This window comes from Salmonella sp. SAL00672, from assembly GCF_046552175.1.
Lineage (GTDB): Bacteria > Pseudomonadota > Gammaproteobacteria > Enterobacterales > Enterobacteriaceae > Salmonella > Salmonella enterica.
Map to the genome: position 1 here is coordinate 60,666 of NZ_JBGDUQ010000008.1, position 57,047 is coordinate 117,712.

Below are 57,047 nucleotides of genomic sequence, written 5' to 3' on the forward strand. Positions count from 1 at the left end.
GCGAAGAGTTTTTACTGCCGAAGGAGACTCATGTTGGCGATATTGTCGCGTTTCTTGATGCCGGGGCATACACCATTGAAAGTCAAACCGTTTATAACAACCGTCCGCGCACGGGCGTGGTGATGATCGATAAAAATGGTGAGACGCGTCTGATTCGTCGGGAAGACAGTTACGAAGATATGGTCAAGTACGACATTTATTAATACTGTTTTGGGCTTCAGTTTCATGCTGAAGCCCGTCGTCAGATGATAAGAAGAGGGCAGTGATGCCTGAATGCATAACAGGAGATGGCCATGAGTAACACGAATTCTGGCTTACTTGGCATCAAAGACATTGTCTTTATGAATGTCATCGCTATTCTGAGTTTGCGGCAAATCCCTAACGTGGCGCCTTACGGGGCATCGGCCATGTTGTTATGGGTGATAGCCGCATTCTGCTTGTTTTTTCCTTTAGCGATGGTATGCGGCGAGCTGTCAACCGGCTGGCCGAAAGATGGCGGGATATTTGTCTGGATTAAAGAGGCATTTGGTAAACGTATTGCATGGATTGTCGTGGTTTGTTTTCTATTTTCCTGCGTACTGTTTTTCCCATTAATGCTGCAATTCGGCTTTACCGCGTTGGGCTATATGATCGGCGGCGGCCTGGCGGAAAATAAAGCGTTTATCGGTATTGGTTCCGCGGTAATTTTCTGGCTATTAACGCTGATGAATATCCGCGGGATGGAATGGACAAAAATTATTAATAGCATCAGCGCCTGGTGCGGCGTATTTATTCCCTCCGCCATCCTCATTTTACTGGCGGTGGTATGGCTATGTACCGGACACCAGATGCAGACGGACTACACTACAGCGAAAAACTGGATTCCGGATCTCGGGCACTGGGATACGATCGTTTTCTTATCCAGCATGATGTTTGCGTTTGCCGGACTGGAGGTCGCCCCGATGATTGCCGGGCGTACCCGTAATCCACAGCGTGATTTTCCGCGAGCGATGGCCGTCTCCGCCGCCGTTATCGTTGGGATCTATATGGTCGGCACCTGGGCGCTAAACACGCTTTTACCCGCAGGGAAAACCGACATCGTGGCAGGCGTCATGCAGGCTATGCATGCTGCTGCGGACACGCTGCATATGCCGTGGTTAATTCCTGTTATGGCCATCTGTATGTTTTTTGGCGCTCTCGGGCAGATTAACTCCTGGCTGGTGGGGCCGATTTATATGCTCCAGGAAGCCTCGCGTGAAGATAATCTGCTGGGGGACCGAATCGGCAAATTACATCCGGTGTGGAAAACGCCCGCCTTTGCCTTGACTGTACAGGCGATTATTGTCACGGTCCTGTGTTTTTCGACTTTTATTTCGCCAAGCGTTGCGGCGGCTTACTGGATGTTAACGGCGCTAACGACCATCACCTATTTTATTCCTTATCTGGTGATGTTCCCGGCGTTCTGGCGTTTACGTAAGACCCAGCCGGATACGCCAAGAAGTTTTAAAATTCCGGGCAAGGTTTTACCGGCTATTTTACCCGCGCTGGGCTTTCTTTCTATCGCCTTTGCCGTTGCGCTGTTATTTATTCCGCCTTCTCAAATTGATATGGGCGGATATTTCCAGTACGCCGGGAAAATTATTGGCGGAGCCGTGCTGGCGGTTGTCGTCGCGGAGTACATTTACCATCGGGCGCAGAAACGTAATGCCCGTTTAAGCATGGCGGGAGGAAAATAAAATGTATATGCCAGTTCTGGAAATAAATCTACGCAAGCTGGAAGAAAACGCCCGCACGGAAAAAGCTCTGCTGGCAAGCAGCGGTATTGACGTGATGGCTGTCAATAAAGTTTTTGACGGCTGCGTGGAAACCGCGCAGGCGGTGTTCAACGGCGGAATTACCGTTATCGCTGAATCACGAACCTATAATTTGAAAAAAATACGCGAGACAGGATGTACGACCTGCCTGTTACGCAGTCCGTGTCTGAGTGAAATCGAAGATGTGGTGCGCTACGCGGATATTAGTTTAAATAGCGAGCCGGTGGTATTACGGGCATTATCGCAAGAAGCCCAACGCCAGGGGAAAACGCATCAGGTATTACTGATGGTGGATATGGGCGATTTACGCGAGGGTATCTGGTTTGGTGAATATCAACGCATTCTTGAGACCGTGACTCTGATTACTGGTCTGCCCGGTCTGGAATTATATGGACTGGGCACCAACTTTAATTGTTACGGCACCGTGTTGCCAACGGTAAAAAATGGCGAGGATTTTCTGGCGCTGGCCGCCCGGCTGGAAGCTGACAGCGGTATTCCTGTCCGGCGGCTTTCTGCGGGAAACTGCACCAGCTATCACCTGCTGGATAAAGGTATCTGGCCGCAGGGACTGAATCATCTGCGCATCGGCGGACTGCATGAATTCGGCATTGAATATGTGGACATGAAATACCTGAATGAATTTCACCACTCCGCAAAACCGGTCGATAAAGCCTGTTCCGATATGTATATCCTGGAAGCGGAAATCATCGAACTGAACAGTAAACCTACCGTCCCGGTCGGGGAGCTGGGCGTCGATGCCTTTTTGCAAAGTAAAACCTTTGTCGATCGTGGCATACGCCGACGCGCATTGCTGGCGTTTGGTCGCCAGGATGTGCCGTCGGATAACTGTGTACCATGCGACGACGCTATCACTATCTTAGGACAAACCAGCGATCATACGCTGGTGGATATTGAAGATTGTCGTCAGTCGCTAAAAGTAGGCGATGTGGTTCGCTTTGAGCTGGATTATACGGGCCTGTTAATGGCCTGCCAGACCAAAGGCGTCGCCTGGAGGTTTACGCGTTAACGCATAACCGCCGCGGCTATGTCGCGGCGGCATCTTTGACCTCACGAAAGACAGGGAGTAACGATGGATACCCTGCAACAACCACCGCCAGCAGAGCCCGAAGGCGGTCTGCGGCGTAACCTGAAGAAGCGGCATCTGCTGATGATGTCGCTGGGCGGCACGATTGGCACCGGCTTATTTATCGGCATTGCCGAACCGTTAAGCAGCGTCGGGCCGGCGGGAACCTTACTGGCCTATCTGTTTGCCGGAAGCATTATGCTGGCGACGATGATGTGTCTTGGCGAATTATCATGCGCCTTTCCTCACTCCGGTTCATTTCAACATTACGCGCTGATGTTTATGCCGTCACCTTGCTGGAGCTATACCATTGGCTGGCTTTACTGGTTTAGCTGGGTCTTTTCCCTTGCGGCCGACCTCACTGCCGCAGGGTTTATTGCTCACCAGTTTTTCCCCGCGGTTCCGGTATATATGTTCTGCCTGGCGATTCTGCTCATCCTGACGGCCATCAATCTCACCTCCGCAAAAAGTTTTGGCGAATGCGAATACTGGCTTTCGGCCATTAAGGTTTTCGCGATCGTGCTGTTTATTTGCGCGGGCGGGGTTATGATCTACTCGCTAATGGGCCATAGTGACTGGCACCCGACGTTAAAAACAGACGGAATGTGGTTTCCCCACGGTTGGGAGCAAATTGTGGTCTGTATGACGATCGTGATTTACTCCTTCCAGGGGGTGGAACTGGTCGGAAATGCGGCAGGGGAGACCGAATCGCCGCACATTATTTTACCGAAGGTGATCCTGGGGATCGGTCTCAGAATCATTTTGTTTTACGGCGTGGCGATTGCGGTGCTGGCGCTGGTCTATCCGCATGAACTGACGCCAAATGGACAAAGTCCCTTTGTATGGGTATTCTCCCACGCGGGCATTCCTGGGGCGGATACGCTGATGACGCTGGTGATCTTTTCCGCCGCGGTTTCTGCCGCTAACTCGGCCATTTACGCCAGTTCGCGTATGCTGTGGTCTATGGCGGGCGATCGCTTTGCGCCAGCCTGCTTTGGTAAAACGAACGGCGGCGGCGTGCCGGTGTATGCTATTTTAATCACGGCCTTGCTGGCGTTGGTGTCGTTGCTGACCCGCTATATTCCCGCACAGCAATTTTATTTATATCTGATCGCCAGTACCGGGCAGGTGGGTTGCCTGGCATGGATAACCATCGGATGGTGCCAGTATCGCTTCCGACAATCGGTGCGTAATGGAACGTACGCCAGCGATTTGCTACGCTATCGATCGCCGCTTTTCCCCTGGACGGCCCGATTTGTCATTATCACCAATTTTGCCATTATGGTCGGCACCTGGTTTAGTGAGCAAGGGGTAGTGATAATGTTGGTTGAGCTGGCTTTTATGATAGGGATTCTTTTGTCATGGTATCTCTTCAGACCCACTTTGAGCCGATTACGTAACACAGTGGGATGAACGGCACTCGTAAACGGTAAGAGAACATGAAACGACTCATTGTAGGAATTAGCGGCGCCAGCGGAGCGATTTATGGCGTGCGCTTATTACAAATTTTGCGCGATGTCGATAGCGTGGAAACGCATCTGGTGATGAGCCAGGCGGCCCGGCAAACGCTGGCGCTGGAGACCCATTTTTCGCTGCGCGAGGTGCAGGCGCTGGCCGATGTGACGCACGATGCGCGCGACATTGCCGCCAGCATTTCCTCGGGCTCTTACCCGACGGCGGGAATGGTTATCCTGCCTTGTTCGATTAAAACGCTGTCGGGGATTGTCCACAGTTATACTGACGGACTGCTTACCCGCGCGGCGGATGTGATATTAAAAGAGCGGCGACCTCTGGTGCTGTGTGTGCGCGAAACGCCGCTGCATATCGGGCATTTGCGTTTAATGACCCAGGCCGCTGAGATAGGCGCGGTGATTATGCCGCCGGTTCCGGCTTTTTATCATCTTCCTCAGACGTTAGATGATATTATAAATCAAACGGTTAACCGAGTTTTGGATCAGTTTGATATCCCCCTTCCGCACGATCTTTTTGTTCGCTGGCAGGGCGCATAGCGTTGTCTGTTTAGCGTGCATTATTGTCCCTGTTGCCCTGTTTCAGGGCAATTTTGTAACCGCGATCATATCCTCAACATTTAATTCGTTAAAAGCCGCCGAAACGCTGCGGTTCAACCGTCATACCTGCTATCTTCAACATCAGGACAATATTGCAACGTTTTATTAACAAATTTAACGTCGAATCGTTTTGCTGACGTGAAAATGGCATAAGACCTGCATGAAAAAGTCTGCAAACACACAACACCACGTAAAACATAAGAAAATGACGCCACTTGAGGGGTATGTATGAAGAAGACCGTTCTCGCTTTGTCTTTGCTGATAGGTCTGGGCGCGACGGCGGCCAGTTACGCCGCGCTCCCGCAAACGGTTCGTATTGGAACAGATACCACCTACGCGCCTTTCTCATCGAAAGATGCCAAAGGCGACTTTATTGGCTTTGATATCGATCTCGGTAATGAAATGTGTAAGCGTATGCAGGTGAAATGTACCTGGGTCGCCAGCGACTTTGATGCGCTTATTCCCTCACTAAAAGCGAAAAAAATTGATGCCATTATTTCATCGCTCTCTATCACCGATAAACGCCAGCAAGAAATTGCGTTTTCCGACAAACTTTACGCGGCGGATTCACGTCTGATTGCGGCAAAAGGGTCTCCCATTCAGCCGACGCTGGAATCGCTGAAAGGCAAGCATGTCGGCGTGCTGCAAGGGTCCACGCAAGAGGCTTACGCCAATGATAACTGGCGCACTAAAGGTGTGGATGTGGTGGCTTATGCCAACCAGGATCTTATCTATTCCGATTTAACCGCCGGTCGCCTGGATGCTGCATTGCAGGATGAAGTCGCCGCCAGCGAAGGTTTCCTGAAGCAGCCAGCGGGCAAGGAGTATGCGTTTGCCGGTCCTTCCGTGAAGGATAAAAAATATTTTGGCGACGGGACGGGGGTTGGGCTGCGCAAAGACGATACCGAGCTAAAAGCCGCGTTTGATAAAGCGCTGATCGAACTGCGCCAGGACGGAACTTACGACAAAATGGCCAAAAAGTACTTCGATTTTAATGTCTACGGCGATTGAGGGAAGGGGATAACGCGCCGCGCTGGGGAACTATCACGGTGCAAAATAGATGTTTTGCACCTTTTTGGTGCATAAGCCGTTGCGGAACAGGCGCATAAATGCATACTTAATCGATTTTTATGCAAAATAAACCGGCTGACAAGGTAGAATGCTTTGCCTTGTCGGCCTGATTAATGGCACGATAGTCGCATCGGATCTGTAAAGATCTCCTGGAAAGACAGTCTGTTGAGGATAGTTATGAAAAAACTGGCGTTATCCCTTTCTCTGGTGCTGGCATTTTCCAGCGCTACCGCAGCATTTGCCGCTATTCCACAAAAGATTCGTATCGGTACCGATCCTACATACGCACCGTTTGAATCCAAAAATGCACAAGGTGAATTGGTCGGCTTTGATATCGATCTGGCCAAAGAGCTGTGCAAACGTATCAACACACAGTGTACGTTCGTGGAAAACCCGCTGGATGCGCTGATTCCGTCTTTAAAAGCGAAGAAAATTGATGCCATCATGTCCTCGCTGTCCATCACTGAAAAGCGCCAGCAGGAAATCGCGTTTACCGACAAGCTTTACGCCGCTGATTCCCGTCTGGTGGTGGCGAAGAACTCTGATATTCAGCCGACCATCGCGTCGCTGAAAGGCAAGCGCGTCGGCGTGCTACAGGGGACGACGCAGGAGACCTTCGGCAATGAGCACTGGGCGCCGAAAGGGATTGAGATCGTCTCTTACCAGGGGCAGGACAACATTTATTCCGATCTGACGGCTGGCCGTATTGATGCAGCGTTCCAGGACGAGGTCGCGGCCAGCGAAGGTTTCCTTAAACAGCCCGTCGGAAAAGACTATAAATTCGGCGGCCCGGCGGTGAAAGATGAGAAGTTATTCGGCGTAGGAACCGGTATGGGGCTGCGCAAAGAAGATAACGAGCTGCGCGAAGCGCTGAACAAAGCCTTTGCTGAAATGCGTGCTGACGGTACTTACGAAAAGCTGGCGAAAAAGTACTTTGATTTTGATGTTTATGGCGGTTAATCACCGTCGGTGCAGATAAAGCCCAAAGAATGTTGACTGTCTGCATTGCCTGATGGCGCTGTGCCTTGCCCGGCCTACGGAGCATCGTAGGCCGGGCAAGGCACAGCCGCCATCCGGCGTGATGTGAGGCAAAAATGCAAAAGAGGCTTCTTACTTCACCACACACAACAGGACAGGCTGCATGTTGTACGGGTTTTCAGGCGTAATTTTACAGGGCGCGATCGTCACGCTGGAACTGGCGCTCAGTTCCGTGGTGCTGGCCGTGCTTATCGGTCTCGTCGGCGCGGGGGCGAAGCTTTCGCAAAACCGGGTAACGGGGCTTATTTTTGAAGGATACACCACCCTGATTCGCGGGGTGCCGGATCTGGTCTTAATGCTGCTGATATTTTACGGATTGCAAATCGCGCTTAACGTGGTGACCGATTCGCTGGGTATCGACCAGATAGATATTGATCCGATGGTGGCCGGTATTATCACCCTTGGTTTCATCTACGGCGCCTATTTTACCGAAACCTTTCGCGGCGCGTTTATGGCGGTGCCGAAAGGCCATATCGAGGCGGCGACGGCCTTTGGTTTTACCCACGGGCAAACCTTCCGGCGGATTATGTTCCCGGCGATGATGCGTTACGCCCTGCCGGGGATCGGCAATAACTGGCAGGTGATACTCAAAGCGACGGCGCTGGTGTCGCTGCTGGGCCTGGAAGATGTCGTCAAAGCCACGCAGCTTGCCGGTAAAAGCACCTGGGAGCCTTTCTATTTTGCCGTGGTCTGTGGACTTATCTACCTGGTATTTACCACCGTTTCCAATGGTGTGCTGCTCTTACTTGAGCGTCGCTATTCCGTGGGCGTGAAGAGGGCCGATTTGTGATTGAGATCATTCAGGAGTACTGGAAATCCCTGCTGTGGACGGATGGCTATCGTTTTACCGGCGTGGCGATTACGCTGTGGTTGTTAATTTCATCGGTGGTGATGGGCGGTCTTCTGGCGGTGATTCTGGCGGTAGGTCGCGTTTCCAGTAATAAATTCATCCGTTTTCCCATCTGGCTGTTTACGTATATTTTTCGCGGCACGCCGCTGTACGTACAGCTACTGGTGTTCTATTCGGGGATGTATACGCTGGAGATAGTCAAAGGCACCGATCTTCTTAACGCGTTTTTCCGCAGCGGACTGAACTGTACCGTACTGGCGCTGACGCTGAATACCTGCGCGTACACCACGGAAATTTTCGCCGGGGCGATTCGTTCGGTACCGCACGGTGAAATTGAAGCGGCACGGGCCTATGGCTTCTCGTCATTTAAAATGTATCGCTGCATTATTTTGCCGTCGGCATTACGCATCGCCTTGCCTGCCTACAGCAACGAAGTGATTTTAATGCTGCACTCTACGGCGCTGGCGTTTACCGCGACGGTGCCGGATTTGTTGAAAATCGCCCGCGATATTAACTCAGCGACTTACCAGCCGTTTACCGCGTTTGGCATTGCCGCCGTGTTGTATTTACTCATTTCGTATGTCCTGATAAGCCTGTTCCGTCGGGCGGAAAGACGCTGGTTGCAGCACGTGTCCTCTAAATAATTCGAGTAACATGATGTCAGAAAATAAATTACACGTTATCGATTTGCACAAACGCTACGGCGGTCATGAAGTGCTGAAAGGGGTATCGCTGCAGGCCCGCGCCGGAGATGTGATTAGCATCATCGGCTCGTCCGGCTCCGGTAAAAGTACTTTTTTGCGCTGTATTAACTTCCTCGAAAAACCGAGCGAAGGCGCGATTATCGTGAACGGTCAGAACATTAATCTGGTGCGCGACAAAGACGGGCAGCTCAAAGTGGCGGATAAAAATCAGCTACGCTTGTTGCGTACCCGCCTGACGATGGTGTTTCAGCACTTTAACCTCTGGAGCCACATGACGGTGCTGGAAAATGTGATGGAAGCGCCGATTCAGGTACTGGGATTAAGCAAGCACGACGCGCGCGAGCGGGCGTTGAAATATCTGGCGAAGGTGGGGATTGATGAGCGCGCTCAGGGCAAATATCCCGTCCATCTCTCCGGTGGCCAACAGCAGCGCGTTTCTATTGCGCGCGCGCTGGCGATGGAACCTGACGTTTTACTGTTCGATGAACCCACATCGGCGCTCGATCCTGAACTGGTCGGCGAAGTGTTGCGCATCATGCAACAACTGGCGGAAGAAGGCAAAACGATGGTGGTGGTCACGCATGAAATGGGCTTCGCCCGCCATGTCTCTTCGCACGTTATTTTTCTGCATCAGGGGAAAATTGAAGAAGAGGGCGATCCGGAGCAGGTGTTCGGCAATCCGCAAAGCCCGCGTTTACAGCAATTCCTGAAAGGCTCGCTGAAATAAAAGAAGCCCGGCGGCGCATCGCTTACCGGGCAGGATACGGCGCTTTAGGAACTAGCGAATCACATCCGCCAGCGCCTCTTCTAAATCATACCAGCGAAATGCGAATCCGGCGGCTTCAAGCCGTTTTGGCAGCGCCCGCTGTCCGCCCAATACCAGCACTGACGACTCTCCCATCAATAAGCGAATTGCCGTCGCCGGAATGCGAATAATCGCCGGGCGGCGCAGCGCGCGACCCAGCGCATGAGCAAAATGCTCATTATGGACGGGATACGGCGAGACCATATTGAAGGGACCGCGAAGATCGTTATCCAGCAGCCACAGGATGCCGTTGACCATATCGTCGATGTGAATCCAGGCCAGATATTGCCGACCATTACCCACCGGACCGCCGAGCCCGAGGCGAAACGGCGGAACCATTTTCCCCAGAATCCCGCCTTGCGGCGCCAGGACAACGCCGGTACGCAGCAGGCAGACGCGGGTCTGGTCGCTCTGCGCACGACAGGCAATCTGTTCCCAGCGGGCGCAAAGTTTATGCGTAAATTCGTTGTGCGGCGGCTCATCTTCAGTGACGACAACGTCGCCCAGATCGCCGTAATAGCCCGTGGCGGAGCCGGATATCAACACCGAGGGCGGCGTTGCGCTGGCATGAATTAAATCCACCAACTTTTGCGTGATAGCCCAGCGGCTTTGGCACAACCGTTCTTTTTGTTGCGACGTCCAGCGCTTGTCGGCAATCGGTTCGCCCGCCAGATTGATGATGGCATCAATCTCATTGAGGTGCTCACGTTCCGCCAGCCCTTTCCATAATGTCACTCTGGAATCGAGAATCTGACGCGCGTTATCGGGATTGCGCGTAACGACCGTCACCTGATGCCCCAGTGTTAACAGCCGGGGAATGAGATGACGCCCTATCAGGCCCGTACCGCCGGTAATCAGAATCTGCATATGACCTCCAGAGTAGGGAGGATTTCCTCTTCCCTAATGTCAGGTTTTTAATACGAATAAGGGTGCCGGACGCAGGTTTTTTCCGTGTATACACCTCTACATCATACATGATGTATGCTACCGCGTTATGCTTTCGCACTGTTACAGTGCAGTTGCGCTTGTAACAGTGCGCGCGCTGTCGCAGGACGCGTGCGAATGCGTTCAAACCAGTTATACACCGCCGGGTAGCTATCAAGATCGATTCGCTGACGCTGATGTGCGTTAACCCACGGCCAACTGGCGATATCCGCAATACTGTAGTGGTCGCCGCCCAGCCACGGGGAGGTTTCCAGGCGTTTATTCAGGACGTTGTATAAGCGTTGCGTTTCAACCTGATAGCGTTCAATCGCATAGGGGATGGCCTGCGGCGCAAAATGGTTAAAGTGGTGATTCTGGCCCAGCATCGGCCCTAACCCGCCGACCTGCCAGAACAGCCATTGCAGCGTGGTATGGCGTTCACGCAGCTCCCCGCTAAGCAGTTTGCCGCTTTTTTCCGCCAGGTAGAGAAGAATTTCGCCGGATTCAAAAAGACTAAGCGGTTGACCGCCGTCTGCCGGGGCGTGATCGACGATGGCAGGAATTTTATTATTGGGAGAGATAGCCAAAAAATCAGGGCGAAACTGATTGCCCTTGCTGATATCTACTTTTAGCAAACGATACGCCAGCTCCGCCTCTTCCAGAAACAGCGTTATTTTATGCCCGTTGGGCGTGGGGGCGTAGTAAAGGTCAATCATTTTGGCTCCTGCATGTGCGTAAAGAGTCTGGGCTGAATTAAGTATAGAAAGCCTCCTGATGTGTGTGAGTTTTCATCAGGTGACAGCAGGCGAAAGACGCTATATTTTGGGAAGAAACTTAATACGCCCTCAAGAGGACATTATGAGTAAGCCTGTTATTGTGCTGTGGTCGGATGCGAACTTTTTCTCTCCCTACGTCTTGTCCGCCTGGGTGGCATTACAAGAAAAAGGGCTTTCCTTTACTCTGAAAACTCGCGATCTGGACCAGGGAGAACATCTGCAACCTGGCTGGCGAGGATATGCGCTGACGCAGCGCGTACCGGTGCTTGAGGCCGACAATTTTGAGCTGAGCGAGTCGTCCGCTATTGCGGAATACCTGGAGGAGCGTTTCGCGCCGCCGCAGTGGGAGCGTATCTACCCGCACGATTTACAAAAACGCGCCCGCGCGCGACAGATTCAGGCGTGGCTACGCAGCGATTTACTGCCGCTTCGCGAAGAACGGCCTACCGACGTGGTGTTTGCCGGGGCGAAAAAAGCGCCGTTAAGCGAGGCTGGAAAAGCCAGCGCGGCAAAACTGTTTGCGACGGCTGAAGCGCTATTGGGGCAGGGGACGCAAAATTTATTTGGTGAATGGTGCATTGCCGATACCGATCTGGCATTGATGATCAATCGTCTGGCGCTGCATGGCGATGACGTGCCGACATCGCTGGCGGCATATGCGACATTCCAGTGGCAGCGTGCTTCCGTACAGCGTTTTATTGCGCTTTCCTCGAAGCGTTCAGGCTGAAAATCTATTCATATTCCAGTATCATAACGCCGTTTTTCACAACGAGGAGTGAGCGATGAAACTGATGTTCGCATCGGACATTCATGGTTCTTTACCCGCCACGGAACGCGTGCTTGAGCGGTTCGCGCAAAGCGGCGCGCGTTGGCTGGTGATATTAGGCGATGTCCTTAACCACGGGCCGCGAAATGCGCTGCCTGAAGGCTATGCGCCCGCCCAGGTCGCCGAACGCCTGAACGCGGTGGCGACGCAAATCATTGCCGTGCGCGGCAACTGCGATAGCGAAGTGGATCAGATGCTGCTGCATTTCCCGATAACTGCGCCGTGGCAGCAAATATTGACGCAAGAGAGGCGGCTATTTTTAACGCATGGGCACCTCTTCGGGCCGACGAATCTGCCCGCTCTGCATACTGGCGATGTGTTGGTCTATGGTCATACGCATCTGCCGGTGGCGCAACAGCAGGAAGGACTGTATCACTTTAATCCTGGGTCAGTGAGCATCCCGAAAGGCGGGTATGCGGCAAGCTACGGTATTCTGGATGATAATGTGTTGAGCGTAATCGCACTCAATGATCAAAGTATCATTGCGCAGGTTGCAATTAACTCGTAATTTACCTCACAAACGTAAATGCGCCGTAAGAGCGCCAGAAATAAGAAGGTTTCCTGATGGTGGAACAGCGTCGTTTGGCAAGTACGGAATGGGTGGATATTGTGAATGAAGACAATGAAGTCATTGCACAGTCCAGCCGGGAACAGATGCGTGCGCAACGCTTACGGCATCGTGCGACGTATATCGTCGTTCATGATGGTATGGGTAAAATTCTGGTGCAGCGTCGTACCGAAACAAAAGATTTTTTGCCCGGTATGTTAGATGCTACCGCAGGCGGCGTGGTCCAGGCTGATGAGCAGCTACTGGAATCTGCCCGCCGCGAAGCGGAAGAAGAGTTGGGTATTGCAGGCGTGCCGTTTGCCGAACACGGTCTGTTTTACTTTGAAGACCAACATTGCCGGGTTTGGGGCGCGCTGTTTAGCTGCGTTTCCCACGGGCCTTTCGCGCTTCAGGAAGATGAAGTCAGCGAAGTGTGTTGGCTGACTCCGGAGGAGATCACCGCGCGCTGTGATGAGTTTACGCCAGATTCGCTCAAAGCGCTGGCGCTGTGGATGACCCGCAACGCCAAAAACGAAGCCGCGCTCCAGGAGAAACCGGAAGAGACGGAATAAGCGTTTTAGCAGCTTTCCCGCATACATAAACTGGAGGCGATGGATTTCCGATCGCTCCAGTTTCCCTGATTTAACCTTTCCAACAGCGCCCGTCCGGCTTCACTGCCAATCTTACGGTGCGGTACGGCCATGGTGGTTAACGGCGGCTGGCAGACCCGGCTGACATCGCTATCGCCAAACCCGACCACCGCTAAATCGTCCGGAACTTTGATCCGCCGTCGTTGGCACTCGTATAACGCGCCGCAGGCCAGCTCATCCGATACGCATACCAGCGCGTCCAGCTCCGGCCACGCCAGTAAAAACTCCGGCAGTTGCGACGCGCCGGTAGAAAAATTGGGCGGCAAGGCGGCATTAATCACCCGGTTTGGCGACATATGGTGGCGAAGCATCGCTTTGTACCAGCCGTGCAGATGTTGCTGAAAAATCCACTGCTCCTGATTGGCGCATAGCAGCCCGATATTCTGATAACCGCGCTGAATCAGCATTTCCGTCAGCTCATACATTGCCGCAACGTTATCAATACCGATATTCATATCAATAGGATCGCTGCGAATCGCGCCCATCTCCATCACCGGGATAGAGGCATTTTTCAGCCACTGGCGCACAGTAGTGCTATGTTCGACGCTAAGCAGAATCGCCGCGGCAATGTTGGAGGCCAGCAGCGTTTCGAGCAGCTTCTCCTCTTGTTCCACGCGATGCTGCGATTCCGCCAGCATTATCTGGTAGCCTGCGGGCTGTAAAATTTGTTGCAGCCCGGCGAACATTTCAGAACACCCCGCTTCCGCAAGGTTCGGTACGACCATCGCGATGGTGTGCGAGGAGGCAGACGCCAGCGCGCTGGCGGCGAGATTGGGCATATAGCCCAGCTCATGCACTGCCGCTTCGATTTTCTCCCGGAGTTTATCAGAGACCTGTTCCGGCGTGCGTAAGGCTCGTGATACGGTCATCGTGCCTACACCGGCAAGTTGGGCTACATCGGCGATAGTCACTTTACCGGTACTGCGCCGTTTACGGGGTATCGACATACAAATTCCTGCGTCATTACAACATGTTGAGATGCTTTTTTATTGTCGTTCTTTGCTTCGCATGACTGGCAGTATACGCCTTAAATCCGCTTTTTTGCTGTGATTTCACACCATGATTTTAATTTGATAGCGCTATCACAATTCTGAGTAATAGTCGCTGGTAGCGCTATCTTTGTGATAACGATCGCAGCTAATATCGAATGGCTTGAATAAAGTTTGTTCATAATTTCATACACCGTGGGGGCGAATAACATGCTGGGAACCTGGTTATCTGACGCAACCATCACGCTACAGGAGAGCGTGGAAACGTGGCCGCAGGCGCTGGAAATTTGCGGCAAACCCCTGCTGGACGCAGATGTTATCGCACCGGAATACCTTACGGCGATTGTTCAGCAGCACCAAAAGCTTGGACCGTATTATGTATTAGCGCCAGGGTTAGCGATGCCGCATGCGAGGCCGGAAGAGGGGGCGAAAGGGTTAGGTTTATCGTTACTGAAACTACAGCGCGGCGTTTCATTTGGCGCAGACGAATTTGATCCGGTTGACATCATTATTATGCTGGCGGCGCCTGATAAGCACAGTCATATCGAAATGATATCGGCGCTGGCGGAATTATTTTCCAGTGATGTAGATATGGAAAAATTACATCAGGCAAAAAACCTGGAGGACATTAAAACGATTATTGACCGTTTCTGATTTTATTCCATTTTCTTGCGGTAAATAACATTACGCCCGTGCGTGATGCAGACCAACTCTACTTTTAAAAGGTGACAATAATGAAAATCATGGCAATTTGCGGTTCCGGCCTGGGTAGTAGTTTTATGGTAGAAATGAACATTAAAAAAGTATTAAAGAAACTCAATATTGACGCCGAGGTGGAACACTCCGATCTCTCATCGGCCACACCCGGGGCCGCCGATCTTTTTGTAATGGCCAAAGATATCGCGGCCAGCGCCAGCGTACCGGAAAGCCAACTGGTGGTGATCAATAACATCATCGACATCAACGAACTGGAAACGCAGCTGCGCGCATGGTTCGCTAAACAATAATTATTGCTGGCGAGGTGGATATGTTTATCCTTGAAACGCTGAATTTTGTTGTTGATATTTTAAAAGTGCCCTCGGTGCTTGTAGGGTTAATTGCGCTGATTGGTCTGGTGGCGCAGAAAAAAGCGTTTTCCGATGTGGTAAAAGGCACGATTAAAACCATTTTAGGTTTTATTGTGCTTGGCGGCGGCGCAACCGTACTGGTGGGTTCATTAAATCCGCTAGGGGGTATGTTTGAACACGCTTTTAATATTCAGGGCATTATTCCTAATAATGAAGCGATAGTCTCAATCGCGCTGGAAAAATATGGCGCGTCCACGGCGTTAATTATGGCATTTGGTATGGTGGCCAATATTGTCGTGGCGCGCTTTACGCGTCTTAAATATATCTTTTTGACCGGGCATCACACCTTTTACATGGCCTATATGATTGGCGTAATCCTGACCGTGGCGGGGTTTGAGGGCGTAGGGCTGGTCTTCACCGGATCGCTAATCCTGGGGCTGGTGATGGCCTTCTTCCCGGCGTTGGCCCAACGTTATATGAGGCGGATTACCGGTACCGATGACATTGCGTTTGGTCACTTCGGTACCCTGGGATATGTGCTTTCCGGCTGGATTGGCAGCCTGTGTGGTAAAGGCTCCCGCTCCACGGAAGAGATGAACCTGCCGAAAAACCTCAGTTTTTTACGCGACAGTTCTATCTCGATTTCGCTGACCATGATGATTATCTATCTGATCATGGCAGTCAGCGCTGGGCGTGAGTATGTCGAAGCGACGTTTAGCGGCGGGCAAAACTATCTGGTGTACGCCATCATCATGGCAATCACCTTCGCCGCCGGCGTGTTCATCATTCTGCAAGGCGTCCGTCTGATTCTGGCTGAAATTGTTCCGGCCTTTACCGGCTTTTCAGAAAAACTGGTGCCAAACGCGCGTCCGGCGCTGGACTGCCCGGTGGTGTATCCCTATGCCCCTAACGCAGTACTGATTGGCTTCCTGTTCAGTTTTCTCGGCGGGCTGGTGGGGCTGTTCCTGCTTGGACAGATGAAGCTTGTGTTAATCCTGCCAGGCGTTGTGCCGCACTTCTTTACCGGCGCGACCGCAGGCGTCTTTGGCAATGCCACCGGCGGTCGCCGCGGGGCGATGATCGGCGCATTTGCTAATGGTCTATTAATCACTTTCCTGCCAGTGCTGTTACTGCCGGTTCTCGGCGCGATCGGCTTCGCCAATACCACGTTCTCGGATGCTGACTTTGGCGTAATCGGTATTTTGCTGGGTAACCTGGCGCGTTATCTGTCGCCGATGGCTATCACGGGGCTGGTGGTGGCGCTATTCGCGCTACTGGTGGCGTACAACGTGTTGGCCAAAAACAAAAAAGCGACTGCCGAAGTGCAGGAAAATAGCGGAGCGAAAGAATGAACGTAACCGAAATCACCCAACTGGCGCGCGACATTCGCGTCGCCACGCTCAAATCCTTAAACCATCTTGGCTTTGGTCACTATGGCGGCAGCATGTCGGTAGTGGAAACTCTGGCGGTTCTGTACGGCGTGGTGATGAAAATCGACCCTGCCGACCCGGACTGGCCGGAGCGCGATTACTTCGTGCTGTCGAAAGGCCATGCGGGCCCCGCGTTGTACAGTACCCTGGCGATTAAAGGCTATTTCCCGCGCGAAGAGCTGAATACGCTTAACCAGAACGGCACCCGTCTGCCCAGCCATCCGGATCGGCTAAAAACGCGTGGCGTGGACGCCACGACCGGCTCACTGGGACAGGGCATCTCTATTGCGGGCGGTATGGCGTTGTCGCATAAACTGGCGCGGCGACCCAACCGGGTATTTTGTATTGTCGGCGATGGCGAGCTCAATGAAGGGCAGTGCTGGGAGGCGTTTCAGTTTATTGCCCACCACCGCCTGAATAATCTGACCGTTTTCATTGACTGGAACAAACAGCAGCTTGACGGCGAGCTGGAGGAGATTATCAATCCGTTCGATCTGGAAGGGAAATTCCGCGCGTTTGGTTTCGATGTCGTCACCGTCAAAGGCGATGATATCTCCGGACTACTGGCGGTGGTTCAGCCTGTGCTGCCCGCCGATGCCCGGCCACGGGTAGTGATCCTTGACAGCATTAAAGGGCAGGGGGTGCCATGCCTGGAGCAGTTAACGAATTCTCACCACTTACGCCTGACGGATGGCATGAAGCAGACGCTCAATGAGGCCATTCATCAACTGGAGGTCATGCATGATTAAGCTTGCGCCCGCAGGGCTTAAAGACGATATCGAAATGCGCAAAGTTTACGCCGGTTTTGTCGCCGGGCAGATTGAGGCCGGAAGCCCAATTATTGCGCTTGAGGCTGATTTAATGAGCTCAATGGCGATGGACAGCGTGGCGCGTGACTACCCGCAGCATGTCATTAACTGCGGTATTATGGAGGCGAATGTGATTGGCACTGCGGCGGGGCTGGCGCTGACCGGTCGTAAACCGTTTGTGCATACTTTTACCGCTTTTGCCAGCCGTCGCTGTTTTGATCAGCTCTTCATGGCGCTGGATTATCAGCGTAACAACGTCAAAGTGATCGCCTCCGATGCCGGAGTGACGGCGTGCCATAACGGCGGCACCCATATGTCTTTTGAAGATATGGGGATTGTTCGCGGGCTGGCGCACTCCGTAGTACTGGAGGTGACGGATGCGGTGATGTTCGCGGATATTTTACGCCAGCTAATGGACCTGGACGGTTTTTACTGGCTGCGTACCATCCGTAAGCAGGCGACGAGTATCTATGCGCCAGGCTCTACCTTTACCATTGGCAAGGGCAACGTACTGCGCGAGGGCGATGATATTACGCTTATCGCCAACGGCATTATGGTGGCGGAGGCGCTGGAGGCGGCGCGCCAACTGGAGCAGGAAGGCGTGAGCGCCGCGGTCATTGATATGTTCACCTTAAAGCCTATCGATCGCATGTTGGTGAAAAACTACGCGGAAAAAACGCGGCGTATCGTCACGTGTGAAAACCACAGCATCCATAATGGACTGGGGTCAGCGGTGGCGGAAGTGCTGGTGGAAAACTGCCCGGTGCCGATGCGCCGTGTTGGCGTCAAAGAGCGTTATGGGCAGGTAGGAACGCAGGATTTCTTACAACAAGAGTACGGACTCACCGCCGCAGCGATTGTAGAAGCCGCGAAATCACTGCTTTAATCATGGAGATATTGCCGGATGGCGCTGATGCTCATCCGGCATTTTGGATCAATGATATCCCATCATCTGCGCGCCAATGACGACCACGCTGGACATAATAAACAGTAGTCCCAGCAGCGACGCCCCCACTTTCAGCCAGTTGCGAAAATCGACCCGGCACACGCCCAGCGTGGCCATCAGCGAGGCCGATGTCGGATAGATAATATGGCTGAAGCCATCGCCAAACTGGAAGGCCAGAACAGTCACCTGACGGTTAACGCCGACCAGATCGCCGAGCGGCGCCAGTAATGGCATGGTTAACGCCGCCTGGCCCGAACCGGACGTGACAAAGAAATTAAATACCGCCTGGAAGAGCAGCATAAACCAGGCGGCGATAGCATTATTAAGCCCGCTGATGCCATGCGCGATACTGTTAAGCAACGTATTGAGCACGCTGGGTTCCCCGGCTTCGCCGTTGCCGACCAGCAGCAGAATGCCTTTGGCAAAACCCACCAGCAAGGCGGGCGCGATCATCATCCTCGCCCCTTCGGTGAATGAGGACGCCATCACGTTGACCGTCATACCGTTGAGGCGGAAGATAACGCCGATGAGGCCGATCACCACGCCCATGGTGAAAAACTGGCTGGCGATCTCCGGAATAAACCAGGCGTGGACAATCACGCCCCAGACGACCCAAATCATTACGCCGGTCAGAACCAGCAGTACCAGCCAGTCGCCGAAGGTGAAAGGGCGCTGGACGACTTCATCCTGCTGTTCGCGGAAATAGCGATCGGATTCGTGGACGCGGGAAAGCAGCGGATTCTTTTTCACGCGTGAGGCGTAGACCAGCGTAAAAACCAGCCCAATCAGCGTGGCGACAATCCAGACCACAATACGCAGCCCGGAGCCGGAAAGTACCGGCACGCCGGCAATCCCCTGGGCGACGACTACGCAAAACGGGTTCATCCACGAACTGGCAAAGCCAATTTGGGTGGCGATATAGGTCACCAGGACGGTGGTAATGCTGTCATAGCCCAGCCTGACCATCAGCGGGGCTATGATAATTGCAAAGGCGACCGCCTCTTCGCCCATGCCAAATACGGCGCCCCCTAACGAAAAGAGGACAAATAGCACCGGAATAAACAGGACTTCGTTGCCCCGCGTGTGGCGAATAAGCGCCAGAATGCCGTTATCCACGGTGCCGGTACGCATCACGATGCCGAATGCGCCGCCAATCACCAACATAAACATAATGATGCCGACGGCAGTGCCGAATTTCGATCCGGATGTTAACCCTTCAAACGGAAAATTCATCAGCCCTGGTCTTTCATCGCCGGTAGTGAAAAATTGCACGCGATGATACTGCGCTTCCCCGGCCTCATTGGTCACAATGCGAAAAGAGTGCGGATCGACGACTTTGCGGGTTTTTGTCTGACCATCGACCTGATACTGCACTTCCTGGCTATCAAACATCCCAACGGGGACGACCCAGGTGGCGATACTGGTTAAAATGGCGACAAAAAAGATGATGACCAGCGTATCGGGCATTGCCCATTTTCTGGCTGTTTTTGATTCTGTAACGACAGACATGACAGACTATCCCTGTTGCAAAGCAAAGAGGCTAAGTATGAGAAGAAGGGAATAGTTATTCATTGATGCAGCGCAGTTAAGCAAAAAATTCCGCTTTGCAGGGTAAATAGCAGAATGCCGGATGGCGATGCTAACGCGTCTTATCCGGCCTACAACGGTATCTCACCTGTAGGCCGGACAAGGCGTTCACGCCGCCATCCGGCATTAGCTTTTACTGTTACTGCTGCTGTTGGGAAGCCTGGATCGCCGTCAGGGCGATGGTATAGACGATATCGTCAACCAGTGCGCCACGGGACAGGTCGTTCACCGGCTTGCGCATACCCTGCAGCATCGGCCCGATGGAGATCAGGTCGGCAGAACGCTGTACCGCTTTGTAGGTGGTGTTACCGGTGTTCAGATCCGGGAAAATGAACACGGTAGCGCGACCCGCAACCGGCGAGTTCGGCGCTTTGGATTTCGCTACGTCAGCCATGACCGCGGCGTCGTACTGCAACGGACCGTCGATCATCAGGTCAGGACGTTTTTCCTGCGCCAGACGCGTCGCTTCACGTACTTTCTCTACGTCGCTGCCCGCGCCAGAGGTGCCGGTGGAGTAGGAGAGCATTGCCACACGAGGTTCGATGCCGAAGGCAATGGCGGAATCCGCAGACTGAATCGCGATTTCTGCCAGCTGCTCTGCAGTCGGGTCTGGGTTGATTGCGCAGTCGCCGTAAACGTAAACCTGTTCCGGCAGTAGCATAAAGAACACAGAAGAGACCAGGGAGCTACCCGGCGCCGTTTTAATAAGCTGCAGCGGCGGACGGATGGTGTTGGCGGTGGTATGAACCGCGCCGGAAACCAGGCCGTCGACTTCGTCTTGCTCCAGCATCAGCGTGCCGAGCACCACGTTGTCTTCCAGCTGCTCGCGGGCAACCGGTTCGGTCATGCCTTTGCTCTTACGCAGCTCAACCAGGCGAGCGACATAGCTTTCACGCACCACTTCCGGATCGACGATTTCAATACCTGCGCCCAGCTCAACGCCCTGAGATGCCGCGACGCGGTTGATTTCATCCGGGTTGCCCAGCAGTACGCAAGTGGCGATGCCGCGTTCAGCGCAGATTGCCGCCGCTTTGACGGTACGCGGTTCGTCGCCTTCCGGCAGCACTACGCGTTTACCGGCTTTACGCGCCAGCTCGGTCAGTTGGTAGCGGAACGCCGGCGGAGAGAGACGACGGCTACGCTCGGAAGTGGCGGTCAGCGACTCGATCCACTCAGCGTTAACGTAGTTCGCGACGTATTCCTGAACTTTCTCGATGCGCTCATGGTCATCAACCGGGACTTCCAGATTGAAGCTTTGCAGGCTCAGCGAAGTCTGCCAGGTGTTGGTGTTCACCATAAAGACCGGCAGACCGGTGGCGAATGCGCGTTCGCACAGTTTAGAAATGCGCGCGTCCATTTCATAGCCGCCGGTCAGCAACAGGGCGCCGATTTCTACGCCGTTCATCGCGGCCAGGCAAGCTGCGACCAGTACGTCCGGACGGTCAGCGGAGGTCACTAACAACGAGCCTGCGCGGAAATGTTCCAGCATATGCGGAATACTACGCGCGCAGAACGTGACGGATTTAACGCGGCGGGTTTTGATATCGCCTTCGTTAATGATGGTGGCGTTCAGGTGACGCGCCATATCGATAGCGCGGGTCGCAATCAGGTCGAAGCTCCACGGCACCGCGCCCAGAACCGGCAGCGGGCTGGATTCCTGCAGTTTAGCAGGATCGATTTTGATCACCTGCGCTTTGGAAGAGTCGTCAAAGATCTCCGACAGATCCGGGCGAGTACGGCCTTGTTCATCAACCGGCGCATTCAGTTTGTTGATGATAACGCCGGTGATGTTGGTGTTTTTCGCGCCGCCGAAGCTGCTGCGCGTCAGTTCGATACGTTCGTTCAGCTGTTCTGGCGTGTCGGTACCCTGAGACATGACAAAAACGATTTCCGCATTCAGCGTTTTCGCGATTTCATAGTTCAGAGACTGAGCGAACTGATGTTTACGGGTCGGAACCAGACCTTCAACCAGCACCACTTCCGCGTCTTTGGTATTCGCATGGTAGTTCGCGATGATCTCTTCCATCAGCACGTCTTTCTGGTTGCTGGAGAGCAGAGATTCAACGTGGCTCATCTTCAGCGGTTCAGCCGCCGGCAGGGTAGAGTTCGCGCGAACGATAGTGGTGGTCTGGTCAGGCGCATCGCCGCCAGCGCGAGGCTGGGCGATAGGCTTAAAGACGCTCAGACGAACGCCTTTGCGTTCCATAGCACGGATGACGCCGAGGCTGACGCTGGTCAGACCGACGCTGGTTCCGGTAGGGATCAGCATAATAATACGGGACACGGTTTATCCTCTTTCGTTACCGTCTTTTGGGGACGGGTTACAAAACAGCACCGCCAGCGAGGCTGGCGGTGTGAAATCAGGCAGTCAGACGGCTCGCGTCCTGCGCGATAACCAGTTCTTCGTTGGTTGGGATCACCACCGCCGGACGGGTACCTTCTTTGTTGATGAAACCAGATTTGCCGAAGCGGGCCGCCAGGTTACGTTCGTGGTCGACTTCAAAGCCCAGTACGCCCAGTTTGCCCAGAGACAGTTCGCGAACCATCGCGGCGTTTTCACCGATACCGCCGGTGAACACGACTGCATCCAGACGACCGTCCATCAGAGCGGTGTAAGAACCGATGTATTTCGCCAGGCGGTGGCAGTAAACGTCCATCGCACGTTTTGCGTCTTCTTTGGTGGCGTAGTTGTCTTCAACATAACGGCAGTCGCTGGTCACTTCAGTCAGACCCAGCAGACCGGACTCTTTGGTCAGCATTTTGTTGATCTGATCCACGCTCATGCCCAGAGTGTCGTGCAGGTGGAAGATAATCGCAGGGTCGATATCGCCGGAACGGGTACCCATGACCAGGCCTTCCAGCGGGGTCAGACCCATAGAGGTATCCACGCATTTACCGTTACGGATAGCGGAAACAGAACCGCCGTTGCCCAGGTGGCAGGTGATAATGTTCAGTTCTTCTACCGGCTTGTTCAGCATTTTTGCCGCTTCCTGAGTTACATAGAAGTGGCTGGTGCCGTGTGCGCCATAGCGACGAACGCCGTGTTCTTTATACAGGCTGTACGGCAGGGCATACAGGTAAGATTCTTCCGGCATGGTCTGATGGAACGCGGTGTCGAACACGGCGACGTTTTTATCTTTCAGCTGCGGGAAAGATTTCAGCGCTTCGGCGATACCAATCAGGTGAGCCGGGTTATGCAGCGGTGCGAAAGAGGCGGAATCTTTGATGCCCTGAATGACGGACTCATCAATGACTACGGAGCTGGTATACTTCTCGCCGCCGTGTACGATACGGTGACCAATTGCAGTTAACTGCGCAGACAGTTCTGGTTTTTGTGCCAGAATAGTGTTAACGATAAAGTTCAGCGCTTCACTGTGAGCGGCGCCTGCACCTAAAGCCGCTTCTTGTTTACTGCCGTCCATTTTCCATTTGATGCGTGCTTCTGGCAGATGGAAACATTCGGCTAAACCAGAAAGGTATTCATCACCATTAACTGCATCAATAATTGCAAATTTCAGTGAAGAACTACCGCAGTTCAGAACCAGTACTAACTTACTCGACATGGAAGTACCTATTTATGATACGTGGCTAAAAAAACGTCAGTGAGCCATAGAGCGTAGCGCATGATAGCCCTGACATTTATGATTAACATCATGCGCAGGAGTTTTTTTGGGCATGATGGAAGAAATACCTTTGAGTCTATGCCATTTTGCGTATTTTTCAGCCAATGGCATACTATGTGTAATATTGACGACTCAATGATTTTAAACTACCGGCCTTTGACAGGCCGACACAGGATACCTGATAGTGGGTATCGAAGACAAAATGTTTTGAACGTTGTCCCTCGCAGTTGTTGTTTTGCACAAATTTTTTAAATTTTATATGTGAAGTTGAGGTAGGCCATGTCGACACCGGATAATCGCTCCGTAAATTTTTTTAGCTTATTTCGCCGGGGGCAGCACTACGCGAAGACGTGGCCGATGGAAAAACGGCTGGCGCCCGTTTTCGTCGAAAACCGCGTCATTCGTATGACGCGCTATGCCATACGATTTATGCCGCCTGTCGCCGTCTTTACATTATGCTGGCAGATAGCGCTGGGCGGTCAGTTAGGTCCGGCCGTGGCGACCGCCCTGTTCGCCCTGAGCTTGCCTATGCAGGGATTATGGTGGTTAGGGAAACGTTCCGTGACGCCGTTGCCGCCTTCAATCCTTAACTGGTTTTACGAAGTTCGCGGTAAATTGCAGGAGGCTGGACAAGCGCTGGCGCCGGTAGAAGGAAAGCCGGATTACCAGGCATTAGCTGACACGCTTAAGCGCGCCTTCAAACAACTGGATAAAACTTTCCTGGATGATTTGTAATTGACCCCGGATTACGCATATAAAAGAAGGCATACCAATGCCTTCTTTTTTTCATCGCCATAGCGTGATACAGGAGTTCAAAATGGAAATGACCAACGCGCAACGTCTGATTTTGTCTAACCAGTACAAAATGATGACGATGCTCGATCCCACCAACGCCGAGCGTTACCGTCGCTTACAAACAATTATTGAACGCGGCTACGGCCTGCAGATGCGCGAGCTGGATCGCGAGTTTGGCGAGCTGACGGAAGAGACCTGTCGTACCATCATCGATATTATGGAGATGTACCATGCGCTGCACGTCTCCTGGACCAACCTCAAAGATACGCAAGCCATCGACGAACGTCGCGTCACCTTCCTGGGGTTTGACGCCGCGACAGAAGCGCGTTACCTCGGCTATGTCCGTTTTATGGTGAATATAGAAGGACGCTACACTCACTTTGACGCCGGGACGCACGGCTTTAATGCCCAGACGCCGATGTGGGAAAAATACCAGCGGATGTTGAATGTCTGGCATGCCTGCCCGCGTCAGTACCACCTGAGCGCGAATGAAATCAATCAAATCATTAATGCCTGAGGAGGCTCGCGTGCAGTGTAAAGGTTTTCTGTTTGATCTGGATGGAACGTTGGTTGACTCATTACCTGCCGTCGAACGCGCGTGGTGTAGCTGGGCCGATCGTTTTAACCTTGCTCATGATGAGGTGCTGGGCTTTATTCATGGCAAACAGGCGATCACCTCGTTGCGGCATTTTATGGCGGGTAAATCGGAGGCGGAAATTGCCGCTGAGTTTACGCGCCTGGAGCAAATAGAAGCCACTGAAACCGCAGGGATCACCGCGTTGCCGGGGGCAGTCGATTTACTCAATCACCTGAATAAAGCGGGCATTCCGTGGGCTATCGTCACCTCCGGTTCAATGCCGGTCGCGCGTGCGCGCCATCAGGTCGCGGGCCTTCCAGCGCCAGAGGTGTTTGTCACCGCCGAACGAGTCAAACGCGGCAAACCGGAGCCGGATGCGTATTTGCTGGGCGCACAACTGCTTGGCCTGGCCCCTCAGGAGTGCGTCGTAGTAGAAGATGCCCCGGCTGGCGTGCTGTCCGGACTGGCTGCGGGCTGCCACGTCATTGCGGTCAATGCGCCGGCCGACACGCCGCGTCTGTCGGATGTTGATTTTGCGTTGGATAGCCTGACGCAATTATCGGTCGCTAAACAACCAAACGGCGATGTGGTGGTGTTAAGAAAGACCTGATCATGATATCGCCCCGCTTTGGCGGGGCATATTTATGGCAGAATCGCGTTATCTTCTCATCTGACAAGGATATGTTGTGAACGGTGAATTGATTTGGGTTCTCTCTTTACTGGCGATTGCCGTCGTGTTGTTTGCGACGGGCAAAGTACGTATGGATGCGGTGGCTTTATTCGTCATTGTTGCTTTTGTCCTTAGCGGTACCTTGACCCTTCCGGAAGCCTTCTCCGGCTTTAGCGATCCGAATGTCATTCTTATCGCCGCCTTATTTATTATTGGCGACGGCCTCGTGCGCACCGGCGTTGCGACGGTGGTCGGTACCTGGCTGGTTAAAATGGCGGGCAGCAGTGAAATCAAAATGCTGGTTTTACTGATGATCACCGTCGCCGGACTTGGCGCTTTCATGAGTTCAACCGGCGTGGTGGCGATCTTTATCCCCGTTGTTCTTAGCGTTTCTATGCATATGCAGACCTCGCCTTCGCGCCTGATGATGCCGCTGAGTTTTGCCGGGCTTATCAGCGGAATGATGACGCTGGTGGCGACGCCGCCGAACCTGGTGGTTAACAGTGAACTGCTGCGTGAAGGCCTGCACGGGTTCAACTTTTTTAGCGTGACGCCGCTGGGGATAGTGGTGTTGGCGCTCGGCATTGTTTATATGCTGGTGATGCGCTTCATGCTAAAAGGCGATGCGCCCGGACAACAGGCCGGTAAGCGTCGCACTTTCCGCGATCTTATCCGCGAGTACCGTCTGACGGGGCGCGCTCGGCGTCTGGCGATTCGCCCCGGTTCGCCGATGGTGGGACAGCGGCTGGACGACCTTAAACTGCGCGAACGTTACGGCGCCAATGTCATCGGCGTTGAACGCTGGCGGCGCTTTCGGCGGGTTATCGTCAATGTGAACGGCGTATCGGAGTTTCGCGCTCGCGACGTTCTGCTGATTGATATGTCGGCGGCGGAGGTTGACCTCAGAGAGTTCTGCGTCGAGCAACTGCTGGAACCGATGGTATTGCGTGGAGAATATTTTTCCGATCAGGCGTTGGATGTTGGCATGGCGGAAATTTCGCTTATTCCGGAGTCTGAACTGATAGGCAAGTCGGTGCGTGAAATCGCCTTCCGTACACGTTACGGGCTGAATGTGGTCGGCCTGAAACGCGACGGCGTCGCGCTGGAAGGGTCGCTGGCCGATGAACCGTTATTGATGGGCGATATCATTCTGGTCGTGGGGAACTGGAAGTTAATCAGCCTGCTGGGGCAAAAAGGCCGCGACTTTGTGGTACTGAATATGCCGGTCGAGGTCAGCGAAGCCTCGCCGGCGCACAGCCAGGCGCCGCACGCCATTTTCTGCCTGGTACTGATGGTGGCGCTGATGTTGACCGATGAAATTCCCAACCCGATCGCGGCGATTATCGCCTGCCTGCTGATGGGGAAATTTCGCTGTATTGATGCTGAAAGCGCGTATAAAGCGATCCACTGGCCGAGCATTATCTTGATTGTGGGTATGATGCCGTTTGCGCAGGCGTTGCAAAAAACCGGCGGCGTCTCTCTGGTCGTGCAAGGGTTAATGAATATCGGCGGCGGCTATGGGCCATATATGATGCTGGGATGCCTGTTCGTGCTGTGTGCCGTCATAGGACTGTTCATTTCTAACACGGCAACGGCGGTGCTGATGGCGCCGATTGCGCTGGCGGCGGCGAAATCGATGGGGGTGTCGCCCTATCCGTTTGCGATGGCGGTGGCGATGGCGGCATCCGCCGCCTTTATGACGCCGGTTTCATCGCCGGTGAATACTCTGGTTCTGGGGCCGGGAAACTATAGCTTTAGCGATTTTGTGAAGCTTGGCGTGCCGTTCACGCTTATTGTGATGGCGGTTTGTATTGTGATGATTCCGATGTTGTTTCCGTTTTAACCCCAGGCTGGAAAAGGCCTGATGGCGCTACGCTTATCAGGCCTACGGGTATCACGCTACGTCCAGGCCGGATAAGACGTTGACGTCGCCATCCGGCACAACCGTTTAAAGCGGTGAATCCTGGCTTATCTCGTCAAGAGAGAGATGGAAACTTGGTACGAACACCGCCATAAAATAGTCCATCTCCTGGCTGCGACGTAATTCCAGCGTTTTTTCCAGCCGCGTTTTTGCCAGTCCAAACTCATTGTTTCCCGCTGAGAGCTCCTCCAGGCATTTCAGGTAGGCGCAAAGCGCATCGGCCTGTTTTACGATTGCCTGTTCTTCTTCGCTCCAGGCATTCTCATCAATAAGCGGTGCGAAAATATCGCGTAATTCATCCGGCGCCATATCAACCAGCTTTTGCTGGGCGATTTTTTCGATCGCTTTATATTCCTGGGCTATCTGGGAATTAAAATATTTTACCGGCGTCGGCAGATCGCCGGTCAGTACTTCCGAGGCATCATGATACATCGCCAGAAGCGCGATGCGTTCAGCATTGAGCTGGCCGCCAAATTTACGGTTTTTTATCGCCGCCAACGCGTGGGCGACCATCGCCACCTGCAGACTATGTTCGGAGACGTTTTCCGTACGCACGTTACGCATCAGCGGCCAGCGGTTAATCAACTTCATGCGGGAGAGATGGGCGAAAAAATGGCTCTGCTTCATAGATTACCTTTTGTTTTCACTGCGGCAGACTTCATTGTGCGGGGAGGGTGATGAAGATGCAATTCAGGCTACCGAAGTAGCCTGAATTTAAGATTATTGATGGTAACCTGAGAGGAAACGCCCAAAACGGTTGATGGCCATCTCCAGGTCATCTTCACGCGGTAGCGTCACAATGCGGAAGTGATCCGGCCACGGCCAGTTAAAGGCGGTACCTTGCACCAGCAGCACCTTTTCCTGTAGCAGGAAGTCCAGCACCATCTTCTGGTCGTCGTGAATATTAAAACGTTTAGCGTCGATCCTGGGGAACATGTACAACGCGCCGCGCGGTTTTACGCAGGAAACGCCGGGGATATCGTTAATCAACTCCCAGGCGCGGTTACGCTGTTCATACAGTCGACCGCCCGGCAGAATAAATTCGCTAATGCTTTGATAGCCGCCGAGCGCGGTCTGAATAGCATGTTGCGCCGGGACGTTGGCGCACAGGCGCATTGAGGCTAACATCTCCAGCCCTTCAATATAGCCTTTCGCATGTTTTTTCGGCCCGTTCAGCACCATCCAGCCCTGGCGGAAGCCGGCGACGCGATAGGTTTTAGACAAACCATTAAAGGTGATGGTCAGCAGATCAGGCGCCAGTGCGGCGATAGAGTGATGCTCGGCATCGTCATAGAGAATCTTGTCATAAATTTCATCGGCGAAGATGATGAGATTATGCTCGCGCGCAATGTTGACAATTTCCATCAACAATTCTTTAGAATAGACGGCGCCAGTAGGGTTGTTTGGATTAATAATGACAATACCACGCGTACGTGGGGTGATTTTGGCGCGGATATCGTCAAGGTCCGGGAACCAGTCGGAAGATTCATCGCAAAGATAATGTACCGCCTTGCCGCTGGAGAGCGATACCGCCGCTGTCCATAACGGATAATCGGGCGCGGGAACCAGCATTTCATCGCCACTGTTAAGCAACGCCTGCATCGCCTGAACGATCAGCTCGGAAACGCCGTTACCGATATAGATATCTTCCACGGTTACATCGCGCATTCCACGGGCCTGATAATGCTGCATAATCGCTTTACGGGCGGAATAAAGCCCTTTCGAGTCGCAATATCCTTGCGCCGTCGGCAAATTACGAATGACATCGACCAGAATTTCGTCCGGCGCTTCGAATCCGAAGGGGGCGGGGTTGCCGATATTCAGTTTAAGAACTTTATTACCTTCTTCCTCAAGGCGTTTCGCTTCTTTCAGAACGGGGCCACGAATGTCATAACAGACATTTTCGAGTTTGCTGGATTTTTCAATGGGGGACATGAATCTTGACCTTTTAGCTGTTATTGCCACTCCCTGCCGTGGAAGTCAGCACGAAACAATGTACTCCCACGACGGTGAGTTTTGAAGAGTGAACAGAAGAAGATTTTGTTTATTTTTAACGCGCTTTCGTACTGTTTAAAACTTCATAAAATCATTTGGTTAGATGTATTTTCTATTTTTGTCTGTATGTATAGTGTTTTGTTCTATGTGATTGCGCGTAATGTGGTTTTTTATGTTGTCAGAAATTATCTGTTTTATGAGAGATAAGCATTCATCATTAGTGTCGCGTCGGCTATTTCGGAAATACTGAGTATTAAAGGTAAAATGAGAAGGTTAGACCTTTCCGGCGGCGGGGGGTGTGAAAGTATTGTTAAGTATAATTAATGAATGGTAGAAATCTTAATTAATTATTATTTAATATTTAAAAAGCATTTACTAAAGTCGTAATAATATCTTTCTGGTCCGATTAGTATAACATATCCCAGGTTAAGATTATTCGTAATAATACTTATAAATATAGCGGTTTTAGGTTAAGATAATGATCCGAAACGGGGGCGTAGTCTGCGTTGTCTGCTAATTATTATGACGCGATTTTATACATAACCTATTGTTCAATATATTGTTTTTGTATCTGTGCGTCTCGGTAAACTATTTGACGCTGTTACAAGATTTACACGTCCATCATTAGCAGAAATCTGTAGACGCCTAAAGGTATGACACATTCTCTTTGATATATCCCGATCAGTTGCATTTGGTATTATATCAGTAAGTAAGAGAAGTGTTTTGGTCGTATTTTCAATTACATTCTAACATTTACCTGGGTAACCAGGCGGTACTGCGAAGGATGCACATTACAAATGGAATTGCTTGTTTCTGAATGCACAGCATTAACCAGGTCAGCCCGATATGACCCGCCAGTAAGTGAAAAATTATGATAAATGCAAATCGTCCGATAATTAACCTCGATCTCGATCTGCTGAGAACGTTCGTGGCCGTTGCCGATCTGAACACCTTCGCCGCGGCGGCGGCGGCGGTATGTCGTACTCAGTCTGCGGTCAGTCAACAAATGCAGCGTCTTGAGCAACTCGTGGGAAAGGAATTGTTCGCCCGCCATGGTCGTAACAAGCTTTTGACCGAACACGGTATCCAGCTTCTGGGGTACGCCAGAAAAATCCTGCGTTTTAATGATGAGGCGTGTTCATCATTAATGTTCAGTAATCTTCAGGGAGTGTTAACAATCGGCGCTTCTGATGAATCAGCTGATACTATCCTGCCTTTTTTGCTTAGCCGAATCAGCTCGGTTTATCCGAAACTCGCGCTTGATGTACGGGTAAAACGCAACGCCTATATGGTGGACATGGTTAAATCGCAGGAAGTAGATTTGGTGGTGACGACTAACCAACCTCATTCGCTGGACTGTCTGAATTTGCGGACCTCGCCCACCCATTGGTATTGTGCGGCTGAGTATGTTTTGCAAAGGGGAGAGCCCGTACCATTGGTCCTGCTGGACGATCCCAGCCCATTCCGCGATATGGTGCTGGAGACGCTAAATGCAGCGGGTATTCCCTGGCGGCTGGCCTATGTGGCGTCTACTTTACCGGCGGTACGCGCGGCCGTTAAAGCCGGTCTTGGCGTAACGGCTCGACCTGTCGAAATGATGAGTCCCGACCTTCGCGTGCTGGGCGCCGCAGACGGATTACCGCCTTTGCCGGATACGGAATATCTGTTGTGCCGCGATCCCAATAGCCAGAACGAGCTGGCGATGGTGATTTTCCATGCGATGGAAAGCTATCAAAACCCATGGCATTACAACCAGTTTTCTGCAGAGGGCGGAGATGATCCGCTGATGGTGGAAGGGGGTTTTGAGTAGCTCGCAGGCAAAAGGCGCTAAGTCGTAAATGTAAAAAAGAGCCGCTGGCGATGGAAAAACGCTCAGTGGCTCTTTTTTTGTGCCCATCTGTACTCGCTTAACCGCACAAATTGTAAAAGTTGCGGTAAATCAGCCAGTAGCGATTCGCAGTTCAATGTGGGTAAAAAATAACCAGAACATCCATTTTATGAATTTGCATGTTAAAAAACTAGAGAAATTGTTGCTGTTTTAGGGGGTGAATTAACAAAAGCGTGTCACAGATCAAGAAAATACTCCCATTTAGGGGGAGGCATCTTCACAAATTCCTGTCAAAATAGGTGTGTGTTATTTCTTTTGCTTCACAACGGACACGATTCAACAACATAAAATCCCCCCTGGTCGAAGAGTCATTTTCTCCAGGATGGCACTTAATGTTAATGATGATGAATTGATGTAAATTAATGTGAAGGAACTTTTGTTAAAGTTGACAAAAGGTTATAGAAAGGAGTAAAAAACCACATCAATTAGCTGTTTTTATCATTTTCTACAGTAATTGTAGGGTTTTTTTTATTCCTCCCCATGAATCGATGTGGCGTCCATCTGCCGTAAAGAGCAGAGGAACTGGCGCTACTTTTGATGAGTAAGCAATGAGTATGTCAACATCCACTGAAGTCATCGCTCATCACTGGGCATTCGCTATCTTTCTTATCGTTGCCATTGGCCTGTGCTGCCTGATGCTGGTAGGCGGTTGGTTTTTAGGCGGTCGCGCACGCGCGAGGCACAAGAACGTTCCGTTTGAATCAGGTATCGACTCGGTCGGCACCGCCCGCTTACGCCTGTCTGCCAAGTTTTACCTGGTAGCCATGTTCTTCGTTATCTTCGACGTTGAAGCGCTGTATCTGTTCGCATGGTCAACTTCTATCCGCGAAAGCGGCTGGGTTGGCTTTGTGGAAGCTGCAATTTTTATTTTTGTGTTACTGGCTGGTCTGGTTTATCTGGCGCGTATTGGCGCGTTGGACTGGACGCCCGCGCGTTCACGCCGCGAGCGTATGAACCCGGAAACGAACAGTATCGCTAATCGTCAACGCTAACCGCGAGGCATTAAGATGGATTATACGCTCACCCGCATAGATCCTAACGGTGAGAATGACCGTTACCCCCTGCAAAAACAGGAGATCGTAACCGACCCCCTGGAGCAGGAAGTTAACAAAAACGTGTTCATGGGCAAACTGCATGACATGGTTAACTGGGGCCGTAAAAACTCAATTTGGCCCTACAACTTCGGCCTTTCTTGCTGCTATGTAGAGATGGTGACCTCTTTTACCGCAGTGCATGACGTTGCTCGTTTCGGCGCGGAAGTGCTGCGTGCGTCGCCACGTCAGGCTGACCTGATGGTGGTGGCCGGTACCTGCTTTACCAAAATGGCCCCGGTTATTCAGCGTCTGTATGACCAAATGCTGGAGCCAAAATGGGTCATTTCTATGGGCGCCTGCGCCAACTCCGGCGGCATGTACGATATTTATTCGGTAGTGCAGGGCGTTGATAAGTTCATCCCGGTGGATGTGTATATCCCTGGCTGTCCGCCGCGTCCGGAAGCGTATATGCAGGCGTTGATGCTGCTGCAAGAATCGATTGGCAAAGAGCGCCGTCCGCTATCATGGGTGGTGGGCGATCAGGGCGTGTATCGCGCCAATATGCAGCCAGAACGCGAACGTAAACGCGGCGAGCGTATTGCCGTCACGAACCTGCGTACCCCGGACGAGATTTAATTTGCGCCTGTCGGCAGCAGCACTTCACTTCGCTAACCACTATTTTAATAGCGCGAAGCACTGCCGACCACCACGGACCATTTGCAATGGTGAACAATATGACCGACTTAACCGCGCAAGACGCTGCATGGAGTACCCGCGATCATCTTGATGATCCGGTTATCGGCGAACTGCGCAACCGTTTTGGGCCGGATGCCTTTACCGTTCAGGCGACCCGCACCGGTATCCCCGTTGTTTGGGTCAAGCGTGAACAACTACTGGAGGTTGGCGATTTCTTAAAGAAACTGCCGAAACCTTATGTCATGCTGTTTGACTTACACGGCATGGATGAACGCCTGCGTACGCACCGTGACGGGTTACCCGCCGCGGATTTTTCCGTTTTCTACCACCTGATTTCCATTGAGCGTAATCGCGATATCATGCTCAAGGTGGCGTTGTCTGAAAACGACCTGCGCGTGCCGACCTTCACTAAACTTTTCCCTAACGCCAACTGGTACGAGCGTGAGACCTGGGAGATGTTTGGTATTGATATCGAAGGCCACCCGCACCTGACGCGCATCATGATGCCGCAAACCTGGGAAGGCCATCCGCTGCGTAAAGATTATCCGGCGCGCGCGACCGAATTCGACCCGTTTGAGCTGACCAAAGCCAAGCAGGATCTGGAAATGGAAGCGCTGACCTTTAAGCCGGAAGACTGGGGGATGAAGCGCGGGACTGACAACGAGGACTTCATGTTCCTCAACCTCGGCCCGAACCACCCGTCTGCGCACGGTGCGTTTCGTATTATCCTGCAACTTGACGGTGAAGAAATCGTCGACTGCGTGCCGGATATCGGCTATCACCACCGCGGCGCCGAAAAAATGGGCGAGCGACAGTCCTGGCATAGCTACATTCCCTATACCGACCGTATCGAATACCTCGGTGGTTGCGTCAATGAAATGCCGTACGTGCTGGCGGTAGAAAAGTTGGCAGGGATCACCGTCCCGGATCGTGTGAACGTCATCCGCGTGATGCTCTCCGAACTGTTCCGCATTAACAGTCATCTGCTGTACATCTCGACCTTTATTCAGGACGTCGGCGCGATGACGCCGGTCTTCTTTGCCTTTACCGACCGGCAGAAAATTTATGACCTGGTGGAAGCCATTACCGGTTTCCGTATGCACCCGGCCTGGTTCCGTATCGGCGGCGTCGCGCACGACTTGCCGCGCGGTTGGGATCGCCTGCTGCGAGAGTTCCTTGAGTGGATGCCGAAGCGTCTGGATTCTTACGAGAAAGCCGCGCTGCGTAACACCATTCTGAAAGGGCGTTCGCAGGGCGTTGCCGCTTACGGCGCGAAAGAGGCGCTGGAGTGGGGTACCACCGGCGCAGGGCTGCGCGCGACCGGGATCGACTTCGACGTACGTAAATGGCGTCCATACTCTGGCTACGAAAACTTTGACTTTGAAGTGCCGGTGGGCGGCGGCGTTTCCGACTGCTATACCCGCGTGATGCTGAAAGTGGAAGAGCTGCGCCAGAGTCTGCGCATTCTTCAGCAGTGCCTCGATAACATGCCGGAAGGGCCGTTCAAAGCGGATCACCCGCTGACCACGCCGCCGCCGAAAGAGCGCACGCTGCAACATATCGAAACCCTGATCACCCACTTCCTGCAGGTCTCCTGGGGCCCGGTGATGCCGGCGCAGGAGTCCTTCCAGATGGTGGAAGCGACGAAGGGGATTAACAGTTACTACCTGACCAGCGACGGCAGCACTATGAGCTACCGTACCCGCGTGCGCACGCCGAGCTTTGCGCACCTGCAGCAGATTCCCTCGGCGATCCGCGGTAGCCTGGTCTCCGACCTGATTGTCTATCTGGGTAGTATCGATTTTGTTATGTCAGATGTGGACCGCTAATTATGCACGAGAATCAACAACCACAAACCGAGGCTTTTGAGCTGAGTGCGGCAGAGCGTGAAGCGATAGAGCACGAGAAGCACCACTACGAAGACCCGCGTGCGGCGTCCATTGAAGCGCTGAAAATCGTTCAGAAGCAGCGTGGCTGGGTGCCGGACGGCGCGATCTACGCTATTGCCGATGTGCTGGGTATTCCGGCGAGCGACGTCGAAGGCGTCGCCACATTCTACAGCCAGATTTTCCGTCAGCCGGTCGGTCGCCACGTGATTCGCTACTGCGACAGCGTGGTGTGCCATATCACCGGCTATCAGGGGATTCAGGCCGCGCTGGAAAAAAATCTCAACATCAAACCGGGGCAGACGACCTTTGATGGTCGCTTTACGCTGCTGCCGACCTGTTGCCTGGGGAATTGCGATAAAGGGCCGAACATGATGATTGATGAGGATACTCACAGCCATCTGACCCCGGAAGCCATTCCTGAACTACTGGAGCGGTATAAATGAAAAACGTTATCCGTACTCCCGAAACCCATCCGCTGACCTGGCGTCTGCGCGATGACAAACAGCCGGTCTGGCTGGATGAATATCGTAGCAAAAACGGCTACGAAGGCGCGCGTAAGGCGCTGACCGGCCTGTCTCCGGATGAAATCGTCAGCCAGGTAAAAGACGCCGGTCTGAAAGGGCGCGGCGGCGCGGGCTTTTCCACCGGTCTGAAGTGGAGCCTGATGCCGAAAGATGAATCCATGAACATCCGTTACCTGCTGTGTAACGCCGATGAAATGGAACCGGGCACCTATAAAGACCGTCTGCTGATGGAACAGCTGCCGCACCTGCTGGTGGAAGGCATGCTGATCTCCGCGTTCGCGCTGAAAGCGTATCGTGGTTACATCTTCCTGCGCGGCGAATATATCGAAGCGGCTGTACATCTGCGCCGTGCGATTGCTGAAGCAACCGAGGCCGGGCTGCTTGGCAAAAATATCATGGGCACCGGGTTCGACTTTGAACTGTTTGTCCACACCGGGGCAGGGCGTTACATCTGTGGTGAAGAAACGGCGCTGATTAACTCCCTCGAAGGCCGCCGCGCGAACCCGCGCTCCAAGCCGCCCTTCCCGGCGACCTCCGGCGTATGGGGCAAGCCGACCTGTGTGAATAACGTCGAAACGTTGTGTAACGTCCCGGCAATCCTCGCCAACGGCGTGGAGTGGTACCAGAACATCTCGAAAAGCAAAGATGCGGGTACCAAGCTGATGGGCTTCTCGGGCCGCGTGAAGAATCCGGGCCTGTGGGAATTACCGTTCGGCACCACCGCGCGCGAGATCCTCGAAGATTACGCGGGCGGTATGCGCGATGGCCTGAAATTCAAAGCCTGGCAACCGGGCGGGGCGGGAACCGACTTCCTGACCGAGGCGCATCTTGACCTGCCGATGGAGTTCGAAAGCATCGGTAAAGCAGGCAGCCGTCTGGGCACCGCGCTGGCGATGGCGGTAGACCACGAAATCGGCATGGTATCGCTGGTGCGTAACCTGGAAGAGTTCTTTGCCCGCGAATCCTGCGGCTGGTGTACGCCATGCCGCGACGGGTTGCCGTGGAGCGTGAAAATTCTGCGCGCGCTGGAGCGTGGCGAAGGCCAGCCGGGGGATATCGAGACACTTGAGCAACTGTGTCGTTTCCTCGGACCGGGTAAAACCTTCTGCGCGCATGCGCCGGGCGCGGTTGAGCCACTGCAAAGCGCAATTAAGTATTTCCGCGAAGAATTCGAAGCTGGCATCAAGCAGCCGTTCAGCAATACCCATTTAATCAATGGTATTCAGCCGAACCTGCTCAAAGAGCGCTGGTGAGTTAACGATTTTTAATTTGGAAGCATGCTAATGGCTACGATTCATGTAGACGGCAAAGAATACGAGGTCAACGGCGCGGACAACCTGCTACAGGCATGTCTGTCCCTGGGCCTTGATATTCCGTATTTTTGCTGGCACCCGGCGCTGGGAAGCGTCGGTGCTTGCCGCCAGTGTGCGGTGAAGCAATACCAAAACGCGGAAGATACGCGTGGTCGCCTGGTGATGTCCTGTATGACGCCAGCCACCGACGGTACCTTTATCTCTATTGACGACGAAGAAGCGAAACAGTTCCGTGAAAGCGTGGTGGAGTGGCTGATGACTAACCACCCGCACGACTGTCCGGTCTGTGAAGAGGGCGGTAACTGCCATCTTCAGGATATGACCGTGATGACGGGCCACAGTTTCCGTCGCTACCGTTTCACCAAACGTACCCACCGCAACCAGGATCTGGGGCCGTTCATCTCTCACGAAATGAACCGCTGCATCGCCTGCTACCGTTGTGTACGTTACTACAAAGATTATGCCGACGGCACCGATCTGGGCGTCTATGGCGCGCATGACAACGTCTACTTCGGGCGTCCGGAAGACGGTACGCTGGAAAGCGAATTCTCCGGTAACCTGGTCGAGATTTGCCCGACCGGCGTCTTCACCGATAAAACGCACTCCGAGCGTTATAACCGTAAATGGGACATGCAGTTTGCGCCAAGCATCTGCCAGCAGTGTTCCATCGGCTGTAACATCAGCCCGGGCGAGCGCTATGGCGAATTGCGCCGTATCGAAAACCGTTACAACGGCACCGTTAACCACTACTTCCTCTGCGACCGCGGTCGTTTCGGCTATGGCTATGTGAACCTGAAAGACCGTCCGCGTCAGCCGGTTCAGCGTCGTGGCGACGACTTCATCACCCTCAACGCCGAGCAGGCGATGCAGGGCGCGGCGGATATTCTGCGCCAGTCGAAGAAAGTGATCGGTATCGGTTCGCCACGCGCCAGCATTGAGAGCAACTTTGCGCTGCGTGAGCTGGTTGGTGCGGAAAACTTCTACACCGGTATCGCGCGCGGCGAGCAGGAACGTCTGCAACTGGCGCTGAAAGTGCTGCGTGAAGGCGGAATTTACACCCCGGCGCTGCGGGAAATCGAATCTTATGACGCGGTACTGGTCTTGGGCGAAGACGTTACCCAGACCGGCGCGCGCGTTGCGCTGGCGGTACGTCAGGCGGTGAAAGGTAAAGCGCGTGAAATGGCGGCGGCGCAGAAAGTGGCCGACTGGCAGATTGCGGCCATCCTTAACATCGGCCAGCGTGCCAAACATCCGCTGTTCGTGACTAACGTGGACGACACCCGTCTGGATGATATCGCCGCCTGGACTTATCGCGCGCCGGTGGAAGATCAGGCGCGCCTGGGCTTTGCGATTGCCCATGCGCTGGACAATACAGCGCCTGCGGTTGACGGTATCGACAGCGACTTACAAAACAAAATTGATGTCATTGTGCAGGCGTTGGCCGGCGCGAAAAAACCGCTGATTATCTCCGGCACTAACGCCGGTAGCAGTGAGGTGATTCAGGCGGCCGCCAACGTGGCGAAAGCGCTGAAAGGCCGTGGCGCCGACGTCGGTATTACTATGATTGCCCGCTCCGTGAACAGCATGGGGCTGGGTATGATGGGCGGCGGTTCGCTTGACGATGCGTTGGGCGAGCTGGAAACCGGCAACGCGGACGCGGTGGTGGTGCTGGAAAACGATCTCCACCGTCATGCAAGCGCTACGCGCGTGAACGCCGCGCTCGCCAAAGCGCCGCTGGTGATGGTGGTTGACCATCAGCGCACGGCGATTATGGAAAACGCGCATCTGGTGCTTTCCGCGGCAAGCTTCGCCGAAAGCGATGGTACGGTCATCAACAACGAAGGCCGCGCGCAGCGCTTCTTCCAGGTTTATGATCCGGCCTACTACGATAACAAGACGATTATGCTGGAAAGCTGGCGCTGGCTGCATTCGCTGCACAGCACCGTCGAAAACCGCGAAGTGGACTGGACACAGCTTGACCATGTGATCGACGCGGTCATTGCCGCCATGCCGCAATTTGCCGGCATTAAAGACGCCGCGCCGGATGCGACCTTCCGCATTCGTGGGCAGAAGCTGGCGCGCGAACCGCATCGTTACAGCGGTCGTACGGCGATGCGCGCCAATATCAGCGTGCATGAACCACGTCAGCCGCAGGATAAAGACACCATGTTCGCCTTCTCGATGGAAGGGAATAACCAACCGACTGCCCCGCGATCTGAAATTCCGTTCGCCTGGGCGCCGGGCTGGAACTCCCCGCAGGCGTGGAACAAATTCCAGGATGAAGTGGGCGGCAAACTGCGTCACGGCGATCCGGGCGTGCGTTTGATTGAAGCGACTGAGGGCGGTCTGGATTATTTCACTACCGTGCCGGCAAGCTTCCAGGCGCAGGACGGTCAGTGGCGTATTGCGCCGTATTACCACCTGTTTGGCAGCGACGAATTGTCTCAGCGTTCTCCGGTCTTCCAGAGCCGTATGCCGCAGCCGTATATCAAACTTAACCCGGCGGATGCCGCGAAATTGGGCGTCAATGCCGGGACGCGCGTCTCCTTTAGCTACGATGGCAATACGGTGACGCTGCCGGTTGAAATCTCTGAAGGGTTAGCGGCAGGGCAGGTAGGGCTGCCGATGGGTATGCCTGGCATCGCGCCGGTTCTGGCTGGCGCGCGTCTTGAGGATCTGCGGGAGGCGCAACAATGAGTTGGATTACACCGGATCTGATTGAGATCCTGCTGAGCATTCTCAAAGCGGTGGTGATTCTGCTGGTGGTCGTCACCTGCGGGGCCTTCATGAGCTTTGGCGAACGTCGTCTGCTGGGTCTGTTCCAGAACCGTTATGGACCAAACCGCGTTGGCTGGGGCGGCTCGCTCCAGCTGGTCGCGGACATGATCAAGATGTTCTTTAAAGAAGACTGGATCCCGAAATTCTCGGATCGCGTCATCTTTACCCTGGCGCCGATGATCGCGTTTACTTCGCTGCTGCTCTCCTTCGCCATTGTGCCGGTTAGCCCTAATTGGGTGGTGGCCGATTTAAACATCGGGATTCTGTTCTTCCTGATGATGGCCGGTCTGGCGGTTTACGCGGTGCTGTTCGCCGGTTGGTCGAGCAACAACAAATACTCGCTGCTGGGCGCGATGCGCGCGTCTGCCCAGACGGTGAGCTACGAAGTGTTTCTTGGTCTTTCCCTGATGGGCGTGGTGGCGCAGGCCGGTTCATTTAATATGACCGATATCGTCAATAACCAGGCGCATCTGTGGAACGTGATTCCGCAATTCTTTGGGTTTGTTACTTTCGCCATCGCGGGCGTAGCGGTCTGTCACCGTCACCCGTTTGACCAGCCGGAAGCCGAGCAGGAACTGGCGGACGGTTACCACATCGAATATTCCGGTATGAAATTCGGTCTGTTCTTCGTGGGGGAGTACATCGGTATCGTCACCGTTTCCGCGCTGATGGTAACGTTGTTCTTCGGTGGCTGGCATGGCCCGTTCTTACCGCCATTCGTCTGGTTCGCGCTGAAAACCGCGTTCTTCATGATGATGTTCATTTTGATTCGTGCGTCGTTACCGCGTCCGCGTTATGACCAGGTAATGTCCTTCGGCTGGAAAGTTTGCCTGCCGCTGACGCTCATCAACTTGCTGGTAACGGCGGCTGTCATTCTGTGGCAGGCGCAATAAGGGACACAAAGACCATGACCTTAAAAGAATTATTAGTAGGTTTCGGCACTCAGGTACGCAGTATCTGGATGATCGGCCTGCATGCGTTCGCCAAACGCGAAACGCGGATGTATCCGGAAGAGCCGGTCTATTTACCGCCCCGTTACCGTGGCCGTATCGTGCTCACGCGCGACCCGGACGGTGAAGAGCGCTGCGTTGCCTGTAACCTGTGTGCGGTAGCCTGTCCGGTAGGCTGTATCTCTCTGCAAAAAGCGGAGACCAAAGATGGCCGCTGGTATCCGGAATTTTTCCGCATTAACTTCTCACGCTGCATCTTCTGCGGCCTGTGCGAAGAAGCGTGCCCGACCACGGCGATTCAGTTGACCCCGGACTTCGAACTGGGCGAATACAAACGTCAGGATCTGGTGTACGAAAAAGAGGATCTGCTGATTTCCGGTCCGGGCAAATACCCGGAATATAACTTCTACCGGATGGCGGGTATGGCAATCGACGGCAAAGATAAAGGCGAAGCAGAGAACGAAGCCAAGCCTATCGACGTCAAGAGCCTGTTACCGTAAGGAGAGGGCAATGGAATTCGCTTTTTATATCTGTGGCCTGATAGCCATCCTCGCGACCCTGCGAGTGATCACCCATACCAATCCGGTACACGCGCTGTTGTATCTGGTGATATCGCTACTGGCGATTTCCGGGGTGTTCTTTTCGCTGGGCGCTTATTTTGCCGGTGCGCTGGAAATTATCGTCTACGCAGGCGCCATCATGGTGCTGTTTGTGTTCGTGGTGATGATGCTCAACCTCGGCGGCAGCGAAATCGAACAGGAACGCCAGTGGCTGAAGCCGCAGGTGTGGATTGGTCCGGCGGTTTTGTCGGCCATTATGCTGGCGGTCATTGTGTACGCCATTCTGGGCGTTAACGACCAGGGCATCGACGGCACGCCGATTAGCGCGAAAGCGGTGGGCATTACGCTGTTCGGGCCTTATGTTCTGGCGGTCGAACTGGCGTCTATGCTGCTGCTGGCAGGCCTGGTGGTGGCGTTCCACGTCGGTCGTGAAGAGCGTGCGGGCGAAGTGCTAAGCAACCGCGCCGATGACCGCGCGAAAAGAAAAACGGAGGAGCGCGCATGATCCCCTTAACACACGGACTGATCCTCGCTGCGATTTTATTCGTCCTGGGTTTAACCGGTCTGGTTATCCGCCGCAATCTGCTGTTTATGCTGATCGGGCTGGAAATCATGATTAACGCCTCCGCGCTGGCCTTTGTGGTCGCCGGGAGCTACTGGGGCCAGACCGATGGTCAGGTGATGTACATTCTCGCCATCAGCCTTGCGGCTGCGGAAGCGAGTATTGGACTTGCGCTGTTGCTGCAACTCCATCGCCGTCGCCAGAACCTGAACATCGATTCAGTAAGTGAGATGCGTGGATGAACATGCTTGCCTTAACCATTATTCTGCCATTGATTGGCTTTGTACTGCTGGCGTTCTCTCGCGGACGCTGGTCGGAAAATCTCTCCGCGACCATTGGCGTGGGCTCCGTTGGTCTGGCGGCGTTGGTGACAGCGTTTGTCGGGATGGATTTCTTCGCCAACGGCAAACAGGCGTTCAGCCAGCCGCTGTGGACGTGGATGTCGGTCGGTAACTTCAACATCGGTTTTAACCTGGTGCTGGACGGCCTGTCGCTGACCATGCTCTCTGTGGTCACCGGCGTCGGCTTCCTGATCCACATGTTCGCTTCCTGGTACATGCGTGGGGAAGAGGGTTACTCCCGCTTCTTCGCTTATACCAACCTGTTTATCGCCAGCATGGTTGTTCTGGTGCTGTCCGATAACCTGCTGTTGATGTACCTCGGCTGGGAAGGCGTGGGCCTGTGCTCTTATCTGTTGATCGGCTTCTATTACAGCGATCCGAAGAATGGCGCGGCGGCAATGAAAGCCTTCGTGGTGACCCGTGTCGGTGACGTGTTCCTCGCCTTTGCGCTGTTCATCCTCTACAACGAACTGGGTACGCTGAACTTCCGCGAAATGGTCGAGCTGGCGCCAGCGCACTTTGCTGACGGCAACAATATGCTGATGTGGGCGACGCTGATGCTGCTGGGCGGCGCGGTCGGTAAATCTGCGCAGCTACCGTTGCAGACCTGGCTTGCCGACGCGATGGCCGGTCCGACGCCGGTCTCCGCGCTGATCCACGCCGCTACCATGGTGACCGCCGGTGTCTACCTGATCGCACGCACGCATGGCCTGTTCCTGATGACCCCGGAAATTCTGCATCTGGTGGGTATTATCGGGGCGATTACGCTGGTCATGGCGGGTTTCGCCGCGCTGGTGCAGACCGACATCAAACGCGTGCTGGCCTATTCCACCATGAGCCAGATTGGCTACATGTTCCTGGCGCTTGGCGTACAGGCGTGGGATGCGGCGATTTTCCATCTGATGACCCATGCGTTCTTCAAAGCGCTGCTGTTCCTGGCGTCCGGTTCCGTCATTCTGGCCTGCCATCACGAACAGAACATCTTTAAGATGGGCGGTCTGCGTAAGTCCATTCCGCTGGTGTATGCCTGCTTCCTGGTGGGCGGCGCGGCGCTGTCGGCGCTGCCGCTGGTCACTGCGGGCTTCTTCAGTAAGGATGAGATTCTGGCCGGGGCGATGGCGAACGGTCATATCAATCTGATGGTGGCGGGTCTGGTCGGCGCGTTCATGACCTCCCTGTACACCTTCCGGATGATTTTCATCGTATTCCACGGTAAAGAACAAATTCATGCTCATGCAGGGAAGGGGATTACCCACCATCTGCCGCTGATTGTCCTGATGATTCTGTCTACCTTTGTTGGCGCGCTGATTGTGCCGCCGCTGCAGGGGGTGCTGCCGCAGACAACTGAACTGGCGCATGGTCGCGTCATGACGCTGGAAATTACCTCTGGCGTAGTGGCGATTGCCGGCATCCTGATTGCCGCATGGCTGTGGCTGGGTAAACGTACGCTGGTGACGTCGATCGCCAACAGCGCGCCGGGCCGTCTGCTGGGCACCTGGTGGTATAACGCCTGGGGCTTTGACTGGCTGTACGACAAAGTATTCGTCAAGCCATTCCTCGGTATCGCCTGGCTGCTGAAGCGCGACCCGCTTAATGCGTTGATGAACATTCCGGCTATCCTTTCCCGTTTTGCAGGCAAAGGCCTGGTACTGAGCGAGAACGGTTATTTGCGCTGGTATGTGGCATCCATGAGCATCGGCGCGGTTGTGGTGCTGGCGCTGTTGATGGTACTGCGTTGAGTTTGTTGGCTGGATGAACGACTGCCGGATGGCGCAGTGCTTATCCGGCCTACAAACCCAAAAATAATTTTTAGAATTCGTTGAAAATCTGTTCCTGAAGTACAGGCGTCATCGGCGAAGTCAGACCGGATACCGCCAGCGCACAGCAACCGGAGCGTACTGAAGTACGTGAGGATGATTCGCGAAGCTCACCCCTACGGGGCCGTCCTTACGGACGTTCAAAACGCGCTGCGTTTTGTGTGAGCACTGGCAGGATTTGGGCTGACGAGTGAGATAGCCTGAGCAGGAGTAAATATAAGGGACATACTTAGCTATGTTATTACCCTGGTTGATATTAATCCCCTTTATCGGCGGCTTTCTGTGCTGGCAGACCGAACGCTTTGGCGTGAAGGTGCCGCGCTGGATAGCGCTGATTACCATGGGGCTGACGCTGGCGCTCGGTCTGCAATTGTGGTTGCAGGGCGGCTATTCACTGACGCAATCCGCCGGTATTCCGCAGTGGCAATCTGAATTTGTCCTGCCGTGGATCCCGCGTTTTGGCATCTCTATCCATCTGGCGCTCGACGGACTGTCGCTGCTAATGGTGGTGCTGACCGGCCTGCTCGGCGTTCTGGCGGTGCTTTGCTCCTGGCGAGAAATCGAAAAATATCAGGGCTTCTTCCACCTGAACCTGATGTGGATCTTAGGCGGCGTTATCGGCGTGTTCCTGGCCATCGACATGTTCCTGTTTTTCTTCTTCTGGGAAATGATGCTGGTGCCGATGTACTTCCTGATCGCGCTGTGGGGCCACAAAGCTTCTGACGGGAAAACGCGTATCACGGCGGCGACCAAGTTCTTCATCTACACCCAGGCGAGTGGTCTGGTGATGTTGATTGCCATCCTGGCGCTGGTCTTTGTGCACTACAACGCGACCGGCGTGTGGACCTTCAATTATGAAGAGCTGCTGAATACGCCGATGTCCCACGGTGTGGAATATCTGCTGATGCTGGGCTTCTTCATCGCCTTCGCGGTGAAAATGCCGGTGGTTCCGCTGCATGGCTGGCTGCCGGATGCGCACTCCCAGGCGCCGACCGCCGGTTCCGTCGACCTGGCGGGGATCTTGCTGAAAACCGCCGCTTACGGTCTGCTGCGTTTCTCCCTGCCATTGTTCCCGAACGCGTCGGCGGAGTTTGCGCCTATCGCTATGTGGCTTGGCGTTATCGGCATTTTCTACGGCGCGTGGATGGCCTTTACCCAATACGACATCAAGCGCCTGATTGCCTATACCTCCGTTTCCCACATGGGCTTCGTGCTGATCGCTATCTACACCGGCAGTCAGCTGGCGTACCAGGGCGCGGTGATTCAGATGATTGCGCACGGTTTGTCCGCGGCGGGTCTGTTCATTCTGTGTGGCCAGTTGTACGAACGTCTGCATACGCGTGACATGCGTATGATGGGCGGCCTGTGGGGCAAGATGAAATGGTTGCCTGCGCTGTCCATGTTCTTTGCGGTGGCGACGCTCGGGATGCCGGGCACCGGTAACTTTGTCGGCGAATTTATGATTCTGTTCGGCAGCTACCAGGTGGTGCCGGTGATTACCGTGATCTCCACCTTTGGGCTGGTATTCGCCTCTGTATACTCGCTGGCGATGCTGCATCGCGCTTACTTTGGTAAGGCGAAGAGCCAGATTGCCAGTGTAGAACTGCCAGGGATGTCGCTGCGCGAGCTGTTTATCATTCTGTTGCTGGTGGTGCTTCTGGTACTGCTTGGCTTCTATCCGCAGCCGATTCTGGATACCTCGCATTCTGCGATGAGCAACATCCAGCAGTGGTTTGTTAATTCCGTTACTACTACAAGGCCGTAAATCGCCATGACAATAACTCCACAACACCTGATTGCGCTGCTACCGCTGCTGATCGTCGGCTTGACGGTGGTGGTTGTGATGCTCTCCATTGCGTGGCGACGCAATCACTTCCTCAATGCCACGCTGTCGGTCATTGGGCTTAACGCTGCTCTGGTTTCGCTTTGGTTTGTCGGCCAGGCCGGGGCAATGGACGTCACGCCGCTGATGCGCGTTGACGGCTTTGCGATGCTCTACACCGGGCTGGTGCTGCTGGCGAGCCTCGCCACCTGTACCTTTGCCTACCCGTGGCTGGAAGGCTATAACGATAACCAGGAAGAGTTCTACCTGCTGGTGTTAATCGCCAGCCTGGGGGGAATTCTGCTGGCGAACGCCAACCATCTGGCGGCGCTGTTCCTCGGTATTGAACTGATCTCACTGCCGCTGTTCGGCCTGATTGGTTATGCTTTCCGCCAGAAACGCTCGCTGGAAGCCAGTATCAAATACACCATCCTCTCCGCCGCCGCCTCGTCTTTCCTGCTGTTCGGGATGGCGCTGGTCTATGCGCAGTCCGGCAACCTGTCTTTCGAAGCGCTCGGTAAGAGCCTCGGCGATGGTATGCTGCACGAGCCGTTGCTGCTGGCGGGCTTTGGCCTGATGATTGTCGGTCTGGGCTTTAAACTCTCTCTGGTGCCGTTCCACCTGTGGACGCCAGACGTTTACCAGGGCGCGCCTGCGCCGGTTTCTACCTTCCTGGCGACGGCGAGCAAAATCGCTATCTTCGGCGTGGTGATGCGTCTGTTCCTGTATGCGCCGGTAGGCGACAGCGAAGCGGTACGCGTGGTGCTGGGCATTATCGCCTTTGCCTCTATCATCTTCGGTAACCTGATGGCGCTGAGCCAGACCAACATCAAACGTCTGCTCGGTTACTCTTCTATCTCTCACCTCGGCTATCTGCTGGTGGCGCTGATTGCCCTGCAGAGCGGCGAGATGTCGATGGAAGCGGTAGGCGTTTATCTGGCCGGTTATCTGTTCAGCAGCCTCGGCGCGTTTGGCGTGGTCAGCCTGATGTCCAGCCCGTTCCGCGGCCCGGATGCGGATTCTCTGTACTCTTACCGTGGTCTATTCTGGCACCGCCCGGTTCTTGCCGCGGTGATGACGGTGATGATGCTGTCGCTGGCAGGTATCCCGATGACGCTGGGCTTTATCGGCAAATTCTACGTGCTGGCGGTCGGCGTTCAGGCCAGCCTGTGGTGGCTGGTCGCCGCCGTGGTAGTGGGTTCCGCGATTGGTTTGTACTACTACCTGCGTGTTGCGGTGAGTCTCTACCTGCACGCGCCGCAGCAACCGGGACGCGACGCGCCGACAAACTGGCAGTACAGCGCAGGCGGTATCGTGGTGCTGATCTCCGCGTTGCTGGTGTTGGTACTGGGCGTCTGGCCGCAGCCGCTGATTAGCCTTGTGCAACTGGCGATGCCGCTGATGTAATGCCGCGTTGATGATGTCAATAACCGCCGATTTATCGGCGGTTGAGGCTGATGAGCAATACCTGAGCCTCTAAATGTTGGATTGCATCCAACTTATGAAAACCTGTGACGCATAGAGACCATAGACTCGTTGGGTGAGGCGTAGCCGAAACCCAACACTTTTTCAACGAACACAGAACCAGATGCCGGATAAGGCGTAGTCGCCATCCGGCATCAACGTTGTATTAGTGGCGTAGGTTGGGTGGAGCGAAGCTAACCCAAATTCATACCCAACACGTCCCGACGAACGAAGAGCCGGATGTTGGGCGGTTCCGTAAGCGCCAGCGGTTTCATATGGGTAATTCACAATAATTGTCGAAGTGTTAAACATATGGCCCATTACTCCGCTATAAAAATTATAACGTGACTGTCATTTCTCAGGCATCGCTGATAAAAACTCAGCAGTTTGTCCATTTCTTGCATCAGGCAGTGGAACAACTCTCCCAACTGTTTTCGTGACCCGTTTCCCGGATAAATGTCTATCTCATCGACTTCAATGGGAAAAATTTGATCTGAAGCGTATTTCTGTCAGCGTTTTTCAAGGCGTCCGATCGCGCTCACTTCATTATTTCATGTGACGGCGGCATATAATATCTTTCCATCAATAACGTGAGTGTCGGCACGGCTTAATGGATTGCTGTTTGGTGGGTTGTAAAAGGAAGTATCGGCGAGGGCACAGTGCAGATAGTCCCCCATCTTATATATTCACTTTTGGTAAATCGGTCACCTGTAAATAGTGTTCTTCACGCAGAATCTGTGGGTCGAACGCCAGCAACTGATTAAGCCGTTCATCTTAAACGTAAATATTATTTACCTCAAAAATATAATTATCTTTTTTATTATTGGTGGCTATTAACGCAGGTAAAATTATTTTCTACTTTCGTCATGCTGATAATAAAAGTAAAGCGGAATATAATGCAGGACATCTGCAGAGAATTACCCGAATATAATTGAAAAGGAATTTGTATGCTTAACGGAAAAACATTAATGCTGTTGTTGGGTGGGGTTATTCTCTCGGGCTGTGGGCCGGAGCCCTCCGACCCGCAGGGAAATAATCCGGCTGAGTTAAAACAGAAGCGGACTATCCAGAAAGAAAATAGCGCTCAGGCCGGGGATGACACTGTCCAGAAAAGACAAGCCGAGGCCGCCCAACAGGCTGCGAAAAAAGCAGCCGAATATGCTGAAGCCAAAGCCCTGGCAGATGCCAAAGCGGCATCTCTGGCAACAGCCGAAGCACCGCAATATGTAATGCAGACACGTGCCGCGGCACCAAAAGCGTTCGCTGCACAAGGCGGTAATGTAATGGGGACCGCGCGTTACGAACACTACGATGAAAATCCGATTAAACAGGTAAGTCAGGCGCCGCTCGCCACGTTTAGTCTGGATGTAGACACTGGCAGCTACGCTAACGTGCGGCGCTTTCTGAATCAGGGACAACTGCCGCCGCCGGAAGCCGTGCGGGTAGAAGAGATGCTCAATTATTTTCCCGCGCCTCAGCCCGTTGCGGATAAGCAGGATAACACTAAACCCATTGCGGCCTGTATACCGATGCCATTTGCGGTTAAATACGAACTGGCTCCCTCGCCGTGGAACGCGCAGCGTACGCTATTAAAAGTTGATGTTCAGGCCCGGGACATGCAGACCAGAGATCTGCCACCTGCCAACCTGGTTTTTCTCATTGATACTTCCGGCTCTATGCAGCCAGCGGAACGCCTGCCGTTGATCCGGTCGGCGCTAAAACTGTTGGTGAACGATCTGCGTGCGCAGGATAACATCACGATTGTGACCTACGCGGGCGGCACTCACGTCGCGCTTGCGTCTACAGCGGGAAATAACACAACCGCGATTAAAGCGGCAATTGATAATCTGGATGCTTACGGGAGTACCGGTGGTGAAGCGGGATTACGACTAGCCTACGAGCAGGCCGAAAAAGGGTTTATCAAAGGCGGCGTTAACCGCATTTTGTTGACCACCGACGGTGATTTTAACCTCGGTATTACCGATCCCAAAGACATCGAAGCGCTGGTAAAAAAAGAGCGCGAGAAAGGTATTACCTTATCTACGCTGGGCGTCGGCGATGACAATTTCAACGAAGCCATGATGGTGAGAATTGCTGATGTGGGTAACGGCAATTACAGCTACATCGACTCCCTCTCCGAGGCGCAAAAAGTCCTCAAGGATGAAATGCATCAAACGCTGGTCACCGTTGCCAAAGATGTAAAATCGCAAATCGAATTTAATCCGCAGTGGGTGACTGAGTACCGGCAGATTGGTTATGAAAAACGCCAACTGCGCGACGAGGATTTCAATAACGATAAGGTTGATGCCGGTGATATCGGCGCGGGTAAACACGTCACGCTATTCTTTGAACTGACGCTTAACGGGCAGAAAGCCTCGGTGGATAAACTGCGCTACGCTCAGGACAAAGCCGCCTCAAAGCCAACAAAATCAAGCGAGCTGGCGTGGATCAAATTGCGCTGGAAAGCGCCGCAGGGCAGCGAAAGTACATTAGCCGAGTTCCCGGTCGTTATGGGAAAAATGCCGATCTTTGCTGACGCCTCTGAAGATTTTCGTTTCCGCGCGGCGGTAGCGGCTTTCGGGCAAAAACTGCGTGGCTCAGAAACGCTGGCAGATACGACCTGGCCGCAAATTATTAAATGGGGTGAACAGGCGCGCGGGGAAGATAGACAAGGCTATCGCGCGGAGTTTATTAAACTGGTAAAACTGGCGGAAGGCTTGTCTCACTAAGCGTCAGGGGATGCCTGTACTGTAGGCATCCCCTGTTACGTCAGGCGCTTTTGCGGCTGATCAGTGGTCCCTGGCTGTTTGTTGCTGCGCGCTCCAGCACTTCCTGAATGACCGAAGAGAGTTCGTTAATCTCAAACTTGGCCACGTAGCCGTCGGCCTGCACTTTACGTATATGATCTTCGTTGGCGCTGCCGGAAAGGGAAGAGTGAATAACGACCGGGATCTTTTTCAGCCGTTCATCGGTTTTAATTTTACGCGTTAACGTAAAGCCATCCATCTCCGGCATCTCAAGATCTGTCAGGACCAGCGCGATTTTCTCGCTAATTGGCTTACCTTCGGCCTCCGCTTCCTGCGCCAGTTGCTGGATTCTCTCCCATGCATCCTTGCCGGTCACATGCATCTGATGCGGAATTCCCATCGCGTTCAGCCCTTTTTCCAGCATCGCGCGGGCGACTTTGGAGTCTTCCGCCACAATGGCTACCGCGCCAGGGGTAATATAAAATTTATTGGTCTTCAGATTGGTGGCGCGCAGATCGTGGCTGGAGGGGACAATATCATAAAGGATCTGCTCAACGTCGAGCACCAGCGCCAGGTTGTTGGTTTCTTTGTTGTCATCCAGGCAGGCAATACTGGTGATGTAGCGACCGTTGACGGCTTTCTCGGCGGTATGCACCTGTTGCCAGTCAAGACGCATAATATTTTCCACCGACTCGACGGCAAATGCCTGTACGCTGCGCGCATATTCGGTGATCAGCAAAATATTCAGCCCGGTTTCCGGCTTGCAGCCCGCTACCGCTGGCAAATCAATCACTGGAATGACCTGATCCCGAATATTGACCATGCCCAATAGCGGCGCTTTCATGCCTGCCGGGCGCGTAAAGGCGGGCATTGGTACGATTTCGCGCAGCTTAAATACATTGATGCCGAACAGCTCTGACTTCTGTTCATGCAGCGATGTACCAAGACGGAATAACAGCAGCTCAAAACGGTTGGACAGGGTTAAATTGGCCCTGTCATCAATATCTTTCTGAAAATTGTCCATCCTAACCTCATTATGAAAGCCTGCCTTTTTTAGTGTTATCGGCAATGAGGACAAAAAATGGAGCGCTAAACCGGGAAAACAGAAAAATCGTAAGCCAGTTCCGTCGCCGGGAAAATAGCGCGGCATTCCGCCAGTAAGCGCTGACAGCCTTTATCGTCATAGCGTGAGCTAATATGGGTCATGATCAGCCGACCAACGGCAGCTTCCCGCGCCAGCGTCGCGGTTTGACGGGTGGAGCTGTGTCCGCGAGCGTTGGCTTTCTCCTCCATTGACGCATCCAGCGTGGTTTCATGGACCATCACATCCACACCTTGCGCCAGCGCGAGGGCGGCCTCGCAGGGCGCGGTATCGCCGAAAATCGCCACTGATTTCCCGGCCACGGCGGGAGCAAGGTAGTCGGCGCCATTGATCTGCCTTCCATCGGCAAGCGTGACGGTTTTTCCTGCCTTCAACGCCTGAAACAGCGGGCCGGGCGTAACGCCTGCGGCTTTTAACGCCCTGGCATTCAGCGCGCCAGGCTTGTCATGTTCAACAACGCGATATCCGTAGCACTCCAGTGGATGCTCCAGCCTGAACGCGGTCACTTTACGCAGACCGTCGTCAAGAATATCGCCTGCGCTAATTTCTTCAATTTGCAACGGAAAATCGGTCCATGAACCGCTAAGACGCAGTGTGGTTGCAATAAACTCACGCACGCCTTGAGGCCCGTATACGGTTAGCGGATGGGGGTTCCCCGCCATCGACCGGCTGCATAGCAGACCCGGCAGGCCAAACAGATGATCGCCGTGAAGATGGCTGATAAAAATGCGCTCAAGCTTACCGGGATGAAACGCGGTATTAAGCATTTGATGCTGTGTCCCTTCGCCGCAATCAAAAAGCCATACTCCCGGCTGCGTTGGATGTTGCAGATGTAATAAAATTGCCGTTACATTGCGTGAGCGCGTGGGAACGCCTGCGGACGTACCTAAAAAAATTAATTCCATCTTGTCCATACATGTTTGGTTATCGTTTAACCCAAGATTACCACAACACAGGAGCGCATCATGATTGACTGGCAGGATCTCCACCATAGCGAACTTACCGTTCCTCAACTTTACGCGTTACTCAAATTGCGCTGCGCGGTCTTTGTGGTAGAACAGCGCTGTCCTTACCTGGATGTGGATGGCGATGATTTAGTCGGCGACAATCGGCATATTCTGGGCTGGCATCAGGATGAGCTGGTGGCGTATGCGAGGATTCTGAAAAGCGATAACGAATCAGACCCGGTTGTCATTGGCCGGGTGATCGTCAGCGATGCCTGGCGAGGGGCGAAACTGGGCCAGCAATTAATGGCGAAAACGCTGGAATCTTGTGGGCGGCACTGGTCGGATAAGCCGCTATATCTGGGGGCGCAGGCGCATCTAGAACCTTTTTATGCGCGGTTTGGTTTTATTCCGGTTACCGATGTTTATGACGAAGACGGCATTCCGCACCGGGGAATGGCGCGGGAGGTTCATCAGGCATAAACCGAAACCGTTGACTATAGTTAGGAGCAGGTGTTAACACAACGGAGAATGAGAATGTCATATCAATTTGGTGAATCACGTGTTGATGATGATCTGACTTTGCTCAGCGAAACGCTGGAAGAGATTTTACGTTCCTCAGGCGATCCCGCCGATCAAAAATACATTGAGCTGAAAGCCCGCGCGGAACAAGCGCTGGAAGAGGTGAAAAACCGCGTAAGCCATGCGTCGGATAGCTATTATTACCGGGCAAAGCAGGCCGTTTATAAAGCGGATGACTACGTTCATGAAAAACCCTGGCAGGGTATTGGCGTAGGCGCGGCGGTAGGACTGGTACTTGGACTGCTGCTGGCGCGGCGCTAAATCCCCCCACTGAACAGAATTGCAACCCTCCCTAAATGAGGTACTGCTTTTTTAGGGCAGTACCCCGTATAATGTGGGGTTTTTAACAGGGAGGGTCCGCGTGCATTCTATTACTACTGCGCTGGAAAATCTGACGCGTCAGCTATCGCAAGAGATACCGGCGACGCCAGGGCTTTGCGTTTTCGATGCGCCTTTCCCTTTAAACGATGCCTTCGATGCATTGAGCTGGCTGGCCAGCCAGTCATCCTTTCCGCAATTCTACTGGCAACAGCGCAATGGCGACGAAGAAGCTGCCGTTCTCGGGGCCATCACCGTTTTTTCATCGCTCGATCTGGCGCAACGGTTTTTACGTCAGCACGCGCAGCCTGACCTGCGTATTTGGGGGCTGAATGCGTTCGAGCCGAAAGAGGGCTACTTATTGCTGCCGCGGCTGGAGTGGCGACGTAGCGGGGGTACGGCGACCTTACGCTTACATCTGCACAGTGACGTTTCGCTACGCGATGATGCGCGCCAGGCGAAAGCGTTTCTCGCTTCTCTGGTCGGCATTAAGCCTGTTCCGGCGCTACGCCTTTCGCTCACGAGCGAACAACACTGGCCGGACAAAGACGGTTGGGTGAAGCTGATTCAGCAGGCCACCCACACCATTGCGCAAGAGGCGTTTGATAAAGTTGTGCTGGCGCGGGCCACCGACTTACAATTCTCCCGTCCGGTCAATGCCGCCGCGATGATGGCGTCCAGTCGTCGTTTAAATCTCAACTGCTACCACTTTTTTATGGCTTTTTCCGCCGATACCGCCTTTTTGGGATCATCGCCGGAGCGGCTCTGGCGGCGGCGTGAAACGGCGCTGCGTACCGAAGCGCTGGCCGGGACGGTGGCGAACCATCCGGATAACCATAAAGCCTGGCAGCTTGGCGAATGGTTAATGAAAGACGATAAAAACCAGCGAGAAAATATGCTGGTTGTCGAAGACATCTGCCAGCGACTGCAAAACTGCACCCACTCGCTGGATGTGCTGCCGCCGCAGGTGCTCAGACTGCGCAAGGTACAGCATTTGCGCCGCTGTATCTGGACGGCGCTTAATCAGGCGGACGACACGCTCTGCCTGCACCAGTTACAGCCTACCGCAGCGGTCGCCGGGATCCCTCGTGAACCCGCGCGTTGTTTTATAGAACAACATGAGCCGTTCGAACGTGAATGGTATGCCGGGTCGGCAGGCTATCTCTCCACGCGGCAAAGTGAGTTTTGCGTGACGTTACGTTCAGCCAAAGTGACGGCCAATGTGGTGCGATTGTATGCCGGCGCGGGAATCGTCCGCGGCTCCGATCCGGAACAGGAATGGCAGGAAATAGATAATAAAGCGGCCGGGTTACGTACCTTATTGCAGATGGATGCGTAATGAGTCACATATTCCCGACCCATATCAATAATCCATTTTTGCAGCTCTTTATACTTAGTCCCAATGATTGATACCGGACAAACTCATGTCAGTAAGTGCATTTAACCGGCGCTGGGCGGCGGTCATCCTGGAAGCCTTAACCCGTCATGGCGTCAGGCATGTTTGTATCGCCCCTGGTTCCCGTTCCACGCCGCTCACGTTGGCGGCGGCAGAGAATCCTGCTTTTATTCACCATACGCACTTTGATGAGCGTGGGCTTGGTCATCTGGCGTTAGGGCTGGCGAAAGTCAGTCAACAGCCGGTTGCCGTTATTGTCACTTCAGGTACCGCCGTGGCGAACCTCTATCCGGCGCTGATTGAGGCGGGGCTGACGGGCGAGAAGCTCATTTTACTTACCGCCGATCGCCCGCCGGAGCTGATTGACTGCGGCGCCAACCAGGCGATCCGTCAGGCGGGGATGTTTGCCTCGCACCCCTCCCAAACTTTGTCGTTGCCGCGTCCCACGCAGGACATTCCGGCGCGCTGGCTGGTGTCGACCATCGACAATGCGCTCGCCATGCTTCATGCGGGCGCGCTGCACATTAACTGTCCTTTTGCCGAACCGCTGTATGGCGATATGAATGACACCGGTCTGGTCTGGCAGCAGCGTCTCGGCGACTGGTGGCAGGATGAAAAACCCTGGCTGCGCGAAGCGCGTCGACTGGAAAGCGACAAACAGCGCGACTGGTTCTTCTGGCGACAAAAACGCGGCGTTGTCGTCGCCGGGCGTATGAGCGCAGAAGAAGGCAAAAAAGTGGCGCAGTGGGCGCAAACTCTGGGATGGCCATTAATTGGCGACGTATTGTCGCAAACCGGGCAGCCGCTGCCGTGCGCCGACCTGTGGCTCGGCAACGCCAAAGCGGTGACCGAACTGCAGCAGGCGCAAATTGTCGTCCAGCTTGGCAGTAGCCTTACCGGAAAACGCTTACTGCAATGGCAGGCAACCTGCGAGCCGGAAGAGTACTGGGTAATCGACAATATTGAAGGTCGTCTGGACCCTGCGCACCATCGTGGACGCAGACTGGTAGCGAAAATCGCCGACTGGCTGGAACTGCATCCGGCGGAAAAACGTAAACCGTGGTGTGTAGAGATCCCGCGTCTGGCGGAACTGGCGTGGCAACGGGTGGTCGCGCAGCGAGACACCTTTGGCGAAGCGCAGCTGGCGCACCGTATCCGCGACTATCTGCCGGAGCAGGGGCAATTGTTCGTGGGCAATAGTCTGGTGGTGCGTCTGATCGACGCGCTGTCACAGTTGCCGGCTGGCTATCCGGTATACAGCAATCGTGGGGCGAGCGGCATTGACGGCCTGCTTTCCACGGCGGCAGGCGTGCAGCGCGCCAGCGCCAAATCGACGCTGGCTATCGTCGGCGATTTATCCGCGCTGTACGATCTTAACGCGCTGGCGTTACTACGTCAGGTATCCGCGCCGTTTGTGTTGATTGTGGTCAACAATAACGGCGGGCAGATCTTTTCCCTGCTGCCGACGCCGCAAAGCAAACGTGAGCGCTTTTATTTGATGCCGCAAAACGTCCATTTTGACCATGCGGCCGCCATGTTTAACCTGCGCTATCATCGCCCGGAAAACTGGGAAGAACTGGAGTCTGCGCTGGCTGGCGCGTGGCGAACCCCGGCGACAACGGTGATTGAGCTGGTGGTAAACGATACGGACGGCGCGCAGACGTTGCAGCAACTTTTGGCCCAGGTAAGCCATCTATGATGTTGCACGCGCAGCACATGCCCGGACAGCCTGGGGCGCCCTCGCTGGTTTTCCTGCACGGTTTTTCTGGCGATTGCCGCGAATGGCAGCCGGTTGGCGAACAGTTTCACGGTTGTTCGCGGCTCTATATTGACTTACCGGGACATGGCGGATCTACGGCTATTCCGGTCGGCGGATTTGCCGATGTCATCAGATTACTGCGCGCTACGTTAATTAGTTACAACATACTAAAGTTTTGGTTGGTGGGATACTCCCTTGGCGGCCGGGTGGCGATGATGGCAGCTTGCCAGGGAATACCAGGCCTGTGCGGCCTGGTGGTCGAAGGCGGTCATCCGGGGCTGCAAAATGAACAGGCGCGCGCTGAAAGACGATTGTCCGACGGGCGCTGGGCAGAGCGTTTTCGTCATGAACCCTTGACTGAGGTTTTTCACGACTGGTATCAGCAGCCGGTGTTCGCCTCGCTGACGGCGCAGCAAAGGCAGGCGCTGACGGCGCTGCGTAGCCAGAATAACGGCGAAACGCTGGCTGCGATGCTGGAGGCGACATCGCTTGCCGCCCAGCCGGATTTACGCGAGGCGCTCAACGCGCTGGCATTTCCGTTTTATTATTTATGTGGCGAACGCGACAGCAAATTCCGCGCCCTGGCGCAGGAAGTGGCGGCGACATGCCATGTCATTCGTAACGCCGGACACAACGCACATCGGGAAAACCCCGCTGGCGTGGTAGACAGTCTGGCTCAGATTCTGCGTCTCTGACTAAAGGACACACTATGATCTATCCTGATGAAACAATGCTTTACGCACCGGTAGAATGGCACGACTGCTCGGAGGGTTACACCGACATTCGTTATGAAAAATCCACCGACGGTATTGCAAAAATCACCATTAATCGTCCGCAGGTGCGCAATGCATTTCGTCCGTTGACCGTCAAAGAGATGATTCAGGCGCTGGCGGATGCCCGTTACGACGACAACGTGGGCGTGATTATTCTGACCGGCGAAGGCGATAAAGCGTTTTGCGCGGGCGGCGACCAGAAGGTGCGCGGCGATTACGGCGGTTATCAGGATGACTCCGGC

The 57,047-nt window shown here is 53.9% G+C and carries 55 protein-coding genes (2 of these 55 cut by a window edge); 44 read left to right on the forward strand and 11 right to left on the reverse strand.

What is annotated here, in order from left to right; genetic code table 11:
* From ACLJTG_RS17880 to hisP, 10 genes are all read left to right on the forward strand, one after another.
* A protein-coding gene (locus tag ACLJTG_RS17880; protein WP_000132306.1) for a diaminopimelate decarboxylase family protein crosses the window boundary here: on the forward strand, nt 1–203 show its 3' end. The gene continues 1,195 nt to the left of window position 1, outside the view; only the last 203 of its 1,398 coding nucleotides appear in the window; its start codon lies beyond the left edge, outside the window; the stop codon is at nt 201–203.
* Between the two features lie 90 nt (nt 204–293).
* Entirely contained in the window at nt 294–1,715 is a 1,422-nt protein-coding gene (locus tag ACLJTG_RS17885; RefSeq protein WP_000072512.1) for an APC family permease, read from the forward strand.
* Nucleotide 1,716: 1 nt separating this feature from the next.
* Complete coding sequence (locus tag ACLJTG_RS17890) at nt 1,717–2,820, forward strand: alanine/ornithine racemase family PLP-dependent enzyme (RefSeq protein ID WP_000281907.1); 1,104 nt, start codon at nt 1,717–1,719, stop codon at nt 2,818–2,820.
* 63 nt (nt 2,821–2,883) lie between these two features.
* Nucleotides 2,884–4,290: an amino acid permease gene (locus tag ACLJTG_RS17895; protein ID WP_079951369.1), complete on the forward strand. Its 1,407-nt coding sequence runs from the start codon at nt 2,884–2,886 to the stop codon at nt 4,288–4,290.
* Nucleotides 4,291–4,316: 26 nt separating this feature from the next.
* Entirely contained in the window at nt 4,317–4,886 is a 570-nt protein-coding gene (locus tag ACLJTG_RS17900; RefSeq protein ID WP_000825680.1) for a UbiX family flavin prenyltransferase, read from the forward strand.
* A gap of 288 nt (nt 4,887–5,174) precedes the next feature.
* Entirely contained in the window at nt 5,175–5,957 is a 783-nt protein-coding gene (gene argT / locus ACLJTG_RS17905; RefSeq protein WP_079951368.1) for a lysine/arginine/ornithine ABC transporter substrate-binding protein ArgT, read from the forward strand.
* Nucleotides 5,958–6,194: 237 nt separating this feature from the next.
* Nucleotides 6,195–6,977: a histidine ABC transporter substrate-binding protein HisJ gene (gene hisJ / locus ACLJTG_RS17910; RefSeq protein ID WP_000731865.1), complete on the forward strand. Its 783-nt coding sequence runs from the start codon at nt 6,195–6,197 to the stop codon at nt 6,975–6,977.
* Between the two features lie 181 nt (nt 6,978–7,158).
* Complete coding sequence (locus ACLJTG_RS17915) at nt 7,159–7,845, forward strand: histidine ABC transporter permease HisQ (RefSeq protein WP_000965498.1); 687 nt, start codon at nt 7,159–7,161, stop codon at nt 7,843–7,845.
* Nucleotides 7,842–8,549 (forward strand): histidine ABC transporter permease HisM, encoded by a 708-nt coding sequence (hisM, locus tag ACLJTG_RS17920; protein WP_000569771.1) that lies wholly within the window; start codon nt 7,842–7,844, stop codon nt 8,547–8,549. Before ACLJTG_RS17915 ends, hisM begins: the two co-directional genes overlap by 4 nt.
* Nucleotides 8,550–8,562: 13 nt before the next feature.
* Entirely contained in the window at nt 8,563–9,336 is a 774-nt protein-coding gene (hisP, locus tag ACLJTG_RS17925) for a histidine ABC transporter ATP-binding protein HisP (protein ID WP_001293591.1), read from the forward strand.
* Nucleotides 9,337–9,387: 51 nt separating this feature from the next.
* Here the strand turns inward: hisP and ACLJTG_RS17930 are convergent, their stop codons facing one another.
* Both ACLJTG_RS17930 and yfcG read right to left on the reverse strand, forming a co-directional pair.
* Entirely contained in the window at nt 9,388–10,281 is an 894-nt protein-coding gene (locus ACLJTG_RS17930; protein WP_001166274.1) for a TIGR01777 family oxidoreductase, read from the reverse strand.
* Nucleotides 10,282–10,406: 125 nt separating this feature from the next.
* Nucleotides 10,407–11,054 (reverse strand): GSH-dependent disulfide bond oxidoreductase, encoded by a 648-nt coding sequence (yfcG, locus tag ACLJTG_RS17935; RefSeq protein ID WP_000566560.1) that lies wholly within the window; start codon nt 11,052–11,054, stop codon nt 10,407–10,409.
* A gap of 142 nt (nt 11,055–11,196) precedes the next feature.
* Between yfcG and yfcF the strand changes: the two genes are divergently transcribed.
* From yfcF to yfcD, 3 genes are read left to right on the forward strand one after another with little or no spacing between them, the layout of a single operon-like run.
* Entirely contained in the window at nt 11,197–11,841 is a 645-nt protein-coding gene (gene yfcF, locus ACLJTG_RS17940) for a glutathione transferase (RefSeq protein WP_000043012.1), read from the forward strand.
* Between the two features lie 55 nt (nt 11,842–11,896).
* The gene (gene yfcE / locus ACLJTG_RS17945) at nt 11,897–12,448 is read left to right on the forward strand and encodes a phosphodiesterase (protein WP_000772458.1); all 552 of its coding nucleotides are present in this window, start codon (nt 11,897–11,899) and stop codon (nt 12,446–12,448) included.
* A gap of 56 nt (nt 12,449–12,504) precedes the next feature.
* Nucleotides 12,505–13,059 (forward strand): NUDIX hydrolase YfcD, encoded by a 555-nt coding sequence (yfcD, locus tag ACLJTG_RS17950; RefSeq protein WP_000230215.1) that lies wholly within the window; start codon nt 12,505–12,507, stop codon nt 13,057–13,059.
* A 5-nt stretch (nt 13,060–13,064) separates the two neighbouring features.
* Here yfcD and ACLJTG_RS17955 read toward each other — a convergent pair whose 3' ends face one another.
* Nucleotides 13,065–14,084 carry a LacI family DNA-binding transcriptional regulator gene (locus ACLJTG_RS17955; RefSeq protein ID WP_000026949.1) on the reverse strand — a complete coding sequence of 340 codons (1,020 nt, stop codon included), beginning with the start codon at nt 14,082–14,084 and terminating at the stop codon, nt 13,065–13,067.
* A 252-nt stretch (nt 14,085–14,336) separates the two neighbouring features.
* Here ACLJTG_RS17955 and ACLJTG_RS17960 point away from each other — a divergent pair, with 252 nt between their 5' ends.
* From ACLJTG_RS17960 to ACLJTG_RS17980, 5 genes are all read left to right on the forward strand, one after another.
* The gene (locus tag ACLJTG_RS17960; RefSeq protein WP_410959041.1) at nt 14,337–14,780 is read left to right on the forward strand and encodes a PTS sugar transporter subunit IIA; all 444 of its coding nucleotides are present in this window, start codon (nt 14,337–14,339) and stop codon (nt 14,778–14,780) included.
* Nucleotides 14,781–14,860: 80 nt separating this feature from the next.
* Complete coding sequence (locus ACLJTG_RS17965; RefSeq protein WP_000699818.1) at nt 14,861–15,133, forward strand: PTS sugar transporter subunit IIB; 273 nt, start codon at nt 14,861–14,863, stop codon at nt 15,131–15,133.
* Between the two features lie 20 nt (nt 15,134–15,153).
* Nucleotides 15,154–16,545: a PTS ascorbate transporter subunit IIC gene (locus tag ACLJTG_RS17970; RefSeq protein WP_410959043.1), complete on the forward strand. Its 1,392-nt coding sequence runs from the start codon at nt 15,154–15,156 to the stop codon at nt 16,543–16,545.
* Entirely contained in the window at nt 16,542–17,372 is an 831-nt protein-coding gene (locus ACLJTG_RS17975) for a transketolase (RefSeq protein WP_371062012.1), read from the forward strand. The genes ACLJTG_RS17970 and ACLJTG_RS17975 overlap by 4 nt, the downstream gene beginning before the upstream one ends.
* Nucleotides 17,365–18,318 carry a transketolase family protein gene (locus ACLJTG_RS17980; RefSeq protein ID WP_000593034.1) on the forward strand — a complete coding sequence of 318 codons (954 nt, stop codon included), beginning with the start codon at nt 17,365–17,367 and terminating at the stop codon, nt 18,316–18,318. Before ACLJTG_RS17975 ends, ACLJTG_RS17980 begins: the two co-directional genes overlap by 8 nt.
* Nucleotides 18,319–18,366: 48 nt before the next feature.
* Here ACLJTG_RS17980 and yfcC read toward each other — a convergent pair whose 3' ends face one another.
* The 3 genes from yfcC to ackA all read right to left on the reverse strand — a co-directional run bounded on the left by yfcC (nt 18,367) and on the right by ackA (nt 23,528).
* Nucleotides 18,367–19,887, reverse strand: coding sequence for a putative basic amino acid antiporter YfcC (yfcC, locus tag ACLJTG_RS17985; protein ID WP_000117932.1), 1,521 nt, complete (start codon nt 19,885–19,887; stop codon nt 18,367–18,369).
* Between the two features lie 217 nt (nt 19,888–20,104).
* Nucleotides 20,105–22,249 (reverse strand): phosphate acetyltransferase, encoded by a 2,145-nt coding sequence (gene pta / locus ACLJTG_RS17990; RefSeq protein ID WP_000086692.1) that lies wholly within the window; start codon nt 22,247–22,249, stop codon nt 20,105–20,107.
* Between the two features lie 76 nt (nt 22,250–22,325).
* On the reverse strand, nt 22,326–23,528 hold the full coding sequence (gene ackA / locus ACLJTG_RS17995; RefSeq protein WP_000095689.1) for an acetate kinase: 1,203 nt from the start codon (nt 23,526–23,528) through the stop codon (nt 22,326–22,328).
* Between the two features lie 339 nt (nt 23,529–23,867).
* Between ackA and yfbV the strand changes: the two genes are divergently transcribed.
* The 4 genes from yfbV to ACLJTG_RS18015 all read left to right on the forward strand — a co-directional run bounded on the left by yfbV (nt 23,868) and on the right by ACLJTG_RS18015 (nt 27,473).
* Nucleotides 23,868–24,323 (forward strand): terminus macrodomain insulation protein YfbV, encoded by a 456-nt coding sequence (yfbV, locus tag ACLJTG_RS18000; protein WP_000106617.1) that lies wholly within the window; start codon nt 23,868–23,870, stop codon nt 24,321–24,323.
* 82 nt (nt 24,324–24,405) lie between these two features.
* Nucleotides 24,406–24,900 carry a YfbU family protein gene (locus ACLJTG_RS18005; RefSeq protein ID WP_000426135.1) on the forward strand — a complete coding sequence of 165 codons (495 nt, stop codon included), beginning with the start codon at nt 24,406–24,408 and terminating at the stop codon, nt 24,898–24,900.
* Nucleotides 24,893–25,570 (forward strand): sugar phosphatase, encoded by a 678-nt coding sequence (locus ACLJTG_RS18010; protein ID WP_079951367.1) that lies wholly within the window; start codon nt 24,893–24,895, stop codon nt 25,568–25,570. The genes ACLJTG_RS18005 and ACLJTG_RS18010 overlap by 8 nt, the downstream gene beginning before the upstream one ends.
* Before the next feature lie 76 nt (nt 25,571–25,646).
* Nucleotides 25,647–27,473: an SLC13 family permease gene (locus ACLJTG_RS18015; protein ID WP_079951366.1), complete on the forward strand. Its 1,827-nt coding sequence runs from the start codon at nt 25,647–25,649 to the stop codon at nt 27,471–27,473.
* 105 nt (nt 27,474–27,578) lie between these two features.
* Here ACLJTG_RS18015 and yfbR read toward each other — a convergent pair whose 3' ends face one another.
* Both yfbR and alaA read right to left on the reverse strand, forming a co-directional pair.
* Complete coding sequence (gene yfbR, locus ACLJTG_RS18020) at nt 27,579–28,178, reverse strand: 5'-deoxynucleotidase (protein WP_000813882.1); 600 nt, start codon at nt 28,176–28,178, stop codon at nt 27,579–27,581.
* 93 nt (nt 28,179–28,271) lie between these two features.
* Entirely contained in the window at nt 28,272–29,486 is a 1,215-nt protein-coding gene (gene alaA / locus ACLJTG_RS18025) for an alanine transaminase AlaA (protein WP_000074540.1), read from the reverse strand.
* A 931-nt stretch (nt 29,487–30,417) separates the two neighbouring features.
* On the opposite strand from alaA, the gene lrhA reads away from it, so the two are divergent.
* The 15 genes from lrhA (at nt 30,418) to nuoN (ending at nt 47,127) form a co-directional block, all read left to right on the forward strand.
* Nucleotides 30,418–31,356: a transcriptional regulator LrhA gene (gene lrhA / locus ACLJTG_RS18030; protein ID WP_000606288.1), complete on the forward strand. Its 939-nt coding sequence runs from the start codon at nt 30,418–30,420 to the stop codon at nt 31,354–31,356.
* Between the two features lie 79 nt (nt 31,357–31,435).
* Nucleotides 31,436–31,588, forward strand: coding sequence for a hypothetical protein (locus tag ACLJTG_RS18035; protein WP_001121022.1), 153 nt, complete (start codon nt 31,436–31,438; stop codon nt 31,586–31,588).
* Between the two features lie 394 nt (nt 31,589–31,982).
* The gene (nuoA, locus tag ACLJTG_RS18040) at nt 31,983–32,426 is read left to right on the forward strand and encodes an NADH-quinone oxidoreductase subunit NuoA (RefSeq protein WP_000062993.1); all 444 of its coding nucleotides are present in this window, start codon (nt 31,983–31,985) and stop codon (nt 32,424–32,426) included.
* A 15-nt stretch (nt 32,427–32,441) separates the two neighbouring features.
* Nucleotides 32,442–33,104, forward strand: coding sequence for an NADH-quinone oxidoreductase subunit NuoB (nuoB, locus tag ACLJTG_RS18045; RefSeq protein WP_000386728.1), 663 nt, complete (start codon nt 32,442–32,444; stop codon nt 33,102–33,104).
* An 86-nt stretch (nt 33,105–33,190) separates the two neighbouring features.
* Entirely contained in the window at nt 33,191–34,993 is a 1,803-nt protein-coding gene (nuoC, locus tag ACLJTG_RS18050; protein WP_000247855.1) for an NADH-quinone oxidoreductase subunit C/D, read from the forward strand.
* 2 nt (nt 34,994–34,995) lie between these two features.
* Nucleotides 34,996–35,496: an NADH-quinone oxidoreductase subunit NuoE gene (nuoE, locus tag ACLJTG_RS18055; protein ID WP_000545038.1), complete on the forward strand. Its 501-nt coding sequence runs from the start codon at nt 34,996–34,998 to the stop codon at nt 35,494–35,496.
* Nucleotides 35,493–36,830, forward strand: a complete 1,338-nt coding sequence (gene nuoF, locus ACLJTG_RS18060) for an NADH-quinone oxidoreductase subunit NuoF (RefSeq protein ID WP_000800048.1) — start codon at nt 35,493–35,495, stop codon at nt 36,828–36,830. The genes nuoE and nuoF overlap by 4 nt, the downstream gene beginning before the upstream one ends.
* A 30-nt stretch (nt 36,831–36,860) precedes the next feature.
* Entirely contained in the window at nt 36,861–39,587 is a 2,727-nt protein-coding gene (nuoG, locus tag ACLJTG_RS18065; protein ID WP_001728014.1) for an NADH-quinone oxidoreductase subunit NuoG, read from the forward strand.
* Entirely contained in the window at nt 39,584–40,561 is a 978-nt protein-coding gene (gene nuoH, locus ACLJTG_RS18070; RefSeq protein WP_000118515.1) for an NADH-quinone oxidoreductase subunit NuoH, read from the forward strand. The genes nuoG and nuoH overlap by 4 nt, the downstream gene beginning before the upstream one ends.
* 14 nt (nt 40,562–40,575) lie before the next feature.
* Nucleotides 40,576–41,118: an NADH-quinone oxidoreductase subunit NuoI gene (gene nuoI / locus ACLJTG_RS18075; protein ID WP_000172747.1), complete on the forward strand. Its 543-nt coding sequence runs from the start codon at nt 40,576–40,578 to the stop codon at nt 41,116–41,118.
* A 10-nt stretch (nt 41,119–41,128) separates the two neighbouring features.
* A complete protein-coding gene (gene nuoJ / locus ACLJTG_RS18080) occupies nt 41,129–41,683 on the forward strand; it encodes an NADH-quinone oxidoreductase subunit J (RefSeq protein WP_000393522.1) in 555 nt (184 codons plus the stop codon).
* A complete protein-coding gene (gene nuoK / locus ACLJTG_RS18085) occupies nt 41,680–41,982 on the forward strand; it encodes an NADH-quinone oxidoreductase subunit NuoK (RefSeq protein WP_000612687.1) in 303 nt (100 codons plus the stop codon). The genes nuoJ and nuoK overlap by 4 nt, the downstream gene beginning before the upstream one ends.
* Nucleotides 41,979–43,820, forward strand: coding sequence for an NADH-quinone oxidoreductase subunit L (nuoL, locus tag ACLJTG_RS18090; protein ID WP_001056582.1), 1,842 nt, complete (start codon nt 41,979–41,981; stop codon nt 43,818–43,820). Before nuoK ends, nuoL begins: the two co-directional genes overlap by 4 nt.
* A gap of 313 nt (nt 43,821–44,133) precedes the next feature.
* Entirely contained in the window at nt 44,134–45,663 is a 1,530-nt protein-coding gene (gene nuoM / locus ACLJTG_RS18095; RefSeq protein ID WP_000926431.1) for an NADH-quinone oxidoreductase subunit M, read from the forward strand.
* 6 nt (nt 45,664–45,669) lie between these two features.
* Nucleotides 45,670–47,127: an NADH-quinone oxidoreductase subunit NuoN gene (gene nuoN, locus ACLJTG_RS18100; RefSeq protein ID WP_000156667.1), complete on the forward strand. Its 1,458-nt coding sequence runs from the start codon at nt 45,670–45,672 to the stop codon at nt 47,125–47,127.
* Between the two features lie 377 nt (nt 47,128–47,504).
* On the opposite strand, the gene ACLJTG_RS18105 is transcribed toward nuoN, so the two are convergent.
* A complete protein-coding gene (locus tag ACLJTG_RS18105) occupies nt 47,505–47,672 on the reverse strand; it encodes a DUF1877 family protein (RefSeq protein WP_223149278.1) in 168 nt (55 codons plus the stop codon).
* Between the two features lie 459 nt (nt 47,673–48,131).
* On the opposite strand from ACLJTG_RS18105, the gene ACLJTG_RS18110 reads away from it, so the two are divergent.
* Nucleotides 48,132–49,913 carry a vWA domain-containing protein gene (locus ACLJTG_RS18110; RefSeq protein ID WP_058107577.1) on the forward strand — a complete coding sequence of 594 codons (1,782 nt, stop codon included), beginning with the start codon at nt 48,132–48,134 and terminating at the stop codon, nt 49,911–49,913.
* A 40-nt stretch (nt 49,914–49,953) separates the two neighbouring features.
* On the opposite strand, the gene ACLJTG_RS18115 is transcribed toward ACLJTG_RS18110, so the two are convergent.
* Both ACLJTG_RS18115 and rbn read right to left on the reverse strand, forming a co-directional pair.
* The gene (locus ACLJTG_RS18115; RefSeq protein ID WP_000368560.1) at nt 49,954–50,955 is read right to left on the reverse strand and encodes a chemotaxis protein; all 1,002 of its coding nucleotides are present in this window, start codon (nt 50,953–50,955) and stop codon (nt 49,954–49,956) included.
* Between the two features lie 65 nt (nt 50,956–51,020).
* Nucleotides 51,021–51,938 (reverse strand): ribonuclease BN, encoded by a 918-nt coding sequence (gene rbn, locus ACLJTG_RS18120; protein ID WP_000419093.1) that lies wholly within the window; start codon nt 51,936–51,938, stop codon nt 51,021–51,023.
* 60 nt (nt 51,939–51,998) lie between these two features.
* Here rbn and ACLJTG_RS18125 point away from each other — a divergent pair, with 60 nt between their 5' ends.
* The 6 genes from ACLJTG_RS18125 to menB form a co-directional block, all read left to right on the forward strand.
* Nucleotides 51,999–52,460, forward strand: coding sequence for a GNAT family N-acetyltransferase (locus ACLJTG_RS18125; RefSeq protein ID WP_079951364.1), 462 nt, complete (start codon nt 51,999–52,001; stop codon nt 52,458–52,460).
* 54 nt (nt 52,461–52,514) lie between these two features.
* Nucleotides 52,515–52,820, forward strand: coding sequence for a stress response protein ElaB (gene elaB, locus ACLJTG_RS18130; RefSeq protein WP_001519663.1), 306 nt, complete (start codon nt 52,515–52,517; stop codon nt 52,818–52,820).
* A 100-nt stretch (nt 52,821–52,920) separates the two neighbouring features.
* The gene (menF, locus tag ACLJTG_RS18135) at nt 52,921–54,216 is read left to right on the forward strand and encodes an isochorismate synthase MenF (protein WP_000555674.1); all 1,296 of its coding nucleotides are present in this window, start codon (nt 52,921–52,923) and stop codon (nt 54,214–54,216) included.
* Between the two features lie 85 nt (nt 54,217–54,301).
* On the forward strand, nt 54,302–55,972 hold the full coding sequence (gene menD / locus ACLJTG_RS18140) for a 2-succinyl-5-enolpyruvyl-6-hydroxy-3-cyclohexene-1-carboxylic-acid synthase (protein ID WP_000116392.1): 1,671 nt from the start codon (nt 54,302–54,304) through the stop codon (nt 55,970–55,972).
* Nucleotides 55,969–56,727, forward strand: coding sequence for a 2-succinyl-6-hydroxy-2,4-cyclohexadiene-1-carboxylate synthase (menH, locus tag ACLJTG_RS18145; protein WP_079951363.1), 759 nt, complete (start codon nt 55,969–55,971; stop codon nt 56,725–56,727). The genes menD and menH overlap by 4 nt, the downstream gene beginning before the upstream one ends.
* 14 nt (nt 56,728–56,741) lie before the next feature.
* Nucleotides 56,742–57,047: the start of a 1,4-dihydroxy-2-naphthoyl-CoA synthase gene (menB, locus tag ACLJTG_RS18150; RefSeq protein ID WP_000640013.1), read on the forward strand. Its footprint extends 552 nt past the window's final position; the window shows 306 of its 858 coding nt (coding positions 1–306); its start codon is at nt 56,742–56,744; the stop codon falls past the right edge of the window.

Excerpts from the sequence above, each read along its gene's own strand:
- ACLJTG_RS18125 (WP_079951364.1), top strand. The coding sequence starts at position 51,999 with ATGATTGACTGGCAGGATCTCCACCATAGCGAACTTACCGTTCCTCAA.
- argT (WP_079951368.1), top strand. The coding sequence starts at position 5,175 with ATGAAGAAGACCGTTCTCGCTTTGTCTTTGCTGATAGGTCTGGGCGCG.
- ACLJTG_RS17965 (WP_000699818.1), top strand. The coding sequence starts at position 14,861 with ATGAAAATCATGGCAATTTGCGGTTCCGGCCTGGGTAGTAGTTTTATG.
- ACLJTG_RS17885 (WP_000072512.1), top strand. The coding sequence starts at position 294 with ATGAGTAACACGAATTCTGGCTTACTTGGCATCAAAGACATTGTCTTT.
- lrhA (WP_000606288.1), top strand. The coding sequence starts at position 30,418 with ATGATAAATGCAAATCGTCCGATAATTAACCTCGATCTCGATCTGCTG.
- nuoF (WP_000800048.1), top strand. The coding sequence starts at position 35,493 with ATGAAAAACGTTATCCGTACTCCCGAAACCCATCCGCTGACCTGGCGT.
- alaA (WP_000074540.1), bottom strand. The coding sequence starts at position 29,486 with ATGTCCCCCATTGAAAAATCCAGCAAACTCGAAAATGTCTGTTATGAC.
- nuoN (WP_000156667.1), top strand. The coding sequence starts at position 45,670 with ATGACAATAACTCCACAACACCTGATTGCGCTGCTACCGCTGCTGATC.
- hisP (WP_001293591.1), top strand. The coding sequence starts at position 8,563 with ATGTCAGAAAATAAATTACACGTTATCGATTTGCACAAACGCTACGGC.
- yfcG (WP_000566560.1), bottom strand. The coding sequence starts at position 11,054 with ATGATTGACCTTTACTACGCCCCCACGCCCAACGGGCATAAAATAACG.
- elaB (WP_001519663.1), top strand. The coding sequence starts at position 52,515 with ATGTCATATCAATTTGGTGAATCACGTGTTGATGATGATCTGACTTTG.
- ACLJTG_RS18110 (WP_058107577.1), top strand. The coding sequence starts at position 48,132 with ATGCTTAACGGAAAAACATTAATGCTGTTGTTGGGTGGGGTTATTCTC.
- ACLJTG_RS17955 (WP_000026949.1), bottom strand. The coding sequence starts at position 14,084 with ATGTCGATACCCCGTAAACGGCGCAGTACCGGTAAAGTGACTATCGCC.
- yfcC (WP_000117932.1), bottom strand. The coding sequence starts at position 19,887 with ATGTCTGTCGTTACAGAATCAAAAACAGCCAGAAAATGGGCAATGCCC.
- ACLJTG_RS17900 (WP_000825680.1), top strand. The coding sequence starts at position 4,317 with ATGAAACGACTCATTGTAGGAATTAGCGGCGCCAGCGGAGCGATTTAT.
- nuoK (WP_000612687.1), top strand. The coding sequence starts at position 41,680 with ATGATCCCCTTAACACACGGACTGATCCTCGCTGCGATTTTATTCGTC.
- nuoJ (WP_000393522.1), top strand. The coding sequence starts at position 41,129 with ATGGAATTCGCTTTTTATATCTGTGGCCTGATAGCCATCCTCGCGACC.
- yfcE (WP_000772458.1), top strand. The coding sequence starts at position 11,897 with ATGAAACTGATGTTCGCATCGGACATTCATGGTTCTTTACCCGCCACG.
- ACLJTG_RS17980 (WP_000593034.1), top strand. The coding sequence starts at position 17,365 with ATGATTAAGCTTGCGCCCGCAGGGCTTAAAGACGATATCGAAATGCGC.
- nuoH (WP_000118515.1), top strand. The coding sequence starts at position 39,584 with ATGAGTTGGATTACACCGGATCTGATTGAGATCCTGCTGAGCATTCTC.
- ACLJTG_RS17890 (WP_000281907.1), top strand. The coding sequence starts at position 1,717 with ATGTATATGCCAGTTCTGGAAATAAATCTACGCAAGCTGGAAGAAAAC.
- ACLJTG_RS17970 (WP_410959043.1), top strand. The coding sequence starts at position 15,154 with ATGTTTATCCTTGAAACGCTGAATTTTGTTGTTGATATTTTAAAAGTG.
- yfcF (WP_000043012.1), top strand. The coding sequence starts at position 11,197 with ATGAGTAAGCCTGTTATTGTGCTGTGGTCGGATGCGAACTTTTTCTCT.
- yfbV (WP_000106617.1), top strand. The coding sequence starts at position 23,868 with ATGTCGACACCGGATAATCGCTCCGTAAATTTTTTTAGCTTATTTCGC.
- menH (WP_079951363.1), top strand. The coding sequence starts at position 55,969 with ATGATGTTGCACGCGCAGCACATGCCCGGACAGCCTGGGGCGCCCTCG.
- ackA (WP_000095689.1), bottom strand. The coding sequence starts at position 23,528 with ATGTCGAGTAAGTTAGTACTGGTTCTGAACTGCGGTAGTTCTTCACTG.
- nuoA (WP_000062993.1), top strand. The coding sequence starts at position 31,983 with ATGAGTATGTCAACATCCACTGAAGTCATCGCTCATCACTGGGCATTC.
- nuoG (WP_001728014.1), top strand. The coding sequence starts at position 36,861 with ATGGCTACGATTCATGTAGACGGCAAAGAATACGAGGTCAACGGCGCG.
- ACLJTG_RS18005 (WP_000426135.1), top strand. The coding sequence starts at position 24,406 with ATGGAAATGACCAACGCGCAACGTCTGATTTTGTCTAACCAGTACAAA.
- yfbR (WP_000813882.1), bottom strand. The coding sequence starts at position 28,178 with ATGAAGCAGAGCCATTTTTTCGCCCATCTCTCCCGCATGAAGTTGATT.
- hisJ (WP_000731865.1), top strand. The coding sequence starts at position 6,195 with ATGAAAAAACTGGCGTTATCCCTTTCTCTGGTGCTGGCATTTTCCAGC.
- ACLJTG_RS17975 (WP_371062012.1), top strand. The coding sequence starts at position 16,542 with ATGAACGTAACCGAAATCACCCAACTGGCGCGCGACATTCGCGTCGCC.
- ACLJTG_RS17915 (WP_000965498.1), top strand. The coding sequence starts at position 7,159 with ATGTTGTACGGGTTTTCAGGCGTAATTTTACAGGGCGCGATCGTCACG.
- rbn (WP_000419093.1), bottom strand. The coding sequence starts at position 51,938 with ATGGAATTAATTTTTTTAGGTACGTCCGCAGGCGTTCCCACGCGCTCA.
- nuoM (WP_000926431.1), top strand. The coding sequence starts at position 44,134 with ATGTTATTACCCTGGTTGATATTAATCCCCTTTATCGGCGGCTTTCTG.
- ACLJTG_RS17960 (WP_410959041.1), top strand. The coding sequence starts at position 14,337 with ATGCTGGGAACCTGGTTATCTGACGCAACCATCACGCTACAGGAGAGC.
- nuoC (WP_000247855.1), top strand. The coding sequence starts at position 33,191 with ATGGTGAACAATATGACCGACTTAACCGCGCAAGACGCTGCATGGAGT.
- ACLJTG_RS18010 (WP_079951367.1), top strand. The coding sequence starts at position 24,893 with ATGCCTGAGGAGGCTCGCGTGCAGTGTAAAGGTTTTCTGTTTGATCTG.
- nuoL (WP_001056582.1), top strand. The coding sequence starts at position 41,979 with ATGAACATGCTTGCCTTAACCATTATTCTGCCATTGATTGGCTTTGTA.
- menD (WP_000116392.1), top strand. The coding sequence starts at position 54,302 with ATGTCAGTAAGTGCATTTAACCGGCGCTGGGCGGCGGTCATCCTGGAA.
- nuoE (WP_000545038.1), top strand. The coding sequence starts at position 34,996 with ATGCACGAGAATCAACAACCACAAACCGAGGCTTTTGAGCTGAGTGCG.
- ACLJTG_RS17930 (WP_001166274.1), bottom strand. The coding sequence starts at position 10,281 with ATGCAGATTCTGATTACCGGCGGTACGGGCCTGATAGGGCGTCATCTC.
- nuoB (WP_000386728.1), top strand. The coding sequence starts at position 32,442 with ATGGATTATACGCTCACCCGCATAGATCCTAACGGTGAGAATGACCGT.
- nuoI (WP_000172747.1), top strand. The coding sequence starts at position 40,576 with ATGACCTTAAAAGAATTATTAGTAGGTTTCGGCACTCAGGTACGCAGT.
- ACLJTG_RS17895 (WP_079951369.1), top strand. The coding sequence starts at position 2,884 with ATGGATACCCTGCAACAACCACCGCCAGCAGAGCCCGAAGGCGGTCTG.
- ACLJTG_RS18115 (WP_000368560.1), bottom strand. The coding sequence starts at position 50,955 with ATGGACAATTTTCAGAAAGATATTGATGACAGGGCCAATTTAACCCTG.
- yfcD (WP_000230215.1), top strand. The coding sequence starts at position 12,505 with ATGGTGGAACAGCGTCGTTTGGCAAGTACGGAATGGGTGGATATTGTG.